At 60.4% G+C, this 57,671-nt stretch carries 47 protein-coding genes (1 of these 47 only partly in view); 29 read left to right on the plus strand and 18 right to left on the minus strand.

Annotation, left to right across the window (positions count from 1 at the left end):
* The first annotated feature begins 225 nt into the window (after nucleotides 1-225).
* Nucleotides 226-378, plus strand: a complete 153-nt coding sequence (locus tag BN1130_RS22365; RefSeq protein ID WP_157014054.1) for a hypothetical protein — start codon at nucleotides 226-228, stop codon at nucleotides 376-378.
* 206 nt (nucleotides 379-584) lie between these two features.
* Nucleotides 585-2,141, plus strand: a complete 1,557-nt coding sequence (locus BN1130_RS15790) for an MltF family protein (RefSeq protein WP_042043110.1) — start codon at nucleotides 585-587, stop codon at nucleotides 2,139-2,141.
* 225 nt (nucleotides 2,142-2,366) lie between these two features.
* On the opposite strand, the gene BN1130_RS15795 is transcribed toward BN1130_RS15790, so the two are convergent.
* A complete protein-coding gene (locus tag BN1130_RS15795; RefSeq protein ID WP_042043111.1) occupies nucleotides 2,367-3,125 on the minus strand; it encodes an SDR family NAD(P)-dependent oxidoreductase in 759 nt (252 codons plus the stop codon).
* 122 nt (nucleotides 3,126-3,247) lie between these two features.
* Here BN1130_RS15795 and BN1130_RS15800 point away from each other — a divergent pair, with 122 nt between their 5' ends.
* Complete coding sequence (locus BN1130_RS15800; protein ID WP_042043112.1) at nucleotides 3,248-4,168, plus strand: LysR family transcriptional regulator; 921 nt, start codon at nucleotides 3,248-3,250, stop codon at nucleotides 4,166-4,168.
* A gap of 44 nt (nucleotides 4,169-4,212) precedes the next feature.
* On the opposite strand, the gene BN1130_RS15805 is transcribed toward BN1130_RS15800, so the two are convergent.
* Together BN1130_RS15805 and BN1130_RS15810 are read right to left on the minus strand one after the other, a co-directional pair.
* On the minus strand, nucleotides 4,213-5,616 hold the full coding sequence (locus BN1130_RS15805) for a sensor domain-containing diguanylate cyclase (protein WP_042043113.1): 1,404 nt from the start codon (nucleotides 5,614-5,616) through the stop codon (nucleotides 4,213-4,215).
* Between the two features lie 222 nt (nucleotides 5,617-5,838).
* The gene (locus BN1130_RS15810) at nucleotides 5,839-6,849 is read right to left on the minus strand and encodes a helix-turn-helix domain-containing protein (protein ID WP_042043114.1); all 1,011 of its coding nucleotides are present in this window, start codon (nucleotides 6,847-6,849) and stop codon (nucleotides 5,839-5,841) included.
* Between the two features lie 244 nt (nucleotides 6,850-7,093).
* Here BN1130_RS15810 and BN1130_RS15815 point away from each other — a divergent pair, with 244 nt between their 5' ends.
* Both BN1130_RS15815 and nfo read left to right on the plus strand, forming a co-directional pair.
* A complete protein-coding gene (locus BN1130_RS15815) occupies nucleotides 7,094-9,115 on the plus strand; it encodes a glycoside hydrolase family 3 protein (RefSeq protein WP_042043115.1) in 2,022 nt (673 codons plus the stop codon).
* A gap of 200 nt (nucleotides 9,116-9,315) precedes the next feature.
* A complete protein-coding gene (gene nfo, locus BN1130_RS15820) occupies nucleotides 9,316-10,158 on the plus strand; it encodes a deoxyribonuclease IV (RefSeq protein ID WP_042043116.1) in 843 nt (280 codons plus the stop codon).
* 133 nt (nucleotides 10,159-10,291) lie between these two features.
* Here the strand turns inward: nfo and mfd are convergent, their stop codons facing one another.
* Both mfd and BN1130_RS15830 read right to left on the minus strand, forming a co-directional pair.
* Nucleotides 10,292-13,768 (minus strand): transcription-repair coupling factor, encoded by a 3,477-nt coding sequence (mfd, locus tag BN1130_RS15825; protein WP_042043117.1) that lies wholly within the window; start codon nucleotides 13,766-13,768, stop codon nucleotides 10,292-10,294.
* Nucleotides 13,769-13,858: 90 nt separating this feature from the next.
* Nucleotides 13,859-14,434, minus strand: coding sequence for a PilZ domain-containing protein (locus tag BN1130_RS15830; protein ID WP_042043118.1), 576 nt, complete (start codon nucleotides 14,432-14,434; stop codon nucleotides 13,859-13,861).
* Nucleotides 14,435-14,510: 76 nt separating this feature from the next.
* Between BN1130_RS15830 and BN1130_RS15835 the strand changes: the two genes are divergently transcribed.
* From BN1130_RS15835 to lolE, 3 genes are read left to right on the plus strand one after another with little or no spacing between them, the layout of a single operon-like run.
* Nucleotides 14,511-15,746, plus strand: a complete 1,236-nt coding sequence (locus tag BN1130_RS15835; RefSeq protein WP_042043119.1) for a lipoprotein-releasing ABC transporter permease subunit — start codon at nucleotides 14,511-14,513, stop codon at nucleotides 15,744-15,746.
* A 43-nt stretch (nucleotides 15,747-15,789) separates the two neighbouring features.
* On the plus strand, nucleotides 15,790-16,488 hold the full coding sequence (gene lolD, locus BN1130_RS15840) for a lipoprotein-releasing ABC transporter ATP-binding protein LolD (RefSeq protein WP_042043120.1): 699 nt from the start codon (nucleotides 15,790-15,792) through the stop codon (nucleotides 16,486-16,488).
* Nucleotides 16,488-17,729: a lipoprotein-releasing ABC transporter permease subunit LolE gene (gene lolE, locus BN1130_RS15845; RefSeq protein WP_042043122.1), complete on the plus strand. Its 1,242-nt coding sequence runs from the start codon at nucleotides 16,488-16,490 to the stop codon at nucleotides 17,727-17,729. The genes lolD and lolE overlap by 1 nt, the downstream gene beginning before the upstream one ends.
* A 98-nt stretch (nucleotides 17,730-17,827) precedes the next feature.
* Here the strand turns inward: lolE and yfbR are convergent, their stop codons facing one another.
* Entirely contained in the window at nucleotides 17,828-18,418 is a 591-nt protein-coding gene (yfbR, locus tag BN1130_RS15850; RefSeq protein ID WP_042043124.1) for a 5'-deoxynucleotidase, read from the minus strand.
* Between the two features lie 90 nt (nucleotides 18,419-18,508).
* A complete protein-coding gene (locus tag BN1130_RS15855; RefSeq protein ID WP_042043125.1) occupies nucleotides 18,509-18,943 on the minus strand; it encodes a YccF domain-containing protein in 435 nt (144 codons plus the stop codon).
* A 421-nt stretch (nucleotides 18,944-19,364) separates the two neighbouring features.
* Here BN1130_RS15855 and tig point away from each other — a divergent pair, with 421 nt between their 5' ends.
* From tig to ppiD, 6 genes are all read left to right on the plus strand, one after another.
* Nucleotides 19,365-20,675 carry a trigger factor gene (gene tig / locus BN1130_RS15860; RefSeq protein WP_042043126.1) on the plus strand — a complete coding sequence of 437 codons (1,311 nt, stop codon included), beginning with the start codon at nucleotides 19,365-19,367 and terminating at the stop codon, nucleotides 20,673-20,675.
* Between the two features lie 86 nt (nucleotides 20,676-20,761).
* Nucleotides 20,762-21,385 (plus strand): ATP-dependent Clp endopeptidase proteolytic subunit ClpP, encoded by a 624-nt coding sequence (gene clpP, locus BN1130_RS15865; RefSeq protein ID WP_042043127.1) that lies wholly within the window; start codon nucleotides 20,762-20,764, stop codon nucleotides 21,383-21,385.
* A gap of 70 nt (nucleotides 21,386-21,455) precedes the next feature.
* Complete coding sequence (gene clpX, locus BN1130_RS15870; protein ID WP_042043128.1) at nucleotides 21,456-22,730, plus strand: ATP-dependent protease ATP-binding subunit ClpX; 1,275 nt, start codon at nucleotides 21,456-21,458, stop codon at nucleotides 22,728-22,730.
* Between the two features lie 141 nt (nucleotides 22,731-22,871).
* Nucleotides 22,872-25,226 carry an endopeptidase La gene (gene lon / locus BN1130_RS15875; RefSeq protein ID WP_042043129.1) on the plus strand — a complete coding sequence of 785 codons (2,355 nt, stop codon included), beginning with the start codon at nucleotides 22,872-22,874 and terminating at the stop codon, nucleotides 25,224-25,226.
* 240 nt (nucleotides 25,227-25,466) lie between these two features.
* Nucleotides 25,467-25,739, plus strand: coding sequence for a nucleoid-associated protein HU-beta (gene hupB / locus BN1130_RS15880; RefSeq protein ID WP_005315375.1), 273 nt, complete (start codon nucleotides 25,467-25,469; stop codon nucleotides 25,737-25,739).
* A 149-nt stretch (nucleotides 25,740-25,888) separates the two neighbouring features.
* Nucleotides 25,889-27,802: a peptidylprolyl isomerase gene (ppiD, locus tag BN1130_RS15885; RefSeq protein ID WP_042043130.1), complete on the plus strand. Its 1,914-nt coding sequence runs from the start codon at nucleotides 25,889-25,891 to the stop codon at nucleotides 27,800-27,802.
* A gap of 133 nt (nucleotides 27,803-27,935) precedes the next feature.
* Here ppiD and cdd read toward each other — a convergent pair whose 3' ends face one another.
* From cdd to BN1130_RS15900, 3 genes are all read right to left on the minus strand, one after another.
* Nucleotides 27,936-28,814 (minus strand): cytidine deaminase, encoded by an 879-nt coding sequence (gene cdd / locus BN1130_RS15890; protein WP_042043131.1) that lies wholly within the window; start codon nucleotides 28,812-28,814, stop codon nucleotides 27,936-27,938.
* Nucleotides 28,815-29,086: 272 nt separating this feature from the next.
* Nucleotides 29,087-29,773 carry an LrgB family protein gene (locus BN1130_RS15895; protein WP_042043132.1) on the minus strand — a complete coding sequence of 229 codons (687 nt, stop codon included), beginning with the start codon at nucleotides 29,771-29,773 and terminating at the stop codon, nucleotides 29,087-29,089.
* Nucleotides 29,770-30,162, minus strand: coding sequence for a CidA/LrgA family protein (locus BN1130_RS15900; RefSeq protein ID WP_042043133.1), 393 nt, complete (start codon nucleotides 30,160-30,162; stop codon nucleotides 29,770-29,772). Before BN1130_RS15900 ends, BN1130_RS15895 begins: the two co-directional genes overlap by 4 nt.
* 181 nt (nucleotides 30,163-30,343) lie before the next feature.
* On the opposite strand from BN1130_RS15900, the gene BN1130_RS15905 reads away from it, so the two are divergent.
* A complete protein-coding gene (locus BN1130_RS15905) occupies nucleotides 30,344-32,056 on the plus strand; it encodes a glycoside hydrolase family 36 protein (protein WP_042043134.1) in 1,713 nt (570 codons plus the stop codon).
* A gap of 59 nt (nucleotides 32,057-32,115) precedes the next feature.
* Here BN1130_RS15905 and BN1130_RS15910 read toward each other — a convergent pair whose 3' ends face one another.
* Nucleotides 32,116-32,622 carry a hypothetical protein gene (locus tag BN1130_RS15910; protein ID WP_042043135.1) on the minus strand — a complete coding sequence of 169 codons (507 nt, stop codon included), beginning with the start codon at nucleotides 32,620-32,622 and terminating at the stop codon, nucleotides 32,116-32,118.
* A 115-nt stretch (nucleotides 32,623-32,737) separates the two neighbouring features.
* Entirely contained in the window at nucleotides 32,738-34,144 is a 1,407-nt protein-coding gene (gene sbcB / locus BN1130_RS15915; protein ID WP_042043136.1) for an exodeoxyribonuclease I, read from the minus strand.
* Nucleotides 34,145-34,701: 557 nt separating this feature from the next.
* On the opposite strand from sbcB, the gene BN1130_RS15925 reads away from it, so the two are divergent.
* From BN1130_RS15925 to BN1130_RS15970, 10 genes are all read left to right on the plus strand, one after another.
* Complete coding sequence (locus tag BN1130_RS15925) at nucleotides 34,702-36,603, plus strand: putative bifunctional diguanylate cyclase/phosphodiesterase (protein ID WP_042043138.1); 1,902 nt, start codon at nucleotides 34,702-34,704, stop codon at nucleotides 36,601-36,603.
* Between the two features lie 57 nt (nucleotides 36,604-36,660).
* Entirely contained in the window at nucleotides 36,661-37,263 is a 603-nt protein-coding gene (gene recR, locus BN1130_RS15930) for a recombination mediator RecR (protein WP_042043139.1), read from the plus strand.
* A gap of 168 nt (nucleotides 37,264-37,431) precedes the next feature.
* Nucleotides 37,432-39,357 carry a molecular chaperone HtpG gene (htpG, locus tag BN1130_RS15935; RefSeq protein WP_042043141.1) on the plus strand — a complete coding sequence of 642 codons (1,926 nt, stop codon included), beginning with the start codon at nucleotides 37,432-37,434 and terminating at the stop codon, nucleotides 39,355-39,357.
* 250 nt (nucleotides 39,358-39,607) lie between these two features.
* A complete protein-coding gene (adk, locus tag BN1130_RS15940; RefSeq protein ID WP_042043142.1) occupies nucleotides 39,608-40,252 on the plus strand; it encodes an adenylate kinase in 645 nt (214 codons plus the stop codon).
* A gap of 73 nt (nucleotides 40,253-40,325) precedes the next feature.
* Nucleotides 40,326-41,300, plus strand: coding sequence for a ferrochelatase (gene hemH / locus BN1130_RS15945; protein ID WP_042043143.1), 975 nt, complete (start codon nucleotides 40,326-40,328; stop codon nucleotides 41,298-41,300).
* 90 nt (nucleotides 41,301-41,390) lie between these two features.
* The gene (locus BN1130_RS15950; RefSeq protein ID WP_042043261.1) at nucleotides 41,391-41,783 is read left to right on the plus strand and encodes an MAPEG family protein; all 393 of its coding nucleotides are present in this window, start codon (nucleotides 41,391-41,393) and stop codon (nucleotides 41,781-41,783) included.
* 238 nt (nucleotides 41,784-42,021) lie between these two features.
* Nucleotides 42,022-43,326 (plus strand): inosine/guanosine kinase, encoded by a 1,305-nt coding sequence (locus BN1130_RS15955; RefSeq protein WP_042043144.1) that lies wholly within the window; start codon nucleotides 42,022-42,024, stop codon nucleotides 43,324-43,326.
* A 156-nt stretch (nucleotides 43,327-43,482) separates the two neighbouring features.
* Nucleotides 43,483-45,114 (plus strand): methyl-accepting chemotaxis protein, encoded by a 1,632-nt coding sequence (locus BN1130_RS15960; protein WP_042043145.1) that lies wholly within the window; start codon nucleotides 43,483-43,485, stop codon nucleotides 45,112-45,114.
* A gap of 193 nt (nucleotides 45,115-45,307) precedes the next feature.
* A complete protein-coding gene (locus BN1130_RS15965; protein ID WP_042043146.1) occupies nucleotides 45,308-45,670 on the plus strand; it encodes a DUF2750 domain-containing protein in 363 nt (120 codons plus the stop codon).
* A gap of 127 nt (nucleotides 45,671-45,797) precedes the next feature.
* Nucleotides 45,798-46,292 carry a hypothetical protein gene (locus tag BN1130_RS15970; protein ID WP_042043147.1) on the plus strand — a complete coding sequence of 165 codons (495 nt, stop codon included), beginning with the start codon at nucleotides 45,798-45,800 and terminating at the stop codon, nucleotides 46,290-46,292.
* On the opposite strand, the gene BN1130_RS15975 is transcribed toward BN1130_RS15970, so the two are convergent.
* Nucleotides 46,286-47,866, minus strand: a complete 1,581-nt coding sequence (locus BN1130_RS15975; protein WP_042043148.1) for an EAL domain-containing protein — start codon at nucleotides 47,864-47,866, stop codon at nucleotides 46,286-46,288. The genes BN1130_RS15970 and BN1130_RS15975 overlap by 7 nt on opposite strands.
* 186 nt (nucleotides 47,867-48,052) lie before the next feature.
* On the opposite strand from BN1130_RS15975, the gene glgC reads away from it, so the two are divergent.
* A complete protein-coding gene (gene glgC / locus BN1130_RS15980) occupies nucleotides 48,053-49,333 on the plus strand; it encodes a glucose-1-phosphate adenylyltransferase (protein WP_042043149.1) in 1,281 nt (426 codons plus the stop codon).
* A 74-nt stretch (nucleotides 49,334-49,407) separates the two neighbouring features.
* On the opposite strand, the gene BN1130_RS15985 is transcribed toward glgC, so the two are convergent.
* Nucleotides 49,408-51,405, minus strand: a complete 1,998-nt coding sequence (locus tag BN1130_RS15985) for a hypothetical protein (protein WP_042043151.1) — start codon at nucleotides 51,403-51,405, stop codon at nucleotides 49,408-49,410.
* Between the two features lie 129 nt (nucleotides 51,406-51,534).
* The gene (locus BN1130_RS15990) at nucleotides 51,535-52,086 is read right to left on the minus strand and encodes a lipoprotein (RefSeq protein WP_042043263.1); all 552 of its coding nucleotides are present in this window, start codon (nucleotides 52,084-52,086) and stop codon (nucleotides 51,535-51,537) included.
* A gap of 305 nt (nucleotides 52,087-52,391) precedes the next feature.
* Here BN1130_RS15990 and BN1130_RS15995 point away from each other — a divergent pair, with 305 nt between their 5' ends.
* The 3 genes from BN1130_RS15995 (at nucleotide 52,392) to BN1130_RS16005 (ending at nucleotide 55,569) form a co-directional block, all read left to right on the plus strand.
* Complete coding sequence (locus tag BN1130_RS15995; RefSeq protein ID WP_042043153.1) at nucleotides 52,392-53,381, plus strand: lipid A biosynthesis (KDO)2-(lauroyl)-lipid IVA acyltransferase; 990 nt, start codon at nucleotides 52,392-52,394, stop codon at nucleotides 53,379-53,381.
* Between the two features lie 178 nt (nucleotides 53,382-53,559).
* Nucleotides 53,560-54,546 carry an LpxL/LpxP family acyltransferase gene (locus BN1130_RS16000; RefSeq protein ID WP_042043155.1) on the plus strand — a complete coding sequence of 329 codons (987 nt, stop codon included), beginning with the start codon at nucleotides 53,560-53,562 and terminating at the stop codon, nucleotides 54,544-54,546.
* A gap of 162 nt (nucleotides 54,547-54,708) precedes the next feature.
* Nucleotides 54,709-55,569, plus strand: coding sequence for a PA4780 family RIO1-like protein kinase (locus tag BN1130_RS16005; protein WP_042043156.1), 861 nt, complete (start codon nucleotides 54,709-54,711; stop codon nucleotides 55,567-55,569).
* 78 nt (nucleotides 55,570-55,647) lie between these two features.
* On the opposite strand, the gene BN1130_RS16010 is transcribed toward BN1130_RS16005, so the two are convergent.
* The 3 genes in view from BN1130_RS16010 to BN1130_RS16020 are tightly spaced (at most 30 nt apart) and all read right to left on the minus strand, a layout consistent with a single transcriptional unit that may run on beyond the window.
* Entirely contained in the window at nucleotides 55,648-56,238 is a 591-nt protein-coding gene (locus BN1130_RS16010; RefSeq protein WP_232302025.1) for a GNAT family N-acetyltransferase, read from the minus strand.
* 10 nt (nucleotides 56,239-56,248) lie between these two features.
* Nucleotides 56,249-57,127: a pirin family protein gene (locus tag BN1130_RS16015; protein ID WP_042043158.1), complete on the minus strand. Its 879-nt coding sequence runs from the start codon at nucleotides 57,125-57,127 to the stop codon at nucleotides 56,249-56,251.
* A gap of 30 nt (nucleotides 57,128-57,157) precedes the next feature.
* On the minus strand, nucleotides 57,158-57,671 hold the 3' portion of the coding sequence (locus BN1130_RS16020; RefSeq protein ID WP_157014055.1) for a hypothetical protein. It continues 113 nt past the right edge of the window; the window shows 514 of its 627 coding nt (coding positions 114-627); the start codon falls outside the window, past its right edge; the stop codon is at nucleotides 57,158-57,160.

Consider the following 57,671-nt stretch of genomic DNA (forward strand, 5'->3'; position numbering starts at 1 on the left):
CTGATTTGCTGATTTGCTGTGAGTATAGAGAGTTTAAAACTGTTTTCTCATTAAATATGGCTCCCCATAGCTCTCTGGATGTTGGTGTGCCAAGAAAACTTGATGAACTTAACACCTAATGACTCAGGTAGCGCTGTACGATTACAGTGTCATTTTTCATCATTTCAATGTTTGTATTGGCTATGTTGCTCAATATCATTAAAACACTCAGATCTGGAGAAATGGTTGCTGCAATCCACTTGGGGCAAGCAGCCTGCCAATTGGTCGGCGGAAGACGAACTGGCTCGCTTCGAGTTGCTGGTCAATAAGCCGGGCGCCAGCCTGACGGTGGTACGCACCCGGCCCAGAGCTGAATGGACGCTGGCCGCCCGGCAATGACCACTCCTGTACTTGCCCATCTTAACGGACAGGGTTGCCATTCACTATAAATAGGGCTCACTCGGATACGTCTATCATTGATGGCGAGCCGATGGGCCTTTTTATTCAATACCATCTGGTTACTACCCCTCCATAAGATCAAACGCAATAAGCTAAGTGGCGATCCGGGCGGCACTACACTCAATAAAATGGGTGAGGTAGCCACTATGAAAGGGTTATGGATAGTGATGATGTGGGGGCTCTTTATGGGGCCTTGGTCGCAGGTTTGGGGGGCTGACCCCAAGGAGGAGGAAGAGGAGCGTGCTCAGCTGGACTTTAACAGTGCTGAGCTATCAAAGCCCGCCTTGGGGGATCTCGATGCCATGCTGGAACGGGGCCGCATTCGGGTGCTGACCACTTACAACAAGACTGGCTATTTCATCAACAAGGGCGTGCAACGGGGTGTCACCTATGATGGCTTTATGCAGCTTGAGCAGCGCTACAACGGCCAGTTGCGAAAAGAGAAAGCCATCAAGCGTCACCTTAAATTACATATCGTCTTTATTCCGGTCGCGCGGGACAAGTTATTCAGCGATCTGATCGCCGGTAAAGGCGATATCGCCGCCGCCAATCTCACCATCACGGATCAGCGTAAGCAGGGGGTTAATTTCACCGACCCCTTGCTTGAGGATGTGCGTGAACTGCTGGTCTCGGGCCCGGCTTCCCCCAAGGTGGAAGGGGCGGGGGATCTCGGTGGACAGGCCATCTATGTGCGCCCCTCATCGAGTTATTTCGAGAGCCTGCTTAGTGATAACCAGGCGCGCAAGGCCGCCGGGCAGCCGTTGATTGACATTCGTGCCGTACCTGAGACCCTGGAAGATGAAGACTTGATCGAAATGGTCAATGCCGGTCTGCTGCCGTTCATCATCGTGGATGAGCACAAGGCGCGCTTCTGGAAGCAGATTTTTCCCGATATCAACGTTCATGAGCAGCCGGTATTTCGTGAAGGGGGTGTCATCGCCTGGGCGGTACGCAAGGAGAGCACCCAGTTGTTGGCGATGCTCAACAAGCAGATCGCGGCGCTGCGGGGCAAGCAGACTGGATCTCAGCGGCTGGCCCTCTATCTCAAGCAGAATAAGTATGTAAAGAGCGCAGCCGCCGAGGCGGACCGCAAGAAGTTTCTGCAATTGGTCGACCTGTTTCGCCAATACGGAGCACGCTATGAGGTGGACTGGTTGCTCATTGCGGCCCAGGGCTATCAAGAGTCGGGCCTCAACCAGAAGGCCCGTAGTCATGTGGGCGCCATCGGTGTGATGCAGCTGATGCCCGCCACTGGCAAGCAGATGAAGGTGGGGGATATTCGCCAGACTGAGCCCAACGTTCACGGTGGGGTCAAATACATGCGCTGGATGATAGATCGCTACTACGCCGATGAGCCCATGACCGATCTGGACAAGGCGCTCTTCTCCTTCGCCTCTTATAATGCGGGGCCGGCCCGGGTGGCGCGCTTGCGAGCAGAAGCCAAGAAGCGGGGCTTGGATCCCAATATCTGGTTCCAGAATGTCGAATATGTGGCGGCAGATAAGATAGGCCCTGAGACGGTGACCTATGTGGGCAACATTTATAAGTACTATATCGCCTACAAGCTGGTGATGGAGCAGATCGAACAAAAAAACCAGGCTGCCGCCGCGTTGGAGCAAGATGCGGGCATGGCCAGTGGGGCCGCAAGTACGCTAACGACCCCGAAAATCATTACAGCTGAGCCTGCACCCGCCACGAAATAAGCATCGCTATTACAGAGGCGCCCAAGTCATTGGCTTGGGCGCCTCTGCGTTGCATGGGGTTTACCGGCTGCGCTGGTAATCCACTCTCGCGGCCAGTGGATGTTGTGGCCTGCACGGTCTGCGTTATCCCCCGGCGTCAGCGGGGGAGTGGCGTCCCCGTGGCAGACAGGCCATGTGTTGAGTCCCTTGTGCCGTGATGTTATTTAGCGCGTCGTGGCGATCGACTCAGATAAACATGCCCCCGGAGGCTTCGATGCGCTGGGCATTGATCCAGCGGCAATCGTCCGCGAGCAGGGCGGCGATGACACCACCGATATCGTCAGGACGACCCACCCGGCCGAGCGCCGTCTGGCTGGCAATAAAATCGTTCACATCCCGATTGTCGCGCACGACCCCCCCACCAAAGTCAGTCTCTATGGCGCCGGGGGCGACCACGTTGACGGCGATGCCCCTCGGCCCCAGCTCCTTGGCCAGATAGTGGCTCAATACCTCAATGCCTCCTTTCATGGCCGCATAGGCGGCATAACCCGGCAGGGCGAACCGAGTCAGACCGGTGGAGAGGTTGACGATGCGGCCTCCATCGCGCAGCAGGGGCAATAGTTGCTGGGTCAGGAAAAACGTGCCCTTGAGGTGGATGTTCATCAGGGTATCGAATTGTTGCTCAGTGGTCTGCTCGAAGGGCGCGTTGATACCTATGCCCGCATTGTTGACCAGGAAATCGAACTGGGTCCGTTGCCACTGGCTTTGCAGCAGCTGCTGCACCTGCTCGGCAAAGGCCGGGAAGCTGGCGCTGTCGGCCACATCCAGCGCCAGCGCATGGGCCTGGACTCCCAGGGTGCGAGCGGCTTCAACCACCAGATCGGCCTCTTCGGCCTGGCTGCGATAGGTGATGATGAGAGAGATCCCCCGGGCTGCCAGGGTCAGGGCCGTGTTGCGGCCAAGGCCTCGGCTAGCGCCCGTGATGAGGGCAATGGGTTGGTACATGATGAACTCCTGGGTTGGTTGGCGGTAGGGAGATGCGGTGTCACGACTGTATTTAATCTTTGAAACTGGATAAAGATGGTCATACTGAATGCAATGTTCCATTTATATAAACAATAGCCGATATGGATCAACTGGATGCCATGGGTATGTTTGTGAGGGTAGCCGAGCTGGAAAGCTTTACCCGCGCCGCCGAACAGCTGGCGGTGCCCAAGGCGACCCTCTCGCTCACCATTCGTCGTCTCGAGGAGCAACTGGGCACCCGATTGCTGCAACGCACCACGCGCAGGGTGCAACTCACCGCGGATGGGCGGCTCTGTTACGAGCGTTGCCTGGATCTGTTGGCGGATGTGGATGAGTTACGGAGCCTGTTTCAGCCCGCGCAGCGCCTGAGCGGGCGATTGCGGGTCGACATGCCGAGTCGCTTGGCTCGGCTACAGGTGATCCCTCGCTTATCGGCGTTTCTGGCTCAGCACCCGGACTTGACCCTGATGCTGAGCACCACGGACAGGCGGGTCGATCTGGTGCGGGAAGGGTTCGATTGCGTGGTACGGGTCGGGACGCTGGGATCCTCCAGCCTGGTGGCGCGCAGGCTGGGTCAATATCGGCAGATCAACTGCGCCAGTCCCGCCTACCTCGCTCGGCACGGGCTACCGGGGACACTGGCGGATCTGACTCAACACCAGTTGATCCACTACGGCAGCGATCTTGGCGGTGAGCAGACGGGATTCGAGGTGCTGGGGTCGGATGGCCGGGTCGAATGCCATCCCATGGCGGGCGCCCTGACCGTCAATGACAGCGAGAGCTACCTGGCCGCGGCCCTAGCCGGGCTTGGCATCATACAGTTGCCGGAGCAGGGCGTCGCTGAGCTGCTGGCCAGGGGAGAGCTGGTCGCCCTCTTGCCCGAGTGGCAGGCGCCACCGCTGCCCATTCATGTGCTCTATGGGCATCGCCGCCAACTGGCGCCCAGGGTGCAGGCCTTCATCCAGTGGCTCGAAGGCGTGCTGGGGAATGCCCCGGCGCCAGGGACGGATGGCGCTGAGTGACAAGGGGTTGCGCGGCAGGGAGGCAAACTGACGCGGCAGGAAAATCAGCCGGCGAATTTCACGATGCAATTCTTGCCTGCCGCCTTGGCCTGATAGAGGGCGAGATCGGCGTGGTGCAGCAGGGTATCCCCATCAAGGGTGGGCGCGCTCTCGGCCCAGCCAATGCTGAGGGTGCAATAGAGGGTCTGCTGCTCGGCGACGATGGACATGTTGGCGAGGGTGCTGCGGATCCGCTCCAGCACCGGCAAGGCATCCGCTGGCGATATATCGATCAGTACCAGGGCAAACTCCTCTCCCCCGATCCGCGCCGTGATGTCCTGGCTGCGGCAATGGTTATGGATGATCTGGGCCAGAGTCTGGATCACCCGATCGCCCACCCTGTGACCATGGGTGTCATTGATTGACTTGAAGTTATCTATGTCCAGCATGGCCACGCAATAGGGGCGCGCCTGGCCAGCAAGCCGCGCCAGCTGCGGCATGAAGGCGCGGCGGTTAAGCAGTCCCGACAAGGGATCGTAACTGGCCTCCTTCTCGGCGGTCTGCTTGTCTTGCTCGGTGCGGCGCAACTGGGCCCGCTGCAATGAGACCCCGAAGATGGTCAGCGCCGAGGAGAGCACGAAGGCCATCATCTCGGTGTTGGTCTCCTCCTGGGTCAGATGGATGAAAGGGCCGAGTCCGTGCGCCGTGGCCAGGATCATGAACAGCATGGCGAGGCTGCTAAATATCCCCAGATAAAACCGGCTGACTTCGAAGGCCAGCACGATCAGCAGAGGCGGGAGCAGGTAGAACAACCAGCCGGCCTGCAGACCCAGTCCCAGCAGGGCGAACAGCGACAGGCCCACCCCGGGCAGTATGATGTGGCGCAGTTGGGCAATGCGCAGGGCATGCGGTTCCTGCCAGCCGACATAGATCTGGTACATCAACAGGATGCCGAGGATATCGGCAAGGAAGAGCATCTTGACCATGCCGGGCAGCGCGGATCCGGGAATATAGTGACCCAGCACCAGATTCCATGCGAGCAGCAGGCTGGAGAGCGAGATGGGAAGCACGCCAGCCAGCACCACAAACTTGATGAGATCGTTGGCATTGTGCACCCCAAGGGGCAGGAAACCTTGTAGCAGACGCAGGGCAAGTGCCGGGGCCAGGGCATCGATCAGGGCGGCGATAGCGGTATGGGACAGGGAGGGGAGCAGGGCGCCCTCCATCATCATGCCTTTTACGTTCAACATGAAGCTGCCCAAACATATCCAGGGCAGCGCCCTCATCCCCCAGTTCAGCAGCATGATCAGGGCAATCCCGGAGGGGAGCCAGATCAGGGTGATGTTGGCGGGTTGCAGGCTAAACAGCGTCTGCCCCAGCCAGCCCGTGAGGTAATAGCAAAGACAGGCCAGTGCCAGGGCGAACCGAGTCCGCCAGGACGGGGAGAGGGGAGCTAAGCGTATGTTCAATCCGTTGATCGGTTCTTATGATGCCAGTGGCGCTACTATAGCCAATGTCATGCTGTAACTAAATTTAATAAATTCAGATGGTTTACCCCCTGTGAGCCAGATCGCGGCCTCGCGCTCATCAGAGGGTCCCTGTTCAGGCTTGCCGGCCACTGACGATGGGCAAGACAGGGCCCGGTGAGGGGGCATGGGAGCACTCTCAGCCAGCACTCTCAGCCAGCACGCTCACTCCCGGTAGCGGCGGGCACGATACTGGCTGGGGGATTGCGCAAAGGCCTCCTTGAAGAAGCGGGTGAAGCTGCTCTGGCTGGCAAAGCCGAGCCGTCCCCCCACCTCTTGCAGCTGCAAAGAGGAGTCGAGCAGCAAGCGGCAGGCTTCCTCTCGCCGTACCTGCTCCAGCAGGGCCGAGAAGTGGCACTGCTCCTCGCGCAGATGGCGGTTCAGGGTCCAGCGAGTCACGTTCAGGGTCGTGCAGATCCCGGCCAGCAGGGTGCGGGGATCTGCATCTCCCAACCAGAGCTGGCGCCGGATCAGGGTCAATACCTGCTCGCGATAATGGGAGGGCGGTTGCAACTGCGCCATCTGCTGGGTCAGCTCCCCCAGCAACAGCGGCTGCAAGGCGGCATTGTGGCCGCCATAGGGTTGATCGAGCAGGGCGGCGGGGAACGTCAGCTGATAGCCATCCCCCAGGCGCACCTGCCCTGCCAGCCAGGCCGCCAGCTCCCGCCACAGTTTTGGGCGTACCGGGGTGGGCAGCACCAGCTGACCCTGGCCCGGTTGATAGAACTGCACCAGGGCATAGAGATAGCAGAGGTTGACCAGGCTGCTCATGGCGATCACATCCGGGTGATCGGAGTCCGAATAGTAGCTAAGCCGCGCCACGCCATCTTGCTCCTGCAGCGTGATCCGGTCGCACTCGCCGATCAGGGGGCGATAGCGCAGGAAAAATTGCAGGGCCTGACGCAAGGTGGCGGCGTTGCAGCAGAGGCTGGCCAGGGGCAGATAATCGGAAAACAGCCCCGTCAAGGAGGGGGGCGACCAGTGATTGGAAAGATCGGCATGGGGCGCGCAGTGGGCCAGCAGCCGGAAGTGGCGCTGGGCATCGATGCGTCCCTGGGGAATATGCAACTCTTCCCGGGCTATCCCGGCAGCAAGGAGGAGCGAGGCGGGATCCCGGCCCTGGGCCTGCCAGCGGGCGAGGCAGTGCAGGGCAATCCGGTTGGAAACACTTTTCACGGCTGAACTCCTTGTCGGCGGTGCCTGTTCATCATGGCCCGCCATCATCCCCGGTTGGGGATCCATTGCCGTGATCCCGGCGCAATTTCTCGTCCTGCTTGTGTAACCAAAGGTAACCCTGCAAGGCTTTTCACACTTTTGCAACCTGCTCCCAACCGTCAAGTTCCTGCACCCGGCGGGCAAGTGTGGGCGGCGGCCTTTGCATAGAGTGGCCAGACTCATACACACAAGGAAGGTCACAATAATGAAATACCCTGGTCTCGCCCTGACAATCAGCGCCCTGCTGCTGACGGGCTGTAACGACAATGACTCCTCCCCCAAGCCCAGCCAACCCGAATTGGGCCGCCGTACCGCGAGTCTGATTGAACAAGATGGCTTGCAATTCAAGGATCTGGATGGCAGCGGCACCTTGACCCCTTACGAGGATTGGCGTCTGGGCGCCGCCGAGCGCGCCCAGGATCTACTGAGCCGACTGAGCCTGGCTCAGAAGGCCGGCCTGATGATGCATGGCACCCTGGTGCTCGACGACAAGGGGCGGGTCAATCTCAGTGCCATGGACAAGATGCTGCGCATCGATGGGGTCAACACCTACATCACCCGGATGGCCGGGGATCCGGCGGCCATCGCCGAAGACAACAACAAGCTGCAGGCGGTGCTGGAAGGGGTGGGGTTGGGCATTCCCCTGACCATCAGTACGGATCCCCGCAACCACTTCACCCACGATCCCAACGCGACCAGCATCGGTGCTGGCGCCTTCTCCCAGTGGCCGGAGACCCTGGGGCTCGCCGCCATCGGGGATGCGGCACTGGTGCAGCACTTTGGTGACATCGCCCGCCAGGAGTACAGGGCGGTCGGCATCCACGAAGCCCTCTCCCCTCAGGCCGACTTGGCGACCGAGCCACGTTGGGGCCGCATCAATGGCACCTTTGGCGAAAACAACCTGCTGGCCAAGTCACTGGTGCGCGCCTACATCGAGGGCTTCCAGCACGGCAGCGAGGGAATAGGCAAAGATAGCGTGATCACCGTCGTCAAGCACTTCGCTGGCGCAGGCCCCCAGAAGGATGGACTGGATGCCCACAACCCCTGGGGCAAGGAGCAGGTCTATCCGGGGGATCAGTTTGCCTATCACCTGGTGCCGTTTGAAGGGGCCTTCGAGGCCAAGGTCGGCGCTGTCATGCCTTACTATGCCAAGCCGGAGGGATTGACCTATGCAGGGCAGCCCATCGAAGAGGTGGGCTTTGGCTTCAACCGCCAGATCCTCACCGACCTGCTGCGCGGCCACTTCGGGTTTGACGGCGTGGTGCTCAGCGACTGGGGCATAGTCAATGACTGCGACACCGCCTGCGAGGATGGCCTGACCGCGGAGCAGCTCACCGCAGGGGTGAGTCCCTGGACGGTGCCCTTTGGCATGTCCTGGGGGGTCGAGAGCCTGACCAAGGCCGAGCGTTACGCCAAGGCGATTGACGCCGGGGTGGATCAGTTTGGTGGCGTCGAGGATCCCGCGCCCTTGTTGGCGGCGGTGCAGGCGGGGCTGGTGACGGAAGCGGCGCTCTCGACCTCTGCCCTGCGCATTCTGGTGCAAAAGTTCGAGTTGGGACTGTTTGAAAACCCCTATGTTGATGCCCAGGCCGCGGTGGCGCTGGTGGGCAAGGCCGAGTTCCAGGACGCGGCTCAGGCGGCTCAGGCGGCGGCCCACGTGCTGCTGAAAAATGAGGGCAAGATGCTGCCACTCCAGGCACAGGGCAAGCGGGTCTATCTCTATCAGGTCAATGAGGCGGTGGCGACGGCCAACGGCTTCACCGTCGTGACCGATCTGGCCCAGGCCGATCTCGCCATCGCCCGGGTCAACACCCCGAATGAGCAAGATCCGCGCTTCCCCTTTGGCAACATCCACTTCGGTCAGCTTGGCTTTGCCAGTGCGGGCCAGGCGGAGCAGGAGACGGCCCATGAGGGGGTCTACCATGGTAGCGAGGATCTGGCCGCCATCCAGGCCATACAGCAGGCCGGCGTGCCCCTGGTACTCTCCGTCTATCTGGACAGGCCCGCCATCCTGACCGAGGTGGCTCCGGCCGCCCAGGTGCTGTTGGCCAACTTCGGCGCCCTGGATCAGGCCCTGTTTGACGTCATCAGCGGCAAGGTCAAGGCGCGGGGCAAGTTGCCCTTCGAGCTTCCTTCCAACTGGCAGGCGGTATTGAACCAGCACCCGGATGTGGCGAGCGACTCGGTCAATCCGCTCTATCCCTATGGGGCGGGTCTGGCCTATTAAGTCCAGCAACAGAGACCTTCAAGGCGCCTGCGGGCGCCTTTTCTATGGCCGCTATCGACAAAGCCGGTTTGGCGCGGCTGGGCCTCTTGGGCATAATGTCCCCCTATCTCGGAGATGCCATGACATCAACCAACTAGGCCCTGCTGTGCCGGGGCGCACTGCTGTTGCATGATGAGAATCCACAGAACAGAGGAGATGCAATGAAGTATATCGGAGCCCATGTCAGTGCCGCTGGCGGCGTAGAGAACACCATAGCCCGCGCCAAGGCCATCGGGGCCAACGCCTTCGCCCTGTTCACCAAGAATCAGCGTCAGTGGCAGGCCGCCCCCCTGACCGCCAAATCCATCGATGCGTTCAAGCTCGCCTGCGAGCGGGAGGGCTTTGGCCCAACGCAGATCCTGCCCCATGACAGCTACCTCATCAACCTGGGCCACCCGGATCCCGATGCGCTGGCCAAATCCCGTGATGCATTTCTGGATGAGCTCAAACGCTGCGAGCAGCTCGGGCTCTGTTATCTGAACTTCCACCCCGGCAGCCACTTGAAGCAGATACCCGAAGCGGTCAGCCTGAAGCTGGTGAGCGAGTCCATCAACTGGGCGCTGGAACGCAGCCAGGGGGTAACGGCGGTGATCGAGAACACGGCGGGGCAGGGTACCAACCTCGGCTGGTCCTTCGAGCATCTGGCCACCATCATCGACGGGGTGGAAGACAAGAGCCGGGTCGGCATCTGCTTCGACACCTGCCACGCCTTTGCCGCCGGTTACGATCTGCGCACCCCCGAGGGCTGTGCCCAGGTATTCGGGGACTTTGACCGTCAGGTGGGTTTTCAATATCTCAAGGGGATGCACATCAACGGCGCCAAGAGCAGCTTCGGCAGCCGGGTCGACAGGCACCATAGCCTGCAGCAGGGCAATCTGGGGGAGGCGGTGTTCCATCACATCATGAAAGACGCCCACTTCGACGGTATCCCCTTGATCCTGGAGACCATCGACGAGTCCATCTGGGCTGACGAGATCCGCTGGCTGCGCAGCCTGGCCGCCTGATCCCGAGGCCAGCGGCCTCTGGCGAATGCTCAAAAACGTCGGCGACGCATCCGAAACAGAGGCCCCAATCCGGGGCCTCTTGTTATGGTGCAATCTTGATGACTGGCGGACAACCGCGAGCGAGAAGGCCTGCTCAGCCTGAGTGCGCGGCCAGATCCTTTAACAGGCCTTCCACCCGCTGCAAGCGGGTGACTCTGTCCTGGGTCGGTACCTGGAAGCGCAAGCGGGTCGGCCCGTCCATCTTGAACACTCGGGGCTGCTCGGAGAGCAGCTTGACCAGGTAGCCGGGGTTGACCCGGGTATCCTGATTGAAGTCCAGGTAGCCGCCGCGCTCGCTCATCTCCAGACGCTTGATGCCAAGCGCCGCCGCCTGCTGGCGGAAGCTGGCAATGTCGAACAGCGTCTTGGCGGCATCGGGCAGCAGGCCGAATCGGTCGATAAGCTCCACCTTCAGCTCGCGCAGCTCAGCCTCATCACTGGCACTGGCGATGCGCTTGTACATGGAGAGCCGCATGTTGACGTCCGGGATATAGCCTTCTGGCAGGAGGGCGGGCAGGCGCAACTCCACCTCGGTATGGTCGCTCATCAGCTGCTCGAGGGAGGGCTCCTTGCCACTCTTGAGTGCCTCGACCGCCTGCTCCAGCATCTCCATATAGAGGGTGAAGCCGACCGACTCTATCTGGCCGCTCTGATCGTCTCCCAAGAGCTCGCCCGCGCCACGGATCTCTAGATCATGGGTGGCCAGGGCGAAACCGGCGCCGAGATCTTCCAGGGATGCAATGGCATCGAGCCGCTTGGCGGCATCCTTGGTCATCAGCTTGGGGGGCGGGGTGAGCAGATAGGCATAGGCCTGATGGTGGGAGCGCCCGACCCGGCCCCGCAGCTGGTGCAACTGGGCCAGGCCAAGGTGATCGGCCCTGTCCATGATGATGGTGTTGGCGCTCGGCACGTCTATGCCGGTCTCGATGATGGTGGTGCAGACCAGCAGGTTGAAACGCTGGTGATAAAAGTCCGACATGATCCGTTCGAGATTGCGCTCCGGCATCTGGCCATGGGCGATGCCGATGCGCGCCTCCGGGATGAGCTCGGCAAGATCGTTGGCACACTTGTCGATGCTGGCCACGTCGTTGTGCAGGTAGTAGATCTGGCCGCCCCGTTTGAGCTCACGCAACACCGCCTCGCGGGTGACCGCGGGCTCTTGCTGGCGCACGAAGGTCTTGATGGCGAGCCGCTTGGCAGGGGGGGTAGCGATGATCGACAGATCCCGCATCCCGGCCATGGCCATGTTGAGGGTGCGCGGGATAGGCGTGGCGGTGAGGGTGAGGATATCCACGTCGGCGCGCAGTGCCTTGATCTTCTCTTTTTGACGCACCCCGAATCTGTGCTCCTCATCGACGATCAGCAGCCCCAGATCCTTGAAAGTGAGATCGGAGCCGAGCAGCTTGTGGGTGCCGATGATGATGTCCACCTTGCCATCGGCCAGCTCCTTCAAGACGCTGGTCTGCTCCTTGGCGGAGCGGAAGCGGCTCAGCACCTCGACCCGCACAGGCCAGTTGGCGAAGCGATCCCGGAAGTTGTCGTAGTGCTGCTGGGCCAGCAGGGTGGTGGGCACCAGCACGGCCACCTGCTTGCCGCCATGGACCGCCACGAAGGCCGCGCGCATCGCCACTTCCGTCTTGCCAAAGCCGACGTCGCCGCACACCAGCCGGTCCATGCTCTTGGCCTGGCACATGTCGCCGAGTACCGCATTGATGGCATTGAGCTGATCGTCGGTCTCCTCGAACGGGAAACCGGCGGCGAACTGGCGGTAGTTCTCCTTGTCGTGCTTGAAGGCAAAGCCGCTGCGTGCCGCGCGCAGGGCATAGACATCGAGCAGCTCGGCCGCCACGTCGCGCACCTTCTCGGCCGCCTTGCGCCTGGCCTTGACCCAGGCCTCGCCGCCGAGCTTGTGGCTGGGGGGATTGTCGGATCCGGTGTAACGGCTGATCAGGTGCAAGTTGGTGACGGGGACGAACAGCTTGTCGCCCCCCGCGTATTCCAGGGTGAGGAACTCGGTGGGCAGGCCACCGGCGTCCAGGGTCTCCAGGCCCAGGTAGCGGCCGACCCCGTGATCCAGATGCACCACCGGCTGACCCTGGGTCAGCTCGCCGAGGTTGCGGATCACCGCATCGGAGCTGAGGTTTTTGCTCTTGTCTCGCTGGCGTTTGCTTCTGATCTTGCCGCCGAGCAGCTCGCCTTCGGTGATGAAGGCAAGGGGGGCCAGCTTCGGCTCGCGCAGCAAGAAGCCACGCTCGAGGGGCCCGACCAGAATACCCTGCTCGCTGTGGCTTGCGAGAAACGCGGCCAGGCTGGCAAATTCCGGCGGATTGAGACCGATACGGGCCAGCAAGTCGCGCAATACCTCGCGGCGCCCCTCGGTTTCGACCGCAAAGAGGGTTCGTCCCGCAAAGTCTTGCAGGAACTGCTCCAGGGCGAGCAGGGGGCGCTCCTTGCTGTTGTCGAGTTGCAGCTCGGGCAGGGGCTCGACCGGCAGATTGATCTGGCCGGCGCCCTGGGGAGTCGGCTCTTCTTGCAGGCGCACGGCGCCATATTGGCCGAGGGCCTGGAACAGCTGCTCCACCGGCAGATAGAGACGGGCGGGCTCGAGCAGGGGGCGGCTGGTGTCCCAGCGCCGCTCTTCAAAGCGTTGACCTATGTCGTTCCAAAACCCCTGGGCGGCGGGGTAGATGTCGCCGACCGTGATGAGCTGGGTCTGGGCGGGCAGGTAGTCAAACAGGCTGGCGGTCTGCTCGAAGAAGAGCGGCAGATAATATTCGATGCCAGCCGGCCAGCGACCCTTGCTCACCTCCTGATAGATGGATCCGTCGGCTCGCGACAGCTCGAACAGCTCGCGGAATTGGCCGCGAAACAGCTCGATGGCTCCTTCGTCGGTGGGGAACTCCCGGGCGGGCAACAGGCTGACGCTCTTGACCGGTTCGCTGGAGCGCTGGGTCTCGGGGTCGAAGGGACGGATGGAGTCCACTTCATCATCGAAGAAATCGATGCGATAGGGCGCTGTGCTGCCCATGGGGAAGAGATCGAGCAGGGAGCCGCGGGCGGCAAATTCCCCATGCTCCAGTACCTGCTCCACCGCCACATAACCGGCCTCGGCCAAACGGCCGCGCAGTTGTTGCAAATTGAGGCGCTGACCCGCCTTGACCATCAGGCTGTACTTGTCGAGATAGACCCGGGGAGCACAGCGCAGCATCAGGGTCGAGATAGGGACTATCAGGGCGCCGCGTTGCATCTGCGGTAGCTTGTAGAGGGTCTCGAGCCGCTGGGAGATGATGTCCTGATGGGGAGAGAAGGTGTCGTAGGGCAGGGTCTCCCAGTCCGGGAACAGCAGCACCGGGCAAACTTGTTCGTCGGATTCGACCTGGCTGAGCAGATAGCGCAGCTCCTGCTCCAGGCGCAGGGCGCTCGGGGTATCGGCGGTCACCAGCAGGGTGGGGCCATCGTTTGAGCGGGTGAGTTCGGCGGCCACCAGGGCCAGGGCGCTGCCATGCAGTTGGCCCAAGGTGCTCTTCTGGCCCGCTTTGGCGGGCAGTACGGGTAGGGTTAGGGATCTCATCACTCTGTCTTTAGCCTTGGCCCGTGCGGGCTCGGTGTCTGGTCGACTCGAAAGATGTCACATCGTTCGGGCCACATACTGGCGCGTAGGTTAACGAAGTCGCTCCTGGGCGCGTGCCTTGAGCTGGCGGGACTGGACATGGAGGCTGGCTCGTACCAGCAGTTCGCGATCTTCCTCACGTATACGGGCGTAGTCGAGGGCGACATGCTGGCCATGCTCGCCGGTCGTGACTTCGCGTACTCTGGCGTAGCAGTAGACGGCGGAGGCCTCGTCACGCAAAAAAATCTTGAGGCGCACCAGCTGCGCCTTGGCGGGCGCCTGGCCATGCCCCTGGGCCGGGTGCAGGTAGGTGAGCTGACCCGCGCCAAAGGTGAGGGTGTGGAAGCGCTGCTCGGGGTGATCCTGGGCGGCCAGCACATAGCTCATGATCATGTCGATCTTGTGGGACTGCTGGTTGATGATCTCGACCAGATCCTGCATGGCGTCATTCTGGCTGCGAATGAGCCGGGTGGTCGCCATGTCGATGGAGCTGATGGCGGCGGCGATGCGAAAGGGCTCGGGCAGCTCGGCCTCCAGCGCCTGTTCGCTCGGCAAAAGGTAATCATCCGGCAGGAGGATAACATTGACCGGCGTGGCATGGGTGACGCTGAAGAACTGTTCCTGCATGGAGGCTATCCCTTGTTGTCATGGACGGTTTCCCTTTATTATCCGGTATCTTATTTTGTTGGCAACGTGCATATCCTTGAAGACCGGACTTTTTCAGCCCCTTTCGCTGGCCATTGGCCTGCGATATGCAGGGTCACGGCGCAGTAATCGCTTCGTCTCTTTCATCTCTCTGTTTTCCACCTTTGGCATCGCCATCGGGGTCGCGGCCCTGATGGTGGTGATCTCCGTCATGAATGGCTTCGAGGGGCAGCTCAAGGGCCGCATCCTGGGGGTGATCCCCCATGTGGTGCTGACCAGCGAGGCCGGGCGCATCGATGCCGCCCCCGAGGGGCTGCCTGATCTTGCCAAATTGCCCCATGTGGTGGCGGTGGCCCCCATGCTCGATAGCGAGGGCATGCTGCAGAGCCCGGGTCAGCTGACCGGGGTGAGCGTGCAAGGCATCGATCCCGCCCACTGGCCCAAAGATGACATTCTGCACTCCCAGATGCTGGGGGGGCGCCTCGCCTCCCTCAAGGGCGGTGAGTACCAGATTGTCTTGGGTCAGGGGGTAGCGCGTCGCCTCGGCGTCGGTCTGGGGGATGAGGTGCGACTCATCCTGACCGAAGGCACCCGCTTCACGCCCTTTGGCCGGGTACCCGCGCAGCGGCTCTTTACCGTGTCGGGCATCTTTGGCGTCGGCGCCGATGTGGATGACCAGATAGCCCTGATCGCCATTCAGGATGCCCAGCGCCTGCTGCGTCTGCCGAGCAATCAAGTCGGCGGTCTGCGGCTCTGGCTCGATGATCCCTTCGCGGCCGATGCCGTGATCAAGACGCCGCTGCCGGACGGTTACCAGTGGCAAGATTGGCGACGGGAGCGTGGCGAGCTGTTCCAGGCGGTGGCCATGGAAAAACGGATGATGGGACTGATGCTGGTGCTCATCATCGCGGTGGCGACCTTCAATATCCTCTCTGCCCTGGTCATGGTGGTCACCGACAAGGAAGGGGAGGTGGCCATCTTGCGTACCATGGGCATGAACGAGTCTGGGATCATCAAGATCTTCATGGTGCTGGGGGCCTCCAGCGGGGTGATCGGTGCCCTGTTCGGTGCCCTGGCGGGCCTTGGCCTCTGCCTGGGCCTCAATCCGTTGCTCAACGGGCTGGGACTCAACCTCTATATGGCGGCGGGGGGCAGTGGCCTGCCCGTCATCGTCGAGCCGATGCAGGTGGTCACCATCCTCGGTGGCGCCGTCTTGCTGAGCTTCGCTGCCACCCTGTATCCTGCTGCCCGCGCGGCACGGGTGCGTCCGGCCGAGGCACTGCGTTATGAATAATTCATCTTCTGTATCTACCCCCGATGTGAGTGGAGTCCCTGTTATGAATGAGCCCTTGTTGCAAGAACCCCTGCTGCGTTGCCAGGGGCTCAATCACGTCTATCAAGAGGGGGAGCTGGAGACCCAGGTGCTCAAGGGGATCGATCTCTGCGTCGCCCCCGGCGAGATGCTGGCCGTGGTGGGCAGCTCGGGCTCGGGCAAGACCACCTTGCTGCACCTGATGGGCGCCCTTGACAACCCGTCGAGCGGCTCAGTGCAGTTCAAGGGGCAGGATATTCATCACTGGGACAGCCGTACCCAGGCGAAATTCCGCAATCAGGAGCTGGGCTTCGTCTACCAGTTCCACCACCTGCTTGCCGAGTTCACGGCCCTGGAGAACGCCGCCATGCCGCTGCTCATCGCCGGTGAATCCGTTGCCACGGCCAGTGACAAGGCGAGCAAGATGCTGGCCCGGGTGGGGCTCTCCCATCGTCTGCATCACAGACCCTCCGAGCTGTCGGGTGGTGAGCGCCAACGGGTGGCCATCGCCCGTGCCCTGGTCAATGAGCCCAGCCTGGTGTTGGCGGATGAGCCGACCGGCAACCTGGATCACGCCAGTGCCACCGCCGTCTATGAGCTCTTGTGCGAGTTGAACCGCGAACTCGGCACCGCCTTTGTGGTGGTGACCCATGATCTCAGCCTGGCGGCAAAGTTGCACCGCCGGGTGGATCTGGTGAACGGTGTCATGGCGGAGGTCGCCTGATGTTCAAGCCGCTGCCCCTGTTTCTGGGCCTGCGCTACAGTCGCTCCCGCCGTCGTAACGGTTTTATTGCCTTTATCTCCGCCTCGTCGCTCATCGGCATCGCCCTGGGGGTGATGGCGCTCATCCTGGGGCTCTCGGCCATGAACGGCTTCGAGCGTGAGCTCAAAGACCGGGTACTGGCCGTCATTCCCCATGGGGAGCTGGATGCGGTGGAGACACCGCTGCCCGACTGGCCCAGGCTGCGCGATTATCTGCTGGCTCAGCCCGGCATCGAGGCCGCAGCCCCGGTCATTCGCCTCAACGGCCTGCTCGAACATGGCAGCGCCCTCAAGGGGGTGCAGCTGCGCGCCGTGCTGCCCGAGCTCGAAGCCAATCTCTCCGATGCGGGCAACTTCATGACAGGGCGGGGTTTTCGCGAACTCAAGGCCGGTGAGCGTGGGGTCATCCTCGGCAAGACCATCGCGGACAAGCTGGGGGTCGGCATCGGCGATCAGGTGGCCATCTTGCTGCCTCAGGGCGGCGACGCCGCCGGCATCAAGAACCCGAGGCGCGAAGCGTTGCACGTGGTCGGCTTACTCGAACTCGGCGGTCAGCTCGACGGCCTGCTCGGCTTCATGCACCTCAATGATGCCCAGGCCATCTCCGGCATGGGCACGGACGTAGAGGGTTTCAGCCTCAAGGTGGATGATGTGCTCAAGGCGCAGTCCATCACGGTGGCGGCGGCCCAGCGTTTCCCCCATCACGTCTATATCCGCAGCTGGATGAACAGCCAGGGCTATCTCTATCAGGACATCCAGATGGTGCGCACCGTCATGTATGTGGTGATGTTGATGGTGGTGGGGGTGGCCTGCTTCAATATCGTCTCCACCCTGGTGATGGCGGTGAACGAGAAGCGCAGCGAGATTGCCATCCTCAAGACCATGGGGGCGAGCCCCGGCCAGATCCGGCTCACCTTCGTCATCCAGGGCATGGTGAACGGGGTGCTGGGGGCGCTGTTGGGGGCGCTGCTGGGTGGCCTGCTGTCGAGCAAGCTGACCCAGATCCTGAGTGCCATCGAGGGGGTGATCGGCCATCGCTTCCTCAACCCCGATATCTATTTCATCGATTTTCTGCCCACCGAGCTGCATTGGCAGGACATGGCCATCGTCACCGGGGCGGCCATCTTGATGAGCCTGTTGGCGACCCTCTATCCGGCCTGGCGGGCGAGCGCTCTGGTGCCGTCCCGGGAGCTGGGGCACTGATCGAACGATACGTGATGAACCGCGTTGCTCACGAATAGCAATGGCGGAAATGAAGAAGGGCCCGGCAGGGCCCTTCTTCTATTTGCAGCGCAGGCGGGTCAGTGACCGCTGAGTTCATCGAGAGGAAGGGAGAAGCTGGGCACGAACACATCGATAAAGTAGCGCATGGCCGGGCTCATGCGCTGCTCAAGCATCTGTTCCAGGCGTTTTCTGGCGGGCTCAAATTCCCGGTTGCCGGCGTTGATCTCCTCCAGGCACTTGGTATAGGCACAGAGGGTATCGGCATCCTTGACCAGCCGACCGAGCGCGCTGTCCTGGGCGGCGGAATCGAGCAGGGGACGAAAATCCTCGACCAGTTCGGGGGGTAAAAGAGCCAGCAGTCTCTGCTCGGCGGCCAGCTCTATCTTCTTGTATTCCTTGGCTATCTGCGGGTTGAAGTACTTGACTGGCGTGGGCAGGTCCCCGGTCAACACCTCGCTGCTGTCGTGATAGAGCGCCATGACGGCGGCGCTGTTGGCATCGAACTGACCGTCGAACAGGCGGTTATGGATGAGCCCCAGCGCATGGGCCACCATGGCGACCTGCAAGCTGTGCTCGGCGATGTTCTCCGGCTGTATGTTGCGCATCAAGGGCCAGCGATAGATGAGTTTCATGCGGGAGAGATTGGCAAAGAAGTGGCTGGGCAGCATGGATGACCTCGAGCTATGGCAATAAAAAAGGGCAGACCTTAGTCTGCCCTTTTTTTACCCCGCAGGCATCGCCTGCATGGTGATTCTTCATCAGCGAATATAACGACCAGATTCCGCTTCCTGGTTGGTGACCACCATCTGGCCTATGGGGGCCAGGGCAATCAGTGCCAGCTTCAGATGCTGTATGCCAAAGGGAATGCCGATGATGGTCACGAAGCACGCCAGCGCCGAGGCGATGTGGCCGATGGCGAGCCAGATGCCGATCACCAGGAACCAGATGATGTTGCCAATGAGGCCTAGCGTCCCGGTACCTATGTCTCCCTGGCCCATCATGCTCTTGCGGCTCACGGCCTGCTTGCCGAAGGGGAAGAAGGTAAAGGTGCCGATCACGAAGCAGGAGCGGCCCCAAGGAATGCCGATGAGCGAGATAAAGCAGATCAATCCCGCCAGCCACCAGGCCAGTCCCATGATGACACCACCGAGCAAGAACCACAGCAGGTTGAACACAACGCGAAAAAAGCCCATCAGTTTGACTCCAAATCCAGATTGGTTGCCACCATAGCCGCGCGGGGCGGGGGACGCAATATGTGAATAGGCGCCTTGCCATAGTGAACGGTCAATTAGAGTCGCAGCCTGTGGCGCAGCGGGGGTATTTTCGTTCGATTTATCGAAGAAAAAGTGAGCCAGTGCAAATTCTTGCACCCTTTACCCTTGAAGTTGGCCCCAGCTTGCCCCATATCCACCACAGAATTGCACTCATTGCCGTATCAGGGGCAGGGATGTGGGGCTCTGCGGCTCGACGTGACCAAAGTGCGCCGCTATAATGTCGCGTCATATTTTCTCATCACAAAGACAGTCGTTGTCTTTATAAACAGGAAGACTCCGGGTCTCGACCCAGGGGCAATAAAGGGTCAGCACACAGTGCTGAGTTGAACGAGGTAAAAGAATGCAAGTTTCTGTAGAGACAACCCAAGGTCTGGAACGCCGTCTTACCATCACTGTACCGGCTGCCGCTGTTGATGCCGCCGTGCGTAAAGAATTGAATGGCCTGGCCAAGACTCGTCGCATCGACGGTTTCCGTCCTGGCAAGGCTCCGGTAGCCATCATCAAGAAGATGTTCGGTGCCATGGCTCATGCCCGCGTTGCCGATGAGATGATGCAGAACAACTTCATCAAAGCCATCATCGAGAGCAAATTGAGCCCGGCCGGTGCCCCGACCATGGATCCGAAAGAGATCAAGGAAGGCGAAGATTTCGAATTCACCGCCACCTTCGAAGTCTACCCGGAATTCGAAGTTGCCGGTCTGGAAGCCATCAAGGTTGAGAAGCCGGTTGCCTCCGTCAAGGACGCCGACCTGGCCAACATGATCGAGACCCTGCGCAAGCAGCACGCCACCTGGGCTGATGTTGACGCAGCGGCCGCCAGCGGCATGCGTGTCACCATGGACTTCGTCGGTTCCATCGACGGTGAAGAGTTCGACGGTGGCAAGGCTGAAGGCTTCACCCTGGAGCTGGGCGCTGGCCGCATGATCCCGGGCTTCGAAGACGCCATCCTTGGCAAGAAAGCGGGCGACGAGTTCACCATCGAGGTGACTTTCCCGGCTGACTACCACGCTGAAAACCTCAAAGGCAAGGCGGCCAAGTTTGCCTCCAAGCTTAACAAGGTTGAAGAGCAGGTGCTGCCTGAGCTGACTGAAGAGTTCGTCAAGCGTTTCGGTATCGAAAGCGGTTCCGTAGACGACCTGAAAGCTGAAGTGCGTAAAAACATGGAACGCGAACTGACTCAAGCCCTGAAAAACAGCGTGAAAGAGCAAGTGCTGAACGGCCTGGTTGAAGCCAACCAGATCGATCTGCCTAAAGCAGCTGTCGAGCAAGAGATCGATGCCCTGCGTGAGCAGGCACTGAAGCGTTTCGGTGGTTTCCAGGGTGGTCAAGCGCCCGAGCTGCCGGCTGAGCTGTTCCAGGCTCAGGCTGAGCGCCGCGTGCGCGTCGGTCTGCTGCTGGGTGATGTCATCCGCACCAACGAGATCAAGGCTGATGACGCACGCGTTACCGCACTGATCGAGTCCATGGCCACCGCCTACGAAGATCCGAAGGAAGTGATCGAGTACTACCAGAAGAATGAGCAGATGCTGAATGGCGTTCGCAACCTGGCAGTAGAAGATCAAGCCATCGACCTGATCCTCTCCAAGGCGCAAGTGACCGAAAAAGAAGTGGCCTTTGACGACGTGATCAACAAGTCTGGCGCCGCTGCCTAAGAAGATTTGACTTAAGGTCAACACTGTTAAGTATAATGGCTCGTGTGATGTCCACTCGGGCCATTTTATTTTAGGGACAATGCCTTATGTACAAAAACTATAACGACGTGACAGATTCTCCCCGCAATGCCCTGATCCCCATGGTGGTCGAGCAGACTGCCAAGGGCGAGCGTTCGTATGATATCTACTCCCGTCTGCTCAAGGAGCGGGTCATCTTCCTGACCGGTCCGGTTGAAGATCACATGGCCAATCTGGTCGTAGCCCAGCTCTTGTTCCTCGAGTCCGAGAGCCCGGATAAAGACATCTCCATCTATATCAACTCTCCAGGCGGCGCGGTGACGGCAGGCATGTCTATCTATGACACCATGCAGTTCATCAAGCCGGATGTGAGCACCGTCTGTATGGGGCAAGCCTGCTCCATGGGCGCCTTCCTGCTGGCGGGTGGTGCCAAGGGCAAGCGTTTCTGCCTGCCCAATGCCCGGGTGATGATCCATCAACCGCTGGGTGGTTTCCAGGGCCAGGCATCGGACATCCAGATCCATGCCCAGGAGATCCTCAAGATCAAGAATACCCTGAACGAGCGGTTGGCTTTCCACACCGGCCAGGACATGGCGACCATAGAGCGTGATACCGACCGTGACAATTTCATGTCGGCAGAGCAGGCAATGGCCTATGGCCTGGTGGATGGCGTGTTTAACCAGCGCGCCTAAAGCAGGGTACACCGGTCTGTTGTAAACTCAGCAGACTGATCATCCTCTATTGATACAACGAGGTTGCTGAATGACAGAGAAACGCAAGGGTGAAGGTGACAAGCTGCTCTACTGCTCTTTTTGCGGCAAAAGCCAGCATGAAGTGCGCAAGCTGATCGCTGGCCCTTCCGTCTACGTTTGCGATGAGTGCGTCGAGCTGTGCAATGACATCATCCGTGAAGAGATCCGCGAGATCTCTCCCAAGCGTGATGGCGATGCCCTGCCGACCCCTCACGAAATTCGTGCGCACCTGGATGACTATGTCATCGGTCAGGAGTATGCCAAGAAGGTATTGGCGGTCGCCGTCTACAACCACTACAAGCGTCTGCGTAACAGCGGCGATGGCAGTGGTGTCGAGCTCGGCAAGTCCAACATCCTGCTGATTGGCCCGACCGGTAGCGGCAAGACCCTGCTGGCCGAGACGCTCGCCCGTCTGCTGGATGTGCCCTTCACCATGGCCGATGCCACCACACTGACCGAAGCCGGTTATGTGGGGGAGGACGTGGAGAACATCATCCAGAAGCTGCTGCAAAAGTGCGACTATGACGTGGAGAAGGCCCAGCGTGGCATCGTCTACATCGACGAGATCGACAAGATCTCCCGCAAGTCGGACAACCCCTCCATCACCCGCGACGTGTCCGGGGAAGGGGTACAGCAGGCCCTGCTCAAGCTGATCGAAGGCACCGTTGCCTCTGTTCCGCCGCAAGGGGGTCGCAAGCATCCGCAGCAGGAGTTCCTGCAGGTTGATACCTCTAAGATCCTCTTCATCTGTGGCGGCGCCTTTGCCGGCCTGGACAAGGTGATCGAGCAGCGTTCCCATAAGGGTGCGGGTATCGGCTTTGGCGCCGAGGTCAAATCCAAGGATGCCAAGGCTTCCTTGAGCGAGACCTTTGCCAAGGTGGAGCCGGAAGATCTGATCAAGTACGGTCTCATCCCCGAGTTCATCGGCCGTCTGCCGGTGGTGGCGACCCTGACCGAACTGGATGAAGCGGCCCTGATCCAGATCCTCAAAGAGCCGAAGAACGCGCTGACCAAACAGTACGCGGCCCTGTTCGATCTGGAAGGAGTGGAACTGGAGTTTCGTGACGATGCCTTGAACGCCATTGCGCGCAAGGCAATGGAGCGTAAAACCGGTGCCCGGGGTCTGCGGTCTATCGTCGAAGCCGTGTTGCTCGATACCATGTATGACTTGCCGTCCCTGGACGGGATCAGCAAGGTGGTGATCGACGAGACGGTGATCAAGGGGGATTCTGCGCCCCTGATGATCTACGAAAATAACGATACCCAGGCGGCTGCGTCAGAGTAACAGACTGATTTTTAATCAGATGAAAGGGGCATTTAGCCCCTTTCTTGCTTTTTACGGCCAAGGCGATTGAATCTCATCTTTACGCCCCCATATACTCAGCCAAGCGCTTTGCCAACGGTATAACAAGCCGAGAGGACATATATGAACCTAGAGCGTTCAGAACGCATCAAGATTCCCGTCCTGCCTCTTCGTGACGTGGTGGTTTACCCCCACATGGTCATTCCACTCTTCGTGGGGCGGGAAAAATCCATTCGCTGTCTTGAAGCGGCCATGGAGCAAGACAAGAAAGTCCTGCTCATAGCCCAGAAAGATGCGTCAACCGATGAGCCAACCGTCGAGGAGATCTTCTCGGTCGGGACTGTGGCCAACATATTGCAGATGCTCAAGCTGCCGGACGGTACCGTCAAGGTACTGGTCGAAGGCGGCCAGCGTGCGCGTCTCGAACAGATGATCGATGATCAGGACTTCTTCGTGGGGGAGGCCGAATACATCGCTTCCACGCCTATCGAAGAGCAGGATCAGGAAGTGCTGGTGCGCTCCGCCATCGGTCAGTTCGAAGGCTACATCAAGCTCAACAAGAAGATCCCGCCCGAGGTGCTCACCTCGATCTCGGCGATCGACGATGCGGCGCGCCTGGCCGATACCATGGCGGCCCACATGCCGCTCAAGCTGGAAGACAAGCAGAAGGTGCTGGAAATCGCCTCTGTGTCCGAGCGCATCGAGTTTCTGATGGCCATGATGGAGTCGGAGATTGACCTGTTGCAGGTCGAGAAACGCATCCGCTCCCGGGTCAAGAAGCAGATGGAGAAGAGCCAGCGCGAGTACTATCTGAACGAGCAGATGAAGGCCATCCAGAAAGAGCTGGGTGAGCTGGAAGACTCGCCGGATGAGTTCGAGGCGCTCAGTCGCAAGATTGAAGAGGCGGGCATGCCTGCCGATGCCCATGACAAGGCTCAGGCAGAACTTGCCAAGCTGAGAATGATGTCGCCGATGTCGGCCGAAGCCACCGTAGTGCGCAGTTATGTGGACTGGATGGTGCAGGTGCCCTGGCGTACCCGTTCCAAGGTCAAGAAAGACCTTGGCAAGGCGCAAGAGGTGCTGGATGCGGATCATTATGGCCTGGAGAAGGTCAAGGATCGCATCCTCGAATATCTGGCGGTACAGGCGAGAGTCAACAAGCTCAAGGGTCCCATCCTTTGCCTGGTTGGGCCTCCCGGTGTGGGCAAGACCTCGCTCGGTCAATCCATTGCCAGGGCGACCGGCCGCAAATATGTGCGCATGGCGCTGGGCGGCGTGCGAGACGAGGCCGAGATCCGCGGTCACCGTCGCACCTATATCGGCTCCATGCCCGGCAAGCTCATCCAGAAGATGGCGAAAGTCGGCGTGAAGAACCCGCTGTTCCTGCTCGATGAAATCGACAAGATGAGCTCGGACATGCGCGGTGATCCCGCTTCCGCCTTGCTGGAAGTGCTGGATCCCGAGCAGAACAACAGCTTCAACGATCACTATCTGGAAGTGGATTATGACCTGTCGGACGTCATGTTCGTGGCCACCTCCAACTCCATGAACATCCCGGGTCCCTTGCTGGATCGGATGGAAGTGATCCGTCTGTCCGGTTACACCGAGGACGAGAAGCTCAACATTGCCAAGCAGCATCTGGTGGCCAAGCAGATCCAGCGCAATGGCCTGAAACCGGCGGAGATCACCATAGAGGATTCCGCGCTGGTCGGTGTCATTCGCTACTATACCCGCGAAGCCGGGGTACGTAGCCTGGAGCGCGAGATCTCCAAGATCTGCCGCAAGGCGGTCAAACGCATCCTGCTGGACAAGAGCATCAAGCATATTCTGGTCAATCAGGACAACCTCAAGGAGTACCTGGGGGTGCAGCGTTTCGATTACGGCAAGGCCGCCGATCAGAACCAGATTGGTCAGGTATGTGGTCTGGCATGGACCGAAGTGGGGGGCGATCTGCTCACCATCGAAACCACCAATGTGCCAGGCAAGGGCAAGCTCACTTACACAGGTTCCCTGGGTGATGTGATGCAAGAGTCCATCCAGGCCGCCATGACGGTGGTGCGGGCTCGCGCCGAGAAGTTGCGTATCAACGCCGACTTCCACGAGAAGCGCGATATCCATGTGCACGTGCCGGAGGGGGCAACCCCGAAAGATGGTCCGAGCGCCGGTATCGCCATGTGCACGGCGCTGGTTTCCAGCCTGACCGGCAACCCGGTCCGCGCCGACGTGGCCATGACCGGGGAGATCACCCTGCGCGGCGAAGTGTTGCCCATCGGTGGCCTCAAAGAGAAGCTGCTGGCAGCCCATCGCGGTGGCATCAAGCGGGTGCTGATCCCGAAAGATAACGAACGAGACCTGGAAGAGATCCCGGCCAACGTCAAACAAGATCTTGAAATCTATCCGGTTCGCTGGATTGATGAGGTGTTGGAGCTGGCGTTGCAGGACAATCCACAGGGTTTCGAACGCGTTTCTGTCGTATAAAAGTTGATGCGCCGCAAACTTGGCGCACGTGCTCGGGGGTTAAGGCTTGCAAGCGCCGGATAACGGCAGTAGCCTTGACCCCCGATCCGGTACTCATGATCAGTCGCAATGCGTGATGTGGCGCGGGTTTGCGCCATATTGTCACTTGCAACTGGCCAGGAGGCTTGCTATAAAACCTCCACTTGTTGTGGCCAGGGAAATCACTGCCGCAGCGATGTTCGATAAAAGGGGAATATAAGAGTGAATAAATCTCAACTGATTGACAAAATTGCAGACGGCGCTGATATCTCCAAAGCCGCCGCTGGCCGTGCGCTGGATGCTTTCATTGATGCCGTAGGCGAAGCCCTGAAAGAGGGTGACCAGGTTGCTCTGGTTGGTTTCGGTACTTTCGCTGTTCGTGAGCGTGCTGCCCGTTCTGGCCGCAACCCGCAAACTGGTGCGACCATCGAGATCGCTGCAGGCAAAGTGCCTGCTTTCAAGGCCGGTAAGGCTCTGAAAGACGCTGTAAACTGAGTCGGTTGCTGATCCTGTCGGCTCCGTCCTTGGTCGCAGACCAGACAAAGTTAGAGGGCTCTCCCTCATACTGATTGACCAAGGCGCATCGCAATCGGTGCGCCTTTTCATTATTCATGCCCATCGAGTTCGGGAGCATAAGTACACACATGATGTTGGACAAACTACGCGAAGGCGCGCAGGGCACGGTCGCCAAGGTAATCCTGGGCCTGATCATCCTCTCCTTCGCCTTGGCCGGGGTAGGCAGCTACCTCAATGGCCCTGCTCGTACCGCACCCGCTATCGTCAACGGGACTGAAATCAGCCAGCAGGCGCTGGAAAATGCCTATCGTAATGAGCGCGCCCGCATGGAATCCCAGATGGGAGAAGCCTTCAACCAGCTGGCCGCCAACCCTGACTACATGAAACAGTTCCGCCGCAGCGTGCTCGATCGCCTGATCGATCAGGCGCTGGTCGATACCAAGGCCCATGAGCTGGGTTTGCGAGTCAGTGACGAACAGATCAAGCAGGCCATCGTCGCCATGCCGGAATTTGCCAAAGAGGGCAAGTTCGATAACGACCTCTATCTGCAACTCATCCGCCGCGCCAACATGACGCCCGAGATGTTCCGCGACTCCCTGCGCCAGGACATGGTACGCCAGCAACTGGTCGGCGCCCTGTTGGGCACTGAATTCGCCCTCAAGAGTGAAGCCGAGCAGCTCGACAAACTCTATAACCAGACCCGGGATCTGCGTCTGGTGCGCCTGGCCGCCGACAAGTATCTGGGCGAGGTCAAGGTGAGCGATGAAGAGGTGGCACAGTTCTACAAGAGCAACAGCACCCGCTTCATGAGCGATGAGAAGGTCAAGGTCGATTATCTGCTGCTCGATGCCGCCAGCTTGAGTAAAGAGATCAAGGTGACCGAGCAGGAAGCCAAGGATTACTACGATCAGCATCAGGACTTGTTCCAGCGTGCCGAGCGTCGCCATGTGGCTCATATCCTGATCCCCCTTGGCAAGGATGAGAAAGCCGCCGAGCAGAAAGCCGCGGGCTTGCTGACCGAGCTCAAGGGCGGGGCCGATTTTGCAGCCCTGGCCAAGGCCAACTCCTCTGACACCTTCTCCGCCAAACAGGGCGGCGAACTGGATTGGTTCGAGAAGGGCGTCATGGATCCGGCCTTCGAGCAAGCCGCCTTCGCCCTTGGCAAAGAGGGAGATCTCTCCGCCGTGGTCAAGAGCCCGTTTGGCTTCCACATCATCAAGCTGCTGGGCGTGCAAGCCGCACAGACCAAGCCGTTTGACGATGTGATGAACGACACCATCGCTCGTCTGCAGGCAGACAAGTCGAAGGAGCAGTTCTTCAATCTGCAGCAGAAGATGGCCGATACCAGCTTCGAGAACCCGGACTCGCTGGACATGACAGCCGATGCCCTGGGTCTCAAGGTGCAGTCGGTTGACTACTTCAGCCAGGCCGATGCCCCGGCGCCGCTCAATGATGGCAAGGCGCTCAATGCCGCCTTCTCCGAGCAGCTGCGCGAGGAGAACACCAACTCGGACGTGATCGAGCTGGCCGATGGCAAAGCGCTGGTGCTGCATGTGACCGGTCATCAGCCCAAGGCTGCCAAGCCGCTGGCCGAGGTGAAGGATCTGGTCGTTGCTGCCATCACGCACGACAAGGCGAGCGAGATTGCCCGTGGCAAGGCCCAGGGTCTGCTCGAGCAGATCAAGGCCGGGGAAGAGATCAGTGCCAAACTGACGGCGCTGGGGTTGAAGTCTGAAACCCACAAGGGGGTCGCCCGTTTCGCTCAGGATCTGGATCAGAACCTGCTGGCCGATGCCTTCCGTCTGCCCCATCCGATCGACGGCAAGCCGAGTGTGGATCTGGTGACCGAGGCCAATGGTGACCGTGTCATCGTTGCTCTGGACCAGGTCAACGTACCTGCCGAGGCGTCCCAGATGCTGACCATGCTGCAAGGGCAGCTCGGTCAGGGCAAGGCACAGGCGAGCTACAAGTCTCTGGTCGAGGGGCTGCGCAAGTCCGCCAAGATTGAGTACTTCACCGATGTGGAGTCTGCGGTAGAGTAATCATCCGCCTCGGACAACATGACAAGGGCCCGCAACAGCGGGCCCTTTTTTATGCTGACAGATACTGTGGGGCAGAACCAAAAAAGGGAGCCTGATAGCGGATCAGGCTCCCTTTTGACAAGTTGTGACGGGGTTAGACTGCCTGGTATTCCAGCTCGACCTTGCCCAGGGCCTTGAGCACCGATCTGGCCGCATCTTGCTGGCTGATCTGGCCCTTGCTGTTCTCCACCAGGACGGCCCGGCGCACCTCAGAAAGATCGGCGCCATTGAGCACCGCATGGGCGCAGGCCATCTGCATGGGGGGCAGGCTGGGATTGAAGGCGGCGTTCTCGGCATAGCGACCGCAGAAGATGCGTCCGTCATTGAACTCCAGTGCGACGGCGGCGTAGCCCTGGCTGTAGGGAGCATAACTCTGGCGGGCGGCGGTCAGGGCGGCGAGCACCAGGGCATCGTCACTGCAGAGGGACAGATCATGATGCTGGGGGCTCATCAGGGCATCGCTGATCTCGAGATCTGCCGGGCCGAAGGAGTGGGGCAGGAAGGCCTGCAGGGTGCTGATGGCATCGGGCAGAGAAACTTTCATCTCCTTGGCGGTGCTCAGCTCGTTCATGAACTGGCGGCAGTGGCCGCAGGGGGTGTAGTTGACCGTGATCTCGCTGATCCCGGTCTCGCCACCTAACCAGGCATTGGAGATGGCAGACTGTTCGGCGTGGACCGAGTGGAACAGCCCTTGCCCTGCAAACTCCATGTTGGCACCCAGATACCAGCGACCGCTGAGGCCACAGGCGATGGCGCCGACGAAGAAGCGGGAGATGGGAGCCACCGAACAGGCGGCGGCCAGCGGTAACAGGGCCAGGCGCAGCTCGCGCTCGGCCAGCTGGCTGGCTGCTAATAACTGCTGGATCTGCGCCGGGCTGAAGCTGGCGGTAAAGTCATCCCCAAGCATGGGGGTCACGGCGTCTCTCAGAGAGGTCGGCAGCTGGTCGAGTATCTTGGCAAAGCGGGGATGCATCTATCTGTCCTCATGGGCCAATTGGGAGGACATTGTAGGGAGTGGTTGAGGTCATTTGTGTGAACTAACTCACAGCTTGCTCGTGCTGCCAGGGTTACGGGGAAGGGGAAACGTTTGCTTTGCCAGTGGATTGTCGGCGGCCAGGGTTAACGTACCTCTAAGCGCGCTAAGAGTGGGGCAGACAAGTCTGGACAGAATGACGGGGGAGAGCCGCCGCGACTCATTGGGGCTTGTGGAACAGCGATGGCGGCCTGGACAGCCGCCATCGGATTTCAAGGAACCAGCCAGTGATAGAGGGCGAACAGCAGCGGCGCCACGGCGGCAGTCAGTATGCCGCACATCACCATGGCGAGGGAGGCGAAGGCACCCTGGCTAATGCCCTGCTCGGCGGATGCGGCGGTGCCAATGGCATGGGCGCAGGCCCCCATGGCGAGTCCCTGAGCCTCGGGATCCGTGACGCGCAGCAGTTTGAGCAGGGGATAGCCGATGAGGGCACCTATGATGCCGACCACCACCACCACGGCGGCGGCGATGGCCGGTATGCCCCCCAAGGATTGGCTGACGCTCATGGCCAGGGGGGTGGTGATCGATTTGGTGGCCAGCGACGCCAGCAGGGCCGGCTCTGCCCCCATGCAGTAACCGATCCCTAAGGTGGTACACACCGAGATCAAGACCGAGGCCAGGGTGCAGATCAGAATGGGCTTGAGCCTGGCCTGGATCTGGCGTGCCTGTTGATAGAGCGGCAGGGCAAGGGCCACCACGGCGGGCTCGAGCAGGGCCGTGATGGGGCGGGTGCCCTGCTGATAGTCGCTGAAGGGGAGGTCGAATCCGAGGATGATCCCCATGATCACCAGGGTCGGGATCAGCACAGGGTTGATGATGGGCCAGGGCAGACGGCGATAGAGGACCCGGGTCAGAAAGTAGAGTGCGAGGGTCAGGGGCAGGGCCAGCCAGATCATGAGTCCACCCCCTGTTTGATTTTTTGATTCATCTGTCGATTCATGTGCTGATAGAGGCGTCCCACCACGGCCAGGATCAGCACGATGCCAACCACGACGCACAGCAAGATAAGTTCGATGGACTGACTCAGTGGCGCTAGCCAGGCGACCAGGCCGACGGCCACGGGCACGAACAGGACGCCCATGTGACGCAGCAGCAGGCCGGCCCCCTGCTCGACCCAGCCTAGCTTGACGATTTGCAGGGAGAGCAGCACAAAGAGGATCAGCAGCCCCAGTATGCTGCCGGGGAAGGCGAAGGGCAGCAGGGCCGCCAGGGCTTTGCCTGTCAGCAGGCAGGCGATGATGACCATGAAGTCGCGAAGGTAGATCAAGGCGCGTTGGGCTAGCACTTGAGCCTCATTGGATAGCTGTGAGCGAGGTCGCAGTTTAGCAGAGTGCAGGGGCCGCAGGACAGGGCCAACTGACTCACTTATGGTACAAGCAGGGTTGGGCTCTCACGCCGCGCATGTTGAACGACCATTCGCGCAGCACCATGAGTGCCACTCCCTGCACTTATCCAAGGAAACCGCCATGTCATCATCACTCCTCGCCCGGTTACGGGCGCTGCCCGCGGATCTGGCCCAATCCGACAGCATGCTGCAGACCCGGCAGTGGGAGGGGCCCCTGTGTCGGGTACGGCTGGACAACCTGGGGCCTGAGCCTGCGGCAGTCGATGAGTGGCTGTTGTTTGATGGCTCGCTCGGCATCTCGCTGGATGCGGCCATCTATGGTGAGGGGTTCCAGATGCTGGCCCAGACGATGGGTCGCTGGCAGTCGCCCGAGCCGGTGGGGCGCTGCCCGGATGCCGATGTCTATCGCATCACCCAGGATGACGGCTTTCACACCATTCACAATCTCTTGCTGGTTGCCCATCCCGAGGGGTGGCTGCTGCTGGCCTTTACCAGCTGCATGCAATTTGGTGGCGAATTTCGCCTCTACCCCGACGGTCGCCTGCAGATCTTGATGCGGACCGAGGGGCGGGCGTTGGGGCCCGGCCAGCATTGGCAGAGTGAGGGGCTGCTCTGCCTGACGGGGCCGGATCGCGAACGGCTGCTGGCGGAGCTGGCCGACAGGATCTGCACCGAGCATGGCACCCTGGTTTCGCCGATGCAGGCGCGGCCAACGGGTTGGTGCTCCTGGTATCACTACTACAGCGAGGTGGGTGCCGAGGACATCCGCGAGAACCTGGCGGTGCGGGGCGCGCGCTTCCCTGCGTTGAAATACGTGCAGATCGACGACGGCTATCAGGCCCGGATGGGAGACTGGCTGATACCTTCTGCCAAGTTCGAACAAGGGGTTGCCACCTTGGCGGCAGAGATCCGCGCCAGCGGCTGTGAGCCGGCGCTCTGGGTCGCCCCTTTTATCGCCGAGCCAGGCTCCCGGGTGTTTCAAGAGCACCCTGAGTGGTTCGTGCAAGGAGAAGATGGGCGACCGCTCCCTGCCGAGCGGGTGACCTATGGCGGCTGGCGTTGTCCCCCCTGGTATGTACTCGATGGGACTCACCCCGAGGTACAGGCTCATCTCCAGCACCTCTTTCGCACCCTGCGCGAGCAGTGGGGGATCCAGTACTTCAAGCTGGATGCCAACTTCTGGGGGGCCATTCATGGCGGCCGTTTCTTTGATCAGGCCGCGACCCGCATCCAGGCCTATCGCCGTGGCATGACGGCCATACTGGCGGGTGCCGGGGAGGGAGCCTTCCTGCTTGGCTGTAATGCGCCGCTGTGGCCGAGCCTGGGGCTGGTGCATGGCATGCGGGTGGGCGATGACGTGGAGCGCAGTGGTCACCGTTTTCGCCAGATAGCCAGGGAGAGCTTCTGCCGTGGCTGGCAAAATGACAGGTTGTGGGCACTGGATCCCGACTGCGTCTGTCTGCGGGATCTGCCGAGCCAGCAGGCAAAGCCCCATGACTATGAATTCCACCTGGCGGCCCTGGTGGCCAGCGGTGGCCTGGTGTTGGCTGGCGACCGGTTACAGGATCTTGACCAGCAACAAGCGGCAGCCCTGCAAAAACTGTTGGCGCTGAGCGCGATGCGCGCCCCCGGCGCTTGCTTCGACACCATGGCATTTCGCCGCGGCTGGGTCGCCTTGCCCGGGGGAGGCAGATTGCTCTGTCTGTTCAACTGGCGCGATAAACCAGAGAGGGTGACTGTGCCGGCAGGGGGCGTGGATTTCTGGCAAGCGAGCGGGGTGGATGAGTGGCTTATTCTGGAGGCCGGTCAGGGGAGAGTGATCCGCTACGCCTGAACCCGCGCCAGGATGACATCAGGCTCCCGTGGGAGCCTGATTGTTGAGCGGTATTCGACTCAGTAGCGCCACTCGATGCCGAGGGCGTAGTTGGCTTGACCGTAACCTGGGATCTGATTGGTGGAGGCGAGGGCCTTGACGGTGAGCATGGGGCTGAGCGGGACACCCAGACCCATGCCAACGGCCATCTGATCGTTCGGGTTGCCTATCATATCTGCCCGCAGCATGCGATAGAGAGACATGTCCTGGCTCATGTGCACATAACTTTGAGAGGCGAGGTTATAGAGCTGGCCAAACACTTCCAGCTGAAAACCGGCCTGGGGGGTGATGGCCAGGGGCACCCCGACAAACTTGTAGAGATCCGAATAGTTGAAGTAACTGTTGGTGATGGAGGGCGTGAAGTTGGTCTGCTGGTAGAGGGAGCTGAAACTCTGCTGTATCAACTGATAGCTCTGGCGTGGCAACTGCAACAGGTACTCTGGCACCTCGAAGCGAGGGGCAGCGAAGACGGTGGGCGTCAGCAGTGTCAGGCCAAACAGGCTGGCAGTAAGCAGGTTAGCGCGCATCTTGTTATGGGGTATCCCTCTGGCTGGATCTGGTTGCCCTGTCATCAAGGCCTGTTGCCATTATGGCGTGAGCAGGGCTGGGCGACAGGGCTTTAACTGTGAAACTAGTCACAAGTTACAGATTTTCAAGGTAATGGTAGAGGGACTTCAGGATGATAAAGTTCCGTTCGTTACCCTGATTCTGCTCCGCCAGCGCCTCTAGCCTGGGCAGATAGTCCGGCAGTTGGGATTCAAAATAGTCGCTACAATGCTGGCGCCAGCGTTTGAGTTCAGGCTCGCTCAGGGTCTGTGGCCAGTTACGGGCACGATAGCGGAACAGCAGCTCGGGCAGGCGCTTGTCGCTGAAGGCAAACTCCCGTTCCCCAAGCAGCTCCGGGGCCGTGGCGCGCACCATGTCCATGGCCGCTTTGTCACCCTGGCCGAAGAAACCGGCGTAGAGCTGGGTGTCGGGGTCGAGGTCGCGGCTCCCCTCAAACTCCTGATTGAAGACCTCGACCAGCTTCTCGCGCACTTGTGGGTGAGCACGCAGCAGGTCAAGGCTCTTGCGGCACTGTTCCCTGTCAATCCCCAGTGCGTCGGCCCGCTCCGGGGTCAGGGTGGCCGCGGGGGCCAGCACAGGGCACTTGTTGATGTGCACCAGCTTGACCGGAATGCCTGCCAACTCTCCCAGCTCATCCTTGCGGGTATAGAGCCGTTCGCGGATCTCCTCGCTGCTGAGTGTGATGAGGGGGGTGGGATCCCGGGTCAAATCGACCATGATGACGGCGTTCTGGTTATGGGGATGCCACGCCAGGGGGGATACCCAGCTCACGCAGCCCTGCCAGGGGGAAAACATGCCAGAGACGTGCACCAGGGGTTTCATGGTGACCAGATCGAGGAGCGCCTTCACCTTGTTCTTGTTGCGCAGGGCAAACAGGTAATCGAACAGCTTGGGCTGCGCCTCCTTCACCTTCTTGGTCATGGCGATGGTGGCCAGCACATCCGAAAGGGCATCGTGAGCATTGGCATGGCTGATGCCATTGGCTTCGGTCAGCTTCTCCAGGCGAAAACTCGGTTTGCCCTCCTCATCGAAGGCCCACTCAATCCCTTCTGGCCGCAGCGCATAGCAGGCGCGCAGCATGTCGAGGATGTCCCAGCGAGAATTGCCGTTTTGCCAGGCATAGGCGTAAGGGTCATAGAAGTTGCGATACAGGGTGTAGCGCGTCACCTCGTCATCGAAACGGATGCTGTTGTAGCCGAGAATGCAGGTGTCCGGCTTGGCGAACTCTGCATGAATTTGGGCGATGAAGTCCGCCTCGCACAGGCCATCTTTCATCGCCTTTTGCGGCGTGATCCCCGTGATGAGGCAGGCTTCCGGGCTTGGCAGGTAATCGGCTGGCGGCTTGCAGTAGATGACCAGGGGATCGCCAATCAGATTGAAATCCGCATCGGTGCGCACTCCGGCAAATTGCGCCGGTCGATCCCGGGCCGGGCTTATCCCGAATGTCTCGTAATCGTGGAAGTAAAATGTTGGCTGTGTCATGGGTCTCTACTGGTGCTGCGCGGTGAAACATGGCCCCTGAGGCCTTGGGCCGCCAATGCTGGCACAGATGGGGAACCCACTGCAACGCTGGCGGGGCAAGGGGAGGGCGTCTGCTGCATTATTGGTCGCCGTTCTCTCTCATTCGAGACGCTGATTGCCATTCGACTATGGTTTACTATAAGTTGAAATATCAAATCGATAGGGTGTGTTCAGGCTCGGAGGAAACCGCATGATGAGCAGAGTCGCACGCTGGGGCCCACTAGGCATGCTGTTGGCGGGACACGGCCGCAGGCAAGGAGCGAGCCAGGAGCACCTGGATCAGGAGAGGGACATCATGCTCAGTGACGAGAGCGGCCGCGCGCGCGCGGTGCAGTGTTTGGCCAGGGCCTTGGCAAGACTGCCTCAGATGAACACGGGGGGCGGGCCCCTCGCGACGCGGGGCAAGGAGGACGATGGGCACCTCTTGCTCAAGGCCCGCATCGCTTGCCCAGTGCCTGGCAAGCACCCCTGCCATCGTCAGAGAGGGCGGCAAATGACTCAGCGCGAGACCCAATAGCATGGTGCGCGGCAAGTTTGCCTCCCTGGCCCTGATCCTGGTGGCCTTTCTCGGGGTCACTATCTGGTCGGCCTGGAGCAATGATCGCGCCTTCACCCTGCTGGTGCGCTACACCCAGCTCTCTGCCTGGTCGTTGGCCCAGCTGGAGTTTGAAATGCAGAGCTTCCAGGAGGGGGTCACCCTCTACCAGAGCGGCAATCTGGATGAGCGCGAGCTGAACAAGCGTTACGATCTGGCCTGGAATCGGCTGGAGATTTTTCTCAATGGGGACGAATCGAGTACCATCCGCCAGCACTTTGACGCACAAAGCAAGGTGGGACGCATCTTCACGCTGATCAAGGCCCATGAGCAGGATGTGCTGGATCCCCATCCGGGGTCTGCGGGCCTTGATAAGCTGGCATTGGGACTCAAGGAGATGATGCCGGACATTCGCGGCCTCATGGTGGAGAACTTCACCGGCCCGAGCGCCATTCGTCAGCGAGTCTCATTATTGCAATCCAAGCAGAGCAATTTCTGGTTGCTGAGCGGCCTGTTGCTGGTGGGCCTGGTGATGCTCTACATGCTTTTCCGGGAAACCCGCCGCCATCAATTCCTGGCCTGGAACGATCCTCTTACTCGATTGCCCAATCGCGCCGCCTTTATCCGGGAGCTGGAGCAGGCGGCGCGGCGCGATGTCAATCAGGAGCGCCCGCTGACGCTCTGCCTGCTCGAACTCAATCACTTCAAGGAGGTCAATGACAGCCTGGGTTATGCGGCGGGGGATGCCCTGCTGATGACGGTGGCCCGGGCCATCGAGGAGTTCGTCGCAGGCAGGGCCTTCGTGGCGCGCATTGGCGGTGATGAGTTTGCCCTGTCGTACTTCGGTGAACAGGAGCCGGATTACCCGGATCGCCTGCTGGCTCACCTGCAGCAACTGGTGTTTCAGGCCGATCCGGCCCACAGAGTCAAGGTGAGCATGGGGATCAGCCAGGGCCTGACTGCCAGCCACCAGGTTGAAGAGATCATGCTGTTTGCCGACATTGCGCTGGACAATGCCCGCCAGCAAGGGGTCCGCAGCCAGCTGTTCAATCAGGCCATGCTGAGCCGTTATGAGCGCAGCCGTCAACTCGCGGCCGAGTTACGTGATCATCTGGATGGAGAGGGGAGTGATCAACTCAGTCTCTACTATCAACCCATCATCAAGCGGGAGGGGCGTCACCTGCTCGGCGCCGAGGCCCTGCTTCGCTGGCAACATCCTCAATACGGCTTCATCAGCCCGCCGGATATCATCAGCCTGGCCGAAGACAATGGCCTGGGAGAGCGCCTCGGCGACTGGATCTTCAATCAGGTCAGCCAGGACTTGGCACCCCTGCCGCCCAGCAAGATGATGAAGCTGGAGATCTCCATCAACCTTTCCAGCTCCATGTTCAATGAGGAGTTGCCCTCGCGGGTGGCGCGCATGCTGCTGACGAGTCCACTGTGTGCCGATCAGTTGATTTTGGAGTTGACCGAAACCATAGCCCTGGACGATCTCGAGCTCAGCCAGCGTATTCTGACCGCTTTGCAGCAGCTGACGGTGCGCATTGCCCTCGATGATTTTGGCACCGGCTGGTCCTCCTTTGCCTACCTCAAAGAGCTCAACTTCAACAAGATCAAGATAGACAAGTCCTTCATATGCGATATCGACAGCCACGCCCGCCAACAGCTGTTCGTCAGCAGCATCACGGATCTGGCCCACAAGCTGGCGGTGCCCGTGGTGGCCGAAGGGGTGGAGACGGCGGCTGAGCTGGCGGTGGTCTACGATCTCGGCGTCGATGAGATCCAGGGGTTCTTCTACGCCAAGCCGATGCCCGCTGCCGATTTTCGTGCCTTCTGCCAACGCTACCTTGCCCATCAACCGCACGCTGTCTCACTCATGGGCTGACGCCCGTCCCCGCCTCGGGTATAGTCCTGCGCCAGGAAACGCCTTGAGGAGTGCGAGATGAAATTCAGTCCCCTGCTGGACGACATGATGAAGGCCTTGCAGGTTCTGCCCGGGGTCGGCCCCAAGTCTGCTCAGCGCATGGCTTTTACCTTGCTCGAACGCGAGCGCAGCGGTGGCCTGCGTCTGGCCCAGTTGTTGACCCGCGCCCTGACCGAGATTGGTCATTGCAGCCAGTGCCGCACCTTTACCGAGCAGGAGCGCTGCGAGATTTGTCAGAGCCCCAAACGGGCCGAGAGTGGTCTGCTGTGCGTGGTGGAGAGTCCGGCGGACGTGGCCGCCATCGAACACACCGGCCAGTTCTCCGGTCGCTACTTTGTCTTGATGGGGCATCTCTCCCCCCTCGATGGCATAGGACCCGAAGAGCTGGGGCTGGAGATCCTGGAGCGCCGCCTGAAGGATGAGTCCATCAGCGAGCTGATCCTCGCCACCAACCCCACCATAGAGGGGGATGCCACCGCCTGGTACATCGCCGACATGGCGCGCAGCGCCGGGGTCGAGGTGAGCCGCATCGCCCACGGCGTGCCGGTGGGCGGCGAGCTCGAATTGGTGGATGGCACCACGCTTTCCCACTCCCTGATGGGGCGCCAGCGTCTGAAGTAGCGCTTCGGCGTGACCCGGGTCTTGGCGCTCACCCGCGCCGACACCCGACAATGTGACCGCCACGACCAGGGGCGAGTGAGCAAGATTGCACACTCGCCCCTTGATATTTGCAAGGCCAGCCCCATCTAGGTTGGGTAACCGTTCAACCGATGTTTTGAGGACTGGTCGATGACCCAAAGTGTTCATGCCGAAACCCACGGCTTTCAAACCGAAGTCAAACAACTGCTGAGCCTGATGGCTCACAGCCTCTACTCCAACAAAGAAGTGTTCCTGCGCGAGCTTATCTCCAACGCCTCCGATGCGGCGGACAAGCTGCGCTTCAAGGCGCTTTCCGATGCCTCTTTGTTCGAAAACGACGGCCAGCTGCGCGTGCGCCTGGTGGTGGACAAAGAGAACAAGACCCTGACCATCTCGGATAACGGCATCGGCATGACCCGTGACCAGGTGATTGAACACCTGGGCACCATTGCCAAGTCCGGCACCGCCGACTTCTTCAAGCACCTCTCCGGCGATCAGGGCAAAGACTCCCAGCTGATCGGCCAGTTCGGGGTGGGCTTCTACTCCGCCTTCATCGTCGCCGACAAGGTGACCGTGATCTCCCGCGCCGCCGGCACCGAGCCGAGCCAGGGCGTGCAGTGGGAATCGGAAGGTGAAGGCTCCTTCACCGTCGCCGACGTGACCAAAGCCGGTCGCGGTACCGACGTCATCTTGCACCTGCGCGCCGAGGAAGAGGAGTTCCTCGACGACTGGCGCCTGCGCGCCGTGGTCGCCAAGTATTCCGACCATATCAGCGTGCCGGTGGAGATGTACAAGGAGGGCACCCCGGACAGCGAAGAGGATGGCGAGACCATCGTCGGCTCCGATGCGGGTACTACTGGCGAGTGGGAGCAGGTCAACCGCGCCACCGCACTCTGGACTCGCAATCCGAAAGAGATCAAGGACGAGGAGTATCAGGAGTTCTACAAGCACGTCGCCCATGACTTCGAAGATCCGCTGCTGTGGGGTCACAACCGGGTGGAAGGCAGCCAGGAGTACACCAGCCTGCTCTACATCCCGGCCCGCGCCCCCTTCGATCTTTACAACCGCGAGCAGAAGCATGGCCTGAAGCTCTACGTGCAGCGCGTCTTCATCATGGATGACGCCGAGCAGTTTATGCCGACCTACCTGCGCTTCGTCAAAGGGGTGCTGGATTCCAACGATCTGCCGCTCAACGTCAGCCGTGAAATTTTGCAGGACAACAAGGTCACTGCCTCCTTGCGCAAGGCTTGCTCCAAGCGCGTCCTGACCATGCTGAACAAATTGGCCAAGGACGATAGCGAGAAGTACGCCAAGTTCTGGAGCGAGTTCGGCAACGTGCTCAAAGAGGGGCCTGCCGAGGATTATGCCAACCGGGAAGAGATCGCCAAGCTGCTGCGCTTTGCCAGCACGGCGGGCGAGGGTGAAGCCCAGACCGTCTCCCTGGAAGAGTATGTTGGCCGCATGAAGGAAGGCCAGCAGAAGATTTACTACATCACCGCCGACAGCTTCGCCGCTGCCAAGAACAGCCCGCACCTCGAGATCTTCCGCAAGAAGGGTGTCGAAGTGCTGCTGATGTGGGAGCGGGTCGACGAGTGGCTGATGAGCCACCTCGACGAGTTCGATGGCAAACAGCTGGTCTCCGTCACCCGTGGCGAGCTGGACTTGGGGGATCTGGAAGATGAGGCATCCAAGCAGGCGCAAGAGGAGGCCGAAAAGGCCAACGCCGGTCTGGTTGAGCGCGTCAAGAGCAGCCTCGGCGAGGCGGTGAAAGAGGTACGGGTCACTCACCGGCTGACCGACTCACCCTCTTGCATCGTCACCGATGACAGCGGCATGAGCACCCAGATGATCAAGCTGATGCGCGCCGCCGGCCAGCCAGTACCGGAGCAGAAGTACATCCTGGAGCTCAACCCCGACCATGCGCTGGTGAAGAAGTTGGGCGCCATCACCGACGACAACCTGTTCGGCGAGTGGGTCAGCCTGCTGCACGAACAGGCCCAGCTGGCGGAGCAGGGCGGCCTCAATGATCCGGCCAGCTTCGTCTCCCGTATCAACCGGCTGTTGCTTCAGTCCTGATGAGTTGGCCCACTCTGGCGAGTGGGCCTCTTTTTTGCCGTTCCCTTGGCAGCTGTCGTGCCGGACAGGTACGACAGCTGCTGCATTTTCACTCACTTCCGGTTTCCATCTGCCTCTCCTCACCCTAAGGGGAGTGTGGGGATACTGGTGGTAAAATCGGCACTCGCTCGCGGTTTGCTTGTTAAAAAGCGGGAAACCGTGTAGTTTTTTGCCTTCTCAAGATTTGAATAACCAATCAATAGGAGCGTGTATGCGCATTGTTCTGTTGGGGGCTCCGGGTGCCGGTAAAGGCACCCAGGCTCAGTTCATCATGGAAAAACACGGTATTCCCCAGATCTCCACCGGCGACATGCTGCGTGCCGCGATCAAGGCGGGCACCGAGTTGGGCCTCAAGGCCAAGGCTGTGATGGATGCAGGTCAGCTCGTCTCCGACGACATCATCATCGGTCTGGTCAAGGAGCGTATTGCTCAGGCTGATTGCGCCAACGGTTTCCTGCTGGACGGCTTCCCCCGCACCATACCTCAGGCACAAGCCATGAAGGATGCCGGCGTCGTTGTTGATTTCGTGCTCGAATTCGCCGTGCCGGACGAAGAGATCGTCAAGCGCATGAGCGGCCGTCGTGTGCACTCCGGCTCCGGCCGTACCTACCACGTGGTGTTCAACCCGCCGAAAGTGGAAGGCAAGGATGACGTGACCGGCGAGGATCTGGTGATCCGTGCCGATGACGAAGAGACCACGGTGCGCAAGCGTCTGGATGTGTACCATCAGCAGACTGCACCGCTGATCGGTTTCTACGGCAAAGAGGCCGAAGCCGGCCACACCCGTTACGTCAAGATCGATGGCACTCAGCCCGTTGATCAGGTGAGCCAGCAGCTGGCCGCCATTCTGGCCTGATCCCGCCATCGGGATCATTGCCATATAAATAGGGCCCATACTGGGCCCTCTTTGCATGTGACAGGAAGCAAACGTGACCACCAAAACCGGGATCCTGCTTGTCAATCTGGGCACCCCAGCCGCTCCGACCCCCGCAGGCGTCAGGGCTTTTCTCCGCCAATTTTTACAAGACCCTCGGGTGGTAGAACTGCCGCGCCTGCTGTGGTCGCCCCTGCTCAATCTCGCCATTTTACCCATTCGCGCCCCCAGGGTGGCCAAGCTCTACCAGCAGATCTGGACCGAGCAGGGCTCGCCCTTGATGGCCATCAGTCAGCGTCAGCGCGCGGCCCTTGAACAAGAGCTCAAGCGCGAAGGCGTCGATGTGCCCGTGGTATTGGCGATGACCTATGGCAAGCCTTCCCTGAGCGACGGCTGGCAGGCGCTCAAGGCGCAAGGGGTCAACCGGGTGATATTGCTGCCGCTTTACCCCCAATATAGTGCCAGCACCACGGCGGCCGTGTTTGATGGCTGGGCCAAGGTGATGAGGGGCGAGCGTCACTTGCCGGTGATGCGCCTCATCCGCGACTATCACAACCACCCGGAGTACATTCAGGCGCTGGCCATGAGCGTGCGCCGCCAGTGGGAGCAGCAGGGCCAGGGTGAGCACCTGTTGATCTCTTTCCACGGCATCCCCCAGCGCTGTGAAGATGAGGGAGACCCTTATGGTCACCAGTGCCGCCGCACCGCGACTCTGCTGGCCGAGGCGCTGGGTCTTGCGCCTGAGCAGTGGAGCGCCAGCTTCCAGTCGCGCTTTGGCAAGCAGGAGTGGCTCAAGCCTTACACCGACGTCACCATAGCCCAGCTTGCCGAGCAGGGGGCCAAGCGGCTCGATGTGATCTGTCCGGCCTTCTCGGCCGATTGCCTCGAGACCCTGGAAGAGATCCAGGTCGAGAACCGCGCCGTCTTCCTTGAGGCGGGGGGGGAGCAGTTCCACTATATTCCGGCCCTCAACAGCGATCAGGCCCACATCCGCATGATGGTGTCGCTGATCTGCCGCGAGCTGGCCTGAGTGGGCCAGGTTCTGCCCTGATATTCAGGGGCAGAGCCTGGCTGTTTTCACATCCTGATACCCGATCCACGCCAGAGGGACACGCCCATGCTGTTACCCATCACCCTGACCTACGCCGGCCTGCTCGGCTTGCTGTTTCTGCTGCTCTCCATCTGGGTCGTCAAGCGCCGTGCCCAGTTCAAAGTGATGATAGGAGAAGGGGAGGCCCCGCAAATGCTGGCGGCCATTCGTGCCCACGGCAACTTTGCCGAGTATGTGCCCTTGACCCTGTTGCTGCTGGCGCTGTGTGAATTGGCGGGCTCGGCGCCGCTCTGGCTGCATCTGGGCGGGGGCATGCTGCTGCTCGGACGGATACTGCATGCCATCGGCATTCAGCAGCCCAAAGCGCCCAATCCGGCACGACTCTTCGGCACGCTGCTGTTCTGGGGGTCGCTGGCGCTGCTGAGTCTGCTGGCCTTGCAGGCGGGGATTTCGGCGCGCTAGTCGTGACGCCAGCCATTTTCTCCTGGCGGCCGACAGAGACTGTCGGTTAGCCCAGCGCCCGGGCCGGATTGTTAATGACCACCCCATGGCCGGGTGGTTTTTCAGGTCTGCATGGCAAACGTTTTCGCACTGCAGGCCTTGTCTATACTGACTTCATATTTTAAATGTGCGTCTATTCGCCGCTTCGGATTGTGTTAAAATCCCGCCCCTCGTTCATCCCAGAGTCAAGGCCACAGCCATGAAATTTCCCGGTCAGCGCAAGTCAAAACACTATTTTCCGGTCGACAGGCGCGATCCCCTCATCACCCAGAATCCGCAGATGACCGAGCTGGGTCAGGCTTATGTGGTGGGGATAGATCAGACCCTGGTGGACATTGAAGCCCATGTTGATGAGGCCTTTCTGACCCGCTACGGCCTGAGCAAGGGTCACTCAGTGGTGATCAGCGACGATGTGGCCGAGCGCGTCTATGAGGAACTCAAGACCAACAACATGGTGGTGAGCGAATTCGCCGGCGGCACCATAGGCAATACCATGCACAACTACTCGGTGCTGGCCGATTCCCACTCTATCCTGCTTGGCGTCATGAGCCAGGACATCCGCATCGGCAGCTACGCCTACCGTTATCTGTGCAACACCTCGTCGCGGGTCAATCTTGATTACCTGCAGCCGGTCAGTGGCCCGGTCGGGCGCTGCTTCACCTTCATTACCGAATGCGGCGAGCGCAGCTTTGGCATCAATGCCGGCAAGATGGATCACCTGGACGTGGCCCATATCCCGGAGGAGGTGATCAAGGGGGCTTCAGCCCTGGTGATCACCGCCTATCTGGTGCGTGGCGAAGATGGCACGCCGATGAAAGAGGCCGCCATGGCCGCCGTGCGTTATGCCCGAGAGTCCAATGTGCCTGTGGTGCTGACCCTGGGCACCCGCTTCGTCATCGATGAAAACCCCCAGTGGTGGCGTGACTTTATTGCCGAGAACGTGACCGTGCTCGCCATGAACGAAGATGAGGGGGAGGCGCTGACCGGTTTCTCCGATCCGCTGATGGCTGCCGACAAGGCGCTGGATTGGGCCGACATGGTGCTCTGCACCGCGGGCCCTATCGGCCTCTACATGGCGAGCTACACCGACGAGGACCATAAGCGCGAGACCACCCATACCCTGCTGCCGGGCCAGATCCCCGAGTTCAACATGTATGAGTTCAGTCGTCCCATGGCTCGGAACAGTTGCCGCAATCCGGCACGGATCTACTCCCATATCTCCCCCTACATGGGCGGTCCGGAGAAGATCAAGAACACCAATGGTGCCGGTGACGGTGCCCTGTCTGCCGTGTTGCACGACATGGTGGCCAACGCCTACCACCGCATGAATGTGCCCAACTCCGCCAAGCATGCCTCCGAGTTTCTGACCTATTCCTCCCTGGCCCAGGTGTGCAAGTACGCCAACCGGGTGAGCTACGAGGTGCTGGCCCAGAGCAGCCCGCGCCTGTCCCGGGGCTTGCCCGAGAAAGAAGACAGTCTGGAAGAGGTGTACTGGGAGCGTTGATCCTGCGTTGTTGAAAACTTTAGGCGCCTGCGGGCGCCTTTTTGCATTCTCTGGTCTGGATCATGTTTTTGGTGCCCCATTTGGCTCATGAATAGACAGCGTCAACGGAGCCGTCATACCTTGGTCATCATGTGTTTTCAGGGCAAGGATGAAGGAATGTTGAGACGATGGACCATAGGCCGGCGCTTGTTGCTGGTGACCCTGAGCGTATTGTTGATCCTGGCGTTGCTGCTCGCCAGCAGCCTGCACCTCTATTTTGATGGCCTGATGGCGGAGAAGAGTCGCCAGACCCGGGCTCAGGTTGAAACCGCTTACACCCTGGTGGCGAGCTTCGAGGCGCAGGTGCGCAGCGGTAAGCTCGATGAGGCCCAGGCGAAAGCTCAGGCCCTGGCTGCCCTCAAGGGGCTGCGATACGGCGACAACGACTACTTCTGGGTCAATGACAGTCACCCGACCATGGTGATGCACCCCATGAAGCCCGAGCTGGACGGCAAGGATCTCTCCGGAGTGGAGGATCAGCAGGGACTCAAGCTCTTCGTCGCCTTTGTCGACGTGGTCAAGCAGCAGCCGGAGGGGGGCGAGCAGGCTTACTACTGGCCCAAACCCGGGGTCGATGCGCCGGTGCGCAAGATCTCTTACGTCAAGCGTTTCGCCCCCTGGGACTGGATCATCGGCACCGGCGTCTATGTGGACGACGTCGAGGCCCAATATCAGGGGGTGCTGAAGACCCAGCTCGCCATCGGCCTGGTGCTGGCCCTGCTGCTCATCGCCCTGGTGAGCCTGATAGTGCGCAGCATAGTGGCGCCGCTGACCCAGTCGGTCACGGCCCTTGGCAACATAGCGCGGGGAGAGGGGGATCTGCGATTTCGTCTCCCGGCCGAGGGCCGTGACGAGTTGGCCCAGCTCTCGACCAATTTCAATGACTTTGCCAATCAGATGGCCCTGCTGGTCGGACGCACCCAGCAGATCGCCAGCCAGAACCGGCAAGGGGCGAGCCAGCTTGGTCAGGTGGTGGAACGCACCAGCCAGATAGTGACCAGCCAGGAGCAGGATACCCTGCGGGTGGCGAGCGCCATGGAGCAGATGACGGTGAGCAGTCGCGAGGTGGGAGATCATGCGGCCCAGGCGGCGGTCGCCGCCGATGAGGCCAAACGCCTGGCCGGTGATGGCTGCCAGGTGGTGGAGCAGACCATAGGCACCATAGCCCGATTGGCCGATGAGATGCAGGAGACGGTGCGGGCCGTCACTCACCTGGAGCAGGAGACCCTGAAGATAGGTTCAGTGCTGGATGTGATCCGTGGCATCGCCGAACAGACCAATCTGTTGGCGCTCAACGCAGCCATTGAGGCCGCCCGGGCCGGTGAGCAGGGCCGAGGCTTTGCGGTGGTGGCCGATGAGGTGCGAACTTTGGCTAATCGCACTCACAGCTCGACCGACGAGATCCGCCAGATGATATCGCGGTTGCAGGCAGGAGTGAGTACGGTGACGGGGGGGATTGATCAGTTGCAACAGTTGTCGCGGGCGACCGCCGATCAGGCCACCGATGCGGGGGGCGCCATCCATGCCATCACCAGGGTGGTCGACACCATCACCGAGATGAATGCCCAGATAGCCAATGCCGCCAACGAGCAGAGCAAGGCGGCCGATGAGATAAATCACCGCCTGGTCTCCATCTCCCAACAGGCGGGGGAAGCCCAGGCCCAGAACCGCCAGACGGAGCAGGCGACACGTGCGCTGGCACAGTCGAGCGATGAGTTGAGTGCGCTGGTCAGTCAGTACCGCACTTGATCTCCAATGGGTCGGGACCTTGGCCGGTCGTGCGTCATCAGGGGGGGGATCTGCGCGTTACCTGGCCTCAGTGGCGGGGATCGGGCCCGGATCCCCCCTTTTTAGGGATTTGACTTGAGTCCGCTGCGCTTTTGGGACACCATTTGCCCAACCTGGCCAGTATTGGCCCCGGCAGCCCGAAAGAGAGAGCACCATGAGCAAGCTAACTGACAACCTTGACGCCAATTTCCAACTGTTTATCGAAGAGGTCCGTGAGTCGGGTCAGCTGTGGGGCTTGCGCTACGGTGAGGATTGGGTGGTATGCCGCTCAGCCGAATTTGAAGATGCCGATGTGATGCCACTCTGGTCTGCAGAAGGGGATGCCCGTCTGCATTGTGTCGATGAGTGGGCCGACTATGAGCCTGAGCTGATCGATCTGGAAGAGTTTCTCGATATCTGGATTGGCGATCTGGACGAAGATGATGTGCTGGTCGGACCGAACTGGAATGCGGAGCTGGAAGGCCAGGAACTTGAGCCTATCGAGCTGGCCAAGGTACTGGTTGAACTGGACGCCTGAAGGTTAGCGACCCCCTCACCTTACCTGCATTGAACCTGCGATCCGTCGCAGGTTTTTTTATGGACGTTTTGCCTTTGCAGCGCTGCCTCCTATGGTTCATCATGAACGTTTTGCCAAGGGAAGCGCCATGTTTGTATTCGAGGTGACGGGAGTGGAGGGGGAGTGCGGCGAGATCCGGGTGCAGGCGCTGGATTGGAGCCAGTGTGGCCCTGTCAGCTTCACGTGTACCGACAACAATCTGGCCATTCTGCTACTGACTGAGTGCCGCTGCGATGCCGTGGGCTTCTTCAATCTGCTGGCTGGCTGCAAGCCGCTCTATGTTGAGCAGTGGCTCGGCTATTTGCAGGAGAGTGGCCGTCTTGCCAAGGTCGTGTGTCAGCAGCGCAGCCCCGCCGAGGCAGATTATCTTGCCAGCGCCGGGTTGAGCAACGAGGAGCTCAATGCCTTGCTCGGTCAGATCTACCGGGTCGCCGGGTTCAACCGATTGCAGATCAACCGCTACCTCAAGCATCGCCACAATCCCACTCTGCTGGCGACGCGTTACGATCAGAAAGAGCTGGAGCGCTATCGTCAGCTCAACGATGTCATTCTCACCTTGTTGCGTTTGAAACACACTCAGTGAGCCGTGCCGACTGGCGCGGGCATCGGGTGGGCAATGAGGTAACCCTGCAACCCATCCACGTACATGCTTGCCAGCAGTTGTTTCTGACTCGACTGTTCGACCCCTTCGGCGATGACCTGGCTCCCCATGCGGTGCGCCACTTCCACTATCATGCGCACAAATTTCTGATTGGTACTGTCCTGCTCCAGATCGAGCAGCAGCGCCGGATCCAGCTTCAGATAGTCAGGTTTGATCTCCTGGAAAAGAGAGAAAGAGCGTATTCCCTGGCCGAAGTTGCAGATGGCCGAGCGGCTGCCACAGCGGCGTAGCAGCTCAAACAGCCGGCGAGCCCCGGTCAGTTGCCGAGACAGGTGCTCCTCATCAAGCTCGAAGACCAGATGGGCACTGATATCGGGTTCCATGCTGAGTTGACGCTCCAGCCAGATGAGAAACGCGCTGTTATGGAGCAGATGGGGGGACAGTTTGATGCCCCAGCGACTCTGCTGTGCCCCCAGGGTTCTGTGCTCGCGGATCAGGTGCAGGATCATCAGCTGGCTCATGCGCATCAGCAGATCCAGACGCTGGGCCATGGCAAAGAGGCTATCCGAGGCCAGCACAGCCCCATCTTCCCCATAAAACTGGGGGTAGAGGCTGTAATAGGCCGGATGATTGCCATTGAGCAACTCGATGGGCTGGTAGGAGAGCGAAATGCGCTCCTGTTGCAAGATCTGCTCGAGCACCTGGCGCCACTGCTGCTGTCCCAGCCCCTCCTCATACTCGTCCTCCAACTGAATGGACCAGCCATTGATCTCCTGGGTCTGGGCACGAGCCAGAGCCAGATCGGCTCTGGCCAATATGGCCTCGATACGCTGGCCACTGCAGATGGTGGTGATACCGCAGCACGCCACGCTCTCTATCTTCTGGCTGTTTTGGTAGAGATCGAATGCCAGCTTGAGATCCCGGCCGAGCAGGGGCAGGGGGGTGTTGTTGATGGCATGGATCTGCACGGCGAAGTCGGCACCTGAGATGCGATAAATTCTGTGCTCCGGCCAGCGCTGGGCTGCCTGTTGAATGAGGGTCGCCACGTCTTTGAGGTAGGTATCGCCGGACACAAATCCGCGCTGGCGATTGAGGCTCTCCAGTGCCGTAGCCCGGATCAGCACCAGGATGGCGGTGCGGGTGCCTTGGTCTTCCTGCAACAGATGGGTGATATCGTGACGAAAGCGCTGGCGATTGGCGAGCTGGGTGAGGGGGTCTTTCTCGGTGCGGTGCTTGAGATCGCTGAGTTGTAGACGCAGTTGCTCTTGCTCAAGGTGCTGGCGATTGAAGAGCTGTTGCAGGGCCTGACGCTCCGGTGAGAGGGGAAGTGGCTCCGCCGAGCCTTGCTCGAGCGCCTGGATGAGGGCCACCCGTCTCGCCTCATCGGCCTTATGGCGGCGATAGCGGCCATAGGCAAGGGCAAGCAAGGTACAAGCGAGCAGCGCCAGGGTCGACAAGAAGGGGTGATCGGCAGGGAGCAGGCTCCACTGCGCCAGCAGGATCAGCCCCGTCATCAGGGGATAGGGTGTAATGCTCTTGGACGGCTTTAAATGCATCCTATGATCCCGCGCTTGGTTCGCTTAGAGTAAAGTATGCAGTCAGTATGGATGCTGTATTAAGTTCGAGCATATGCCTTCTCATAAGGGGAATTGGGATCCCGTAAATGTGAGTGAAACCACTTTCACGATCCCCGAAAAGAGGGAGTATGGGATGGAAACAGAGACAGAGACGTCGAGGTGAATATGTCGTTAGAGCCCATGAATACTGCCAAGGCACGGCAGCTGTTAAACCAGAGTATGGCCTTGGTCTTGGCAGGGGGGCGAGGAAGTCGTCTCAAGCAATTGACCGATAATCGCGCCAAGCCGGCAGTCCATTTCGGTGGCCGGTTCAGGATCATCGATTTTGTATTGTCCAACTGCATCAACTCGGGAATAAAGCGAGTGGGGGTGGTCACCCAGTACAAGTCCCACAGCTTGTTGCGTCACCTGCAATCGGGTTGGTCTTTCCTGCGCTATCAGATGAATGAATTCATCGATCTGCTGCCTGCCCAACAACGGGTGGATGAGGTGCACTGGTACAGAGGCACCGCCGATGCCATCTATCAAAACGTCGACATCATCCGGGATTACGGCCCCAAATACATAGTGGTGCTGGCGGGGGATCACATCTACAAGATGGATTACGCCGCCATGCTGCTCGATCACGTGCGGCTGGAGGCCAAGGTGACCGTGGCCTGCATCGAAGTACCGCGCAGCGAGGCATCCGCCTTCGGGGTCATGGACATAGACGAGCAGCGCAAGATCCTCGACTTTGTGGAAAAACCGGCCAATCCCCCCGCCATGCCCGGTTGCGATGACACCTCCCTTGCCTCCATGGGGATCTATATCTTCGATGCCGAGTACCTCTATCAACTGCTGGAGGAGGACATCAACAACCTGGACTCCAAGCACGACTTCGGCATGGATGTGATCCCGCGCATCGTCGGCGAGGGGATGGCTTATGCCCACCCCTTCAGCATGTCGTGCGTCGGGGCGCGTGAGGGGCAAAAACCCTATTGGCGTGACGTGGGTACCCTGGACTCTTTCTGGGAGGCGAACATGGACTTGGCCTCAGTGGTGCCTGATCTCGATATCTATGATCAGAATTGGCCTATCTGGACCAGCCAGATCATGACGCCACCGGCCAAGTTCGTGCAGGACAGAAATGGTCAGCATGGCATGACCATCAATTCGATCTTTGCCGGGGGCTCCATCGTCAGCGGCTCCTTCGTGCTGAACTCGGTGCTCTTTACCAACGTGCGGGTCCACTCCTTCTGTACCCTGGATCAGTCGATCATCTTCCCTGGGGTCGAAATAGGCAGTGGCTGTCGTCTGCGCCGTGTGGTGGTCGATAAGGGCTGTCAGCTGCCTGATGGCATGGTGATAGGGGAGAATGCCGATGAAGATGCCCGTCGTTTTTATCGTTCTGAAAACGGTATCGTGCTGGTGACCAAGCCGATGTTGCAGGCCCTTGCCAAGAAGTAGGTCGAGGTTAACAACCCCCAATAGAGAAGGGAGCGCAATGCGCTCCCTTCTCGTTACTCGGCTAAGGGGATCTGCTATTCGCTGATGCGCGCCTTGGCCGCCATCACCATGGCAGTGCCGTGCTGACCACCGGCGGCAGTCACCTGGGGCACACCATCTTCATCGGTGTCGCTGCCAGCGCCCTGGATGATGTTCTCGCCAGAGTCACCCACCCATTCGGCCATCTGCATGCCGCCGTTGACGGTGCCACGGAACCAGCTCACATAACGCTGGGTCAGCTGCGCCAGCTCCAGGGCCGGGGCTTTCTCGGCGCCGGTATTGCGCAGGTTCAGCATGGCCGAGCGCAAGCCACCCGAGATGGCAGCCTGGGTCCAGGGAGTATATTCCCCCTGCTTGCCCACCAGCCAGGTACCCGCCTTGGCATTGAAGTAAGCCTTGTCGGTGGCGATAAACAGCTCACGGGCGGCAGTGCGGTACTTGGTGTCCTGGGTCGCCAGGAAGGCGGCACTGAGGCCACGCACTGCGGCAAACTGGGCATCCACGGATTGCCCTGCATCAGGCTTGCCACCGAGGGTCAGACCGTCATAGACCAGGCCGTTCTTGCCCATCAGCTGGTTCAGGATGAAGTCGGCCTGCTTGCGGACAAGTACCAGGGCTGCTTTGCCTTGGGGGGTCTTGAGGTTCAACTCACCATTGTCACCGGCGGCATAACCGACCGGCAGGGCGTCCTGGGCGCGCTGGAAGATTTGCAGGGCGACCAGGGCGTAGGCGGCATCGAAGGTGGTGACATGCTGACCCTGTTTACCACCCTGCCAGCTGTCGACCAGGGTGCCTGCCTTGCTATTGAAATGCAGGGTATCGAGGTTCTTGAACACCATGTTGGAGAGGTTCAGGGCCAGGGAGAAGGCATCCTGACCGGCGCTGGCCTTGCTCAGATCCCCGCTCTGATTGGCAACCGGGGCCGCGGCGAAGGGTTGACCATCGAACACGGCGTGGAAGGCCGGATTCTGATTGCTGTTGGCGCTGCGCTGATCGCTGTAGGCGAAGAATTCAGACAGTGGCCACAGCAGCATCCAGCTGTCGCGCAACTGGGCCGACGCATCGACCACGTCAAGCTTGCCGATGGCGCCGACGTCATGCTTGGCGGTCTCGGTGACTTTCACCTGATGAGGGAAGTAGACAACGCCCTTGGCAGGATCGTATTGCGGGGTGATGGCGGCGCCCAACTGCTTGCCGTCATAGCCAAGCTGGCCTTGCAAGATGGCGAGCTTGTCGATGGATTGCTCGGTCAGCATCATGCCATTGAAGCCATCGGCGGCAGAGACGCCGAGCTTGTGTTTGCCATCCTGATCCAGGGTGGCGGAGCTGGCCTCGACCTCTTCATCGGTGGCGGCGACGTGCATGCCGCCGAGGAAGTCCTGGGACCACATCACTTCCTTGAGCAGGATGCCGCCGACGGCGGCCGGATTGAGCAGATTGTCCGAGCCGCTCCAGCGCAGGCTGGTGTAATCACGGAAGTAGGCCGGTATTTGCGTCTTGACGCTCTTCTCGACGCCCTTGGCGGTCTTGATGGTCAGCTCGTCGCCATTGACCGGGCTGGCATTGACGGCGCCAGCAAACTGCGGCTTGGCAGACGAGTAGGGCAGGGAGAGGGGATACATGCCTTGTGGCACTTCATCTGCCGGGAAGCCCACGGCATCGGCCATGGCCAGTACCCGTTTGCCAAGGTCGGCCAGAGTGCCACCCCGGGCCTGGTTCTGCGGGCCATTGACCAGGTGGGGACCCATGCCGGACTGGTAGTTGAGGGCGTACATCGCCTCTTCGGAATACTCGTAGGATTCGATACCTGCGGCGAAGTCGAAGGGGGTCGGCTCATCGGCACGATTGGGATCCAGCACATCCAGATCCAGTCCCAGGGCTTCGGCCAGGGGCTCGCCGGAGAGTTCGAATTCGGTGTAGGCCAGCATGCTGGCGGCGGTATTGAAGCTAGCATCTTCAACCTTGACGGCGGCATGGGCAGCACTGCCCAGCAGCGCCAGGGTGATCCCCTGTACCAGTGCGGTTTTTTTCATGTGTCCCTTCTTCTTATCTGTGATGTTGCGGTGACGCTTCTCATCAATCTAAATGAGAATGGTGTGCATTATGCGACATGGTCTCAGCCATGAGAAGAAAAAAGCCGCTCTAAGGAGCGGCCGAATTAATCACAACAATTTGAAGGGGATGACCAGGCGTCCCGGCTCGACCTTGAGTGCTTCCACCTTGTCCTTGATGCGCGCCTCGTTCTGGCGATTGCCATCCAGGCGATAGATGGGGGTCTGGTTCAGGAAGAGGCTGAGGGATTGATTGAAGGTCGGCAGCACCGGGCTCAGGGCCGCGCCAATATCGGCTGGCTCGGTCTTGACCGAGAGCAGCTCAAGGTCACGCAGATAGATGGCACCCTGCTCGGCCACGTAGTCGGGGCGTGCGCTCAGGGTGAGGCGGATCTTCATCTGCTGGCTACCCAGCGGGCTGGAGACCTGCAGATCCCCTGCGGCATCGAGCTCCACTCTGTCGGCCTTGCTGCGGCCGATGCGGCTGTGCATCTCGTCCAGGCGGATCTTGCTCGACATGATGCCCGGTATGCCGAGTTGCTTCTCGAAGGCCATCTGGTTCTTCAGATAGTCATTGATCTCGCCCTCACTGACGCTGTATTGCGTCAGTGAGCAGGCGCCAAGCAGCAGGGTCAATGGCAGTAATAACAGGGTGCGGAACAGGCTGATTGACATGGGGTATCCAGAGATGGTCGTTAGAGGCTGCCATCTTACGGTTAAACACCGATCTCGCCAACCCGGGAGGCCAACGCTGTGCAGGGGAGACGCGGGATGGCAGGCTGGCCCGTCAGAGGGTGGGGCAGGGACGCCTGAAGGCCATCGGGGGACCGATGAGGCAGGTTAAAAGGGCCTCTTGAGGCCAGCAAATAGCAGGGAAGTGTCGTCACCATCGGGGATCGTGATGAATTAACTGGTATAACCTGTCAGTCGCTTTACAATAAGTGTCCCCCCACTCTTTGATCCGTTTCATGTCTGTGTCAGATCCTGTTTTCGATACTTCATTTCAAGCTCGCCTGCTCAGTCCCCGCTACTGGTTCAGCTGGTTGGCACTTGGCCTGCTCTTCGTTCTGGCCTTCGTCCCAGTGCGCCTGCGTGACAAACTGGCAGATTGGCTGACTCCCCTGGTGCTGCGTGTTTCCAAAAAGCAGGTCTATATCGCCAATACCAACCTCGATATCTGTTTTCCCGAGTTGAGCGAGGCCGAGCGCCAGGTCATCTTGCGAACATCGGTACGTATCGGGCTCAAGAGCCTGCTCGGCTTCGGTGAGTTCACGGTGCGCAGCCCCGCCTACCTGATGAAACGCATCCAGGTCAGTGGTTGGCATCATATCGAGGCGGAGCAGGCCGAGGGGCGTCCCGTCATCCTGGTGGTGCCTCACAGCTGGCCGGTGGATGCGGCCGGTTACTACTTTGCCCAGCGTGGCATCGAGATGTGCACCATGATGAAGAGCGCCCGCAACCCGGTGTTTGACTGGCACATCAATCGTGAACGCGCCAAGAGCGGTTGTCGGGTCTATGAGCGCCAGGCTGGCATCAAGCCGGTCATCAAGGCGGTCAAAGCGGGGCGCAGCTTCTTCTATCTGCCGGATCAGGATCATGGTCGCGAGGCCAGTATCTTCGTCCCCTTCTTCGGTCGTGCCAAGGCCACACTGCCCGCCTTGCCCAGACTGGTGAAGCTGACCGGCGCCAAGGCCGTGCCGCTGCTTGCCTGCTATGACGAGGCACAGCACTGCTATCGCCTCGAGATAGAGGCCCCCTTCGTTGACTACCCGAGCGGTGATCTGCAAGCTGACACCCTGCATATGAACCAGGCGGTGGAGCAGCAGCTCAGGCGTCATCCCGGCCAATACATGTGGTTCCTCAAGATCTTCGAGACCCTGGAGCACCCGGTGGACAAGCACGGCCTCTACGAGGCGGGGATCAAACGCATTCGCCGTGGTCTCTCCCCTCATTCTTGAGGAAGAGGCGCTGTATTTCTGCTAGCCAATGGCCCCTAGGGGCCATTTTTCATGGCGTGAGTCGAGAGCAAGGCTTGTCCGGAACCTGAACAGGATCTGATCCTCTCGCTGGTCAGGCTAGAAAAATACGTTGAGATAACTAAAATAACCTCCTTGTTTAGATGACAAGAGCCGAAACATGGCCCCTCAAGATCCGGTGTTCGACACCTCATTTCGCCTCGCTCTGCTTCACCCAAGGCACTGGCTCAGCTGGCTCGCCCTTGCCTTGCTGAGCCTGTTGGCCTTCTTGCCCGTCCGGCTGCGCGATGGCCTGGCCAACGGCTTGGCCCCGCTCATCTTGCGGGCCTCCGAAAAGCAAGCCTATATCGCCAATACCAACCTCGACATCTGCTTTCCGCGCCTTGATGAGGCGCAGCATCAGGCGCTGTTGCTCAAATCAGTGCGAGTCGGTCTCAAGACCTTCATGGGCTTTGGCGAGCTGACCTGGCGCAGCAACCGCTACCTGGCATCCCGGGTCCAGGTGAGCGGTTGGGAACACATTGCCGAGCAGCAGGCACAGGGGCGCCCCTTGATCCTGGTGGTGCCGCACACCTGGGCGGTGGATGTGATAGGCCGCCTGCTCACGCTGCGTGGTTTGCCGCTGTGCACCATGATGAAGAGCCCGAAGGATCCGCTGTTTGACTGGTATATCAATCGCGAGCGAGCCAAGGGCGGCCGGGTATACGAACGCAGTGTCGGCATCAAGCCCGCCATCAAGGCGATCCGCAGCGGCGACAGTTTTTTCTATTTACCGGATCAGGACCATGGCCGTGAGGCCAGCATTTTTGTACCCTTCTTCGGCCACCCCAAGGCAACCCTGCCAGCCCTGCCCAAGTTGGTGAAGCTGACCGGTGCCAAAGCTGTGCCCATCCTGGGCAGTTATGACGAGGATCAAGGCTGCTATCGCCTCGAGATAGAGCCTCCCTTCGACCCTTATCCCACCCCGGATCTGGAGGCCGATGTGTTGCGTATGAACAATATGGTGGAACAGCAGATAGACCGGCGCCCCGAACAGTACATGTGGTTTCTCAAGATTTTTGAGACCCAGCCCGATGGCGGCCGTCATCAGGGCCTGTATGAGAACGGGATCCGCCGCATTCGCCAGGGATTGCCGCCCGAGCCTTGAACCGGGTGCGCTGGCGAAAGGGGTTATACGGGGCCAGCCTTGGCTGCAATCTGAACGCGCGTCGGCGATGACGTGAGCAGCCATGCAGTCAAGCCCCCCAAAACTGACAGGAATGCACGGCACCACTGGCGCCGGGTGCGCAAATAGGGTAAAAGTTCGGCCATGAAAATACCAAATCGAATCCAGCCTCTGGTGGACGACGGCCTCGTCGACGAGGTCATCAGTCGGCTGATGAGCGGCAAAGAAGCCGACGTCTATGTGGTGCGTTGCGGCGAACACGTTCGCTGCGCGAAAGTCTATAAAGAAGCGGCCAAACGCAGCTTCAAACAGGCCGTGGTCTATCAGGAAGGGCGCAAGGTGCGCAACAGCCGTAGCCAGCGTGCGATGGAGAAAGGCTCGCGCTACGGGCGCCGCCAGCATGAAGAGGTGTGGCAGAACACCGAGGTCGACGCCCTGTTCAAGCTGGCCGCCGCCGGTGTGCGCGTGCCGACGCCCTATGTCTGCCTGGATGGTGTGCTGCTGATGGAGCTCATCACCGATGATGAGGGCAATGTTGCCCCCCGTCTCAACGACGTGGCCCTGAGCCCCGAGCAGGCGCTGGCGGACCATGACAAGGTGATAGGCTACGTGGTGCGCATGCTATGCACGGGTCTGATCCATGGGGATCTCTCCGAGTTCAACGTCCTGGTCGATGATCAGGGGCCCGTCATCATCGACTTGCCCCAGGTGATCGATGCCGCCGCCAACAACCAGGCCAAGGCCATGCTGGTGCGCGATGTGGAGAACATGCGCAACTACTACGGCATGTACGCCCCGGAGCTGCTCAAGACCCGTTATGCCCAGGAGATGTGGGCCCTCTATGAAGAGGGGGAGTTGACGCCGGAGAGTCGTCTCACGGGTCAGTTTGCCGAGAGCACCGCCATCATCGACATCGATGCCGTTCTGCACGAGATAGAGAGTGCCGAGGAGGAGGCCATGGCCCGCCAGGCCAGAGCCAAGGCCGAGCAGGAAGATGAGTACTAGCCAGTGGCTGGCTATGTCAAACAGGGCGCCTCGGGGCGCCCTGTTTGTTGATATGCGGTGATGGGGTTGCCGGGGGCGTCAGAACATATAACCCAACAGGTCGATGGGTCTGTCCGGCCAGGGCGCGTCACCGACCGCCTTGATCAATATATCGTCCAGCAGCTCCACCGCGACACCGTAATTCTTGAAGTCGTTGATCCTGAGCCAGCTGCAGTACTGGGTTATCTGCACGAAACCGTTGGCCAGATAGAGGCTGGGATCCTCGGCGATGAGAAACAGGTAGTCGAGCGCCTTGCTGCGCGCGAATACCTGCAACTCGGCCAGCATGGCACTGGCCAGCCCCTGACCGCGCAGCTGGGGGGCCACACAGAGATCGATCAGCCCCAGTATCGCCACGGGCTGATCGCCCACCGCAATCATGCGCTGATCCAGTCCGACATGGCCGACCAACTGATCTCCTTGCCACACCAGCCCCCTCAAATGAGGTCGCTGCTTGAAGTAGGATCGCGGCAGGGCATAGGTGGGAAAGCAGGTATTGCGCAGGGCCGTGATCCCCTCATGCTGATGGGGCGAGAGATCGATCTCGGCGACCAGCTCCATCAGCAAGGGGGGCTGGGCCCCGCTCACCGAACCAGGGGCGCTGGGCTGAAGGGAGAGGAGGAGTGTCATGGGCACTGGCTCAGAGCCCGGCCAGAGAGGGGGCGGTCAGTCGGGCCCCGACATAGCCTGCCACCTCGCCAAAGCGTGGATCCCCTGACTGCCAATCCTGGGCCGCGATGCGAATAGCCTCCTTGTCGAAGCTGACGAAGTTCCACCAGATCTGCAGCGGTTTTGCCAGGGGTTCGCCACCGATGAGCAGCAAGCGGGCGCCAGCACTCAGGGAGATGATCACCTCACTGGCACCTGGCGCCAGATAGGCAAGCTGCTCGGCGGCCAGCGTCTGGCCTGCCACCGTCACCTCACCGGCCAGGGCGAGCAGGCCATGCTCGAACTCGGGGGCCAGGGGCAGGGTCAGGGTGCATGGGGCGTCGGCCTGCAGATCCAGACCCAGTATGGGGGCGAAGCTGAGGGTGGGGGCCTGCCTGTCCTGATAGGTGCCAATTAGCAGGGTGAACCAAGCCCCATGCTTCTGCCAGCGTGGCAAGTCCGGGTAGTGATCGAAGCGGGGCCGGGTCGCCTGATGGGTCTCTGGCAAGGCTATCCAGAGCTGGGCGGCATGCACGCTGGGGTGGCCGGCCACCGACTCCTCGGTGTGGGCTATCCCCTGGCCTGCGGTCATCAGATTGACCTGGCCCGGGCGGATCACCTGCTCGCTGCCCAGGCTGTCGCGGTGCAATATCTCCCCCTCCAGCATCCAGGTGAAGGTCTGCAACCCAATGTGGGGATGGGGGCCGACGTTCAGTCCCGGCTCACCCGGGGCAAAGCGGGCCGGGCCTATGTGATCGAGAAAGCACCAGGGACCTATGGTGCGCCGCTCCTTGACCGGGATGGCGCGAGCGACCGGTATGCCACCCACGTCCGTGGTGCGCGAATCGATCAGTTGCAGCTTGTCTGTCATGGGTCTCTCCTTGAACGGTGGGTCATCTGATCAGCGGCGCCGGATCACCGGCATGTTCATCATGGTGGCGGGGCGAGCCATGGGCCTGGCCATCGGCTGCATGGGGCGCGTCGCCGGCAGGGTAGCGGGTCTGGTCGCAGGCAGCGTCGCCGGCCGGTTGACAGGCAGTGGCTTGTCCAGCCCCCCACCGTCCAGATTGAGTCTGCGGGCGGCCTCGGTGGCGTCTGGCAACGAGAGTCTGCCCGCATCGGCCGGGTGTATCTTGCGCAGCACCTGCTGGCGCTCGCGCAGGGTGTTCTTCTGCTCCGGGCTCAGGGCATTCCAGCGATTGGAAAAATCGGTGCGCAGCGCCTCCACATCCGGTTTGCCACGTTCACCCTGCCAATCCTGGAACTTGTTCTTGATGTCGTCACGCTTGCCCTCATCCAGATCCTGCCACCAGTGCTGGATCAAGTCGTCGAACTCGCCATCGTTATTGCAGCACCAGGGGTAGTAGCGGTCCCAATAGTAGAAGTAGTCGTCATACCACCAGGGGTAGGGGGCC

The sequence above is a fragment of the Aeromonas rivuli genome, from assembly GCF_000820045.1.
Taxonomy (GTDB): Bacteria; Pseudomonadota; Gammaproteobacteria; order Enterobacterales; family Aeromonadaceae; genus Aeromonas; species Aeromonas rivuli.

Bases quoted from the DNA above. Each gene is read 5' to 3' on its own strand.
- BN1130_RS15790 (WP_042043110.1), top strand. From the start codon at position 585: ATGAAAGGGTTATGGATAGTGATGATGTGGGGGCTCTTTATGGGGCCT.
- BN1130_RS15795 (WP_042043111.1), bottom strand. From the start codon at position 3,125: ATGTACCAACCCATTGCCCTCATCACGGGCGCTAGCCGAGGCCTTGGC.
- BN1130_RS15800 (WP_042043112.1), top strand. From the start codon at position 3,248: ATGGATCAACTGGATGCCATGGGTATGTTTGTGAGGGTAGCCGAGCTG.
- BN1130_RS15815 (WP_042043115.1), top strand. From the start codon at position 7,094: ATGAAATACCCTGGTCTCGCCCTGACAATCAGCGCCCTGCTGCTGACG.
- nfo (WP_042043116.1), top strand. From the start codon at position 9,316: ATGAAGTATATCGGAGCCCATGTCAGTGCCGCTGGCGGCGTAGAGAAC.
- mfd (WP_042043117.1), bottom strand. From the start codon at position 13,768: ATGAGATCCCTAACCCTACCCGTACTGCCCGCCAAAGCGGGCCAGAAG.
- BN1130_RS15830 (WP_042043118.1), bottom strand. From the start codon at position 14,434: ATGCAGGAACAGTTCTTCAGCGTCACCCATGCCACGCCGGTCAATGTT.
- lolD (WP_042043120.1), top strand. From the start codon at position 15,790: ATGAATGAGCCCTTGTTGCAAGAACCCCTGCTGCGTTGCCAGGGGCTC.
- lolE (WP_042043122.1), top strand. From the start codon at position 16,488: ATGTTCAAGCCGCTGCCCCTGTTTCTGGGCCTGCGCTACAGTCGCTCC.
- yfbR (WP_042043124.1), bottom strand. From the start codon at position 18,418: ATGCTGCCCAGCCACTTCTTTGCCAATCTCTCCCGCATGAAACTCATC.
- BN1130_RS15855 (WP_042043125.1), bottom strand. From the start codon at position 18,943: ATGGGCTTTTTTCGCGTTGTGTTCAACCTGCTGTGGTTCTTGCTCGGT.
- tig (WP_042043126.1), top strand. From the start codon at position 19,365: ATGCAAGTTTCTGTAGAGACAACCCAAGGTCTGGAACGCCGTCTTACC.
- clpP (WP_042043127.1), top strand. From the start codon at position 20,762: ATGTACAAAAACTATAACGACGTGACAGATTCTCCCCGCAATGCCCTG.
- clpX (WP_042043128.1), top strand. From the start codon at position 21,456: ATGACAGAGAAACGCAAGGGTGAAGGTGACAAGCTGCTCTACTGCTCT.
- lon (WP_042043129.1), top strand. From the start codon at position 22,872: ATGAACCTAGAGCGTTCAGAACGCATCAAGATTCCCGTCCTGCCTCTT.
- ppiD (WP_042043130.1), top strand. From the start codon at position 25,889: ATGATGTTGGACAAACTACGCGAAGGCGCGCAGGGCACGGTCGCCAAG.
- cdd (WP_042043131.1), bottom strand. From the start codon at position 28,814: ATGCATCCCCGCTTTGCCAAGATACTCGACCAGCTGCCGACCTCTCTG.
- BN1130_RS15895 (WP_042043132.1), bottom strand. From the start codon at position 29,773: ATGATCTGGCTGGCCCTGCCCCTGACCCTCGCACTCTACTTTCTGACC.
- BN1130_RS15905 (WP_042043134.1), top strand. From the start codon at position 30,344: ATGTCATCATCACTCCTCGCCCGGTTACGGGCGCTGCCCGCGGATCTG.
- BN1130_RS15910 (WP_042043135.1), bottom strand. From the start codon at position 32,622: ATGCGCGCTAACCTGCTTACTGCCAGCCTGTTTGGCCTGACACTGCTG.
- sbcB (WP_042043136.1), bottom strand. From the start codon at position 34,144: ATGACACAGCCAACATTTTACTTCCACGATTACGAGACATTCGGGATA.
- BN1130_RS15925 (WP_042043138.1), top strand. From the start codon at position 34,702: ATGGTGCGCGGCAAGTTTGCCTCCCTGGCCCTGATCCTGGTGGCCTTT.
- recR (WP_042043139.1), top strand. From the start codon at position 36,661: ATGAAATTCAGTCCCCTGCTGGACGACATGATGAAGGCCTTGCAGGTT.
- htpG (WP_042043141.1), top strand. From the start codon at position 37,432: ATGACCCAAAGTGTTCATGCCGAAACCCACGGCTTTCAAACCGAAGTC.
- adk (WP_042043142.1), top strand. From the start codon at position 39,608: ATGCGCATTGTTCTGTTGGGGGCTCCGGGTGCCGGTAAAGGCACCCAG.
- BN1130_RS15955 (WP_042043144.1), top strand. From the start codon at position 42,022: ATGAAATTTCCCGGTCAGCGCAAGTCAAAACACTATTTTCCGGTCGAC.
- BN1130_RS15960 (WP_042043145.1), top strand. From the start codon at position 43,483: ATGTTGAGACGATGGACCATAGGCCGGCGCTTGTTGCTGGTGACCCTG.
- BN1130_RS15965 (WP_042043146.1), top strand. From the start codon at position 45,308: ATGAGCAAGCTAACTGACAACCTTGACGCCAATTTCCAACTGTTTATC.
- BN1130_RS15970 (WP_042043147.1), top strand. From the start codon at position 45,798: ATGTTTGTATTCGAGGTGACGGGAGTGGAGGGGGAGTGCGGCGAGATC.
- BN1130_RS15975 (WP_042043148.1), bottom strand. From the start codon at position 47,866: ATGCATTTAAAGCCGTCCAAGAGCATTACACCCTATCCCCTGATGACG.
- glgC (WP_042043149.1), top strand. From the start codon at position 48,053: ATGTCGTTAGAGCCCATGAATACTGCCAAGGCACGGCAGCTGTTAAAC.
- BN1130_RS15985 (WP_042043151.1), bottom strand. From the start codon at position 51,405: ATGAAAAAAACCGCACTGGTACAGGGGATCACCCTGGCGCTGCTGGGC.
- BN1130_RS15995 (WP_042043153.1), top strand. From the start codon at position 52,392: ATGTCTGTGTCAGATCCTGTTTTCGATACTTCATTTCAAGCTCGCCTG.
- BN1130_RS16000 (WP_042043155.1), top strand. From the start codon at position 53,560: ATGGCCCCTCAAGATCCGGTGTTCGACACCTCATTTCGCCTCGCTCTG.
- BN1130_RS16005 (WP_042043156.1), top strand. From the start codon at position 54,709: ATGAAAATACCAAATCGAATCCAGCCTCTGGTGGACGACGGCCTCGTC.
- BN1130_RS16010 (WP_232302025.1), bottom strand. From the start codon at position 56,238: ATGACACTCCTCCTCTCCCTTCAGCCCAGCGCCCCTGGTTCGGTGAGC.
- BN1130_RS16015 (WP_042043158.1), bottom strand. From the start codon at position 57,127: ATGACAGACAAGCTGCAACTGATCGATTCGCGCACCACGGACGTGGGT.